Annotated in this window: 48 protein-coding genes, 2 tRNA genes, 1 pseudogene and 1 riboswitch (1 of these 52 cut by a window edge); of the genes and pseudogenes, 37 read left to right on the top strand and 14 right to left on the bottom strand. The window is 72.1% G+C overall.

From position 1 onward, the window contains the following. A partial coding sequence (locus IE257_RS38185) for an aspartate aminotransferase family protein (RefSeq protein ID WP_229920323.1) occupies window positions 1-912 on the top strand: 912 nt, incomplete at its 5' end. A gap of 37 nt (window positions 913-949) precedes the next feature. On the opposite strand, the gene IE257_RS13590 is transcribed toward IE257_RS38185, so the two are convergent. Next, window positions 950-1,741: a tyrosine-protein phosphatase gene (locus tag IE257_RS13590; protein ID WP_189968186.1), complete on the bottom strand. Its 792-nt coding sequence runs from the start codon at window positions 1,739-1,741 to the stop codon at window positions 950-952. 315 nt (window positions 1,742-2,056) lie between these two features. Continuing rightward, window positions 2,057-2,232, top strand: a riboswitch (cyclic di-AMP (ydaO/yuaA leader). A gap of 2 nt (window positions 2,233-2,234) precedes the next feature. On the opposite strand from IE257_RS13590, the gene IE257_RS13595 reads away from it, so the two are divergent. From IE257_RS13595 to IE257_RS13645, 11 genes are all read left to right on the top strand, one after another. Further along, a complete protein-coding gene (locus IE257_RS13595; RefSeq protein WP_189968187.1) occupies window positions 2,235-3,185 on the top strand; it encodes a LysM peptidoglycan-binding domain-containing M23 family metallopeptidase in 951 nt (316 codons plus the stop codon). A 163-nt stretch (window positions 3,186-3,348) separates the two neighbouring features. Continuing rightward, a complete protein-coding gene (locus tag IE257_RS13600) occupies window positions 3,349-4,134 on the top strand; it encodes an SGNH/GDSL hydrolase family protein (protein WP_189968189.1) in 786 nt (261 codons plus the stop codon). Between the two features lie 99 nt (window positions 4,135-4,233). Next, entirely contained in the window at window positions 4,234-5,475 is a 1,242-nt protein-coding gene (locus IE257_RS13605) for an MBL fold metallo-hydrolase (protein ID WP_189968192.1), read from the top strand. Between the two features lie 294 nt (window positions 5,476-5,769). Next, window positions 5,770-7,542 carry an ATP-binding protein gene (locus tag IE257_RS13610; protein WP_189968194.1) on the top strand — a complete coding sequence of 591 codons (1,773 nt, stop codon included), beginning with the start codon at window positions 5,770-5,772 and terminating at the stop codon, window positions 7,540-7,542. 38 nt (window positions 7,543-7,580) lie between these two features. Beyond that, window positions 7,581-8,015, top strand: coding sequence for a roadblock/LC7 domain-containing protein (locus IE257_RS13615; protein WP_189968350.1), 435 nt, complete (start codon window positions 7,581-7,583; stop codon window positions 8,013-8,015). Then, the gene (locus IE257_RS13620) at window positions 8,012-8,425 is read left to right on the top strand and encodes a DUF742 domain-containing protein (protein WP_189968196.1); all 414 of its coding nucleotides are present in this window, start codon (window positions 8,012-8,014) and stop codon (window positions 8,423-8,425) included. The genes IE257_RS13615 and IE257_RS13620 overlap by 4 nt, the downstream gene beginning before the upstream one ends. Beyond that, entirely contained in the window at window positions 8,403-9,035 is a 633-nt protein-coding gene (locus tag IE257_RS13625; protein WP_189968198.1) for a GTP-binding protein, read from the top strand. Before IE257_RS13620 ends, IE257_RS13625 begins: the two co-directional genes overlap by 23 nt. After that, entirely contained in the window at window positions 9,032-9,613 is a 582-nt protein-coding gene (locus IE257_RS13630; protein WP_189968200.1) for a GAF domain-containing protein, read from the top strand. The genes IE257_RS13625 and IE257_RS13630 overlap by 4 nt, the downstream gene beginning before the upstream one ends. 72 nt (window positions 9,614-9,685) lie before the next feature. Next, window positions 9,686-10,048, top strand: coding sequence for an MmcQ/YjbR family DNA-binding protein (locus IE257_RS13635; RefSeq protein ID WP_189968202.1), 363 nt, complete (start codon window positions 9,686-9,688; stop codon window positions 10,046-10,048). Window positions 10,049-10,171: 123 nt separating this feature from the next. Then, the gene (locus tag IE257_RS13640) at window positions 10,172-11,566 is read left to right on the top strand and encodes an acyltransferase family protein (protein ID WP_189968204.1); all 1,395 of its coding nucleotides are present in this window, start codon (window positions 10,172-10,174) and stop codon (window positions 11,564-11,566) included. Between the two features lie 57 nt (window positions 11,567-11,623). Beyond that, window positions 11,624-11,697 (top strand) — tRNA-Pro (locus IE257_RS13645). A gap of 226 nt (window positions 11,698-11,923) precedes the next feature. Here the strand turns inward: IE257_RS13645 and IE257_RS13650 are convergent. Continuing rightward, entirely contained in the window at window positions 11,924-12,718 is a 795-nt protein-coding gene (locus IE257_RS13650; RefSeq protein WP_189968206.1) for an IclR family transcriptional regulator, read from the bottom strand. A gap of 396 nt (window positions 12,719-13,114) precedes the next feature. Between IE257_RS13650 and IE257_RS13655 the strand changes: the two genes are divergently transcribed. The 4 genes from IE257_RS13655 (at window position 13,115) to IE257_RS13670 (ending at window position 18,741) form a co-directional block, all read left to right on the top strand. After that, window positions 13,115-14,530 carry a phenylacetate--CoA ligase family protein gene (locus tag IE257_RS13655; RefSeq protein WP_189968208.1) on the top strand — a complete coding sequence of 472 codons (1,416 nt, stop codon included), beginning with the start codon at window positions 13,115-13,117 and terminating at the stop codon, window positions 14,528-14,530. Beyond that, window positions 14,527-15,453, top strand: a complete 927-nt coding sequence (locus tag IE257_RS13660) for a hypothetical protein (RefSeq protein WP_189968210.1) — start codon at window positions 14,527-14,529, stop codon at window positions 15,451-15,453. The genes IE257_RS13655 and IE257_RS13660 overlap by 4 nt, the downstream gene beginning before the upstream one ends. A 112-nt stretch (window positions 15,454-15,565) precedes the next feature. Continuing rightward, entirely contained in the window at window positions 15,566-17,164 is a 1,599-nt protein-coding gene (locus IE257_RS13665) for a phospholipase D family protein (RefSeq protein ID WP_189968212.1), read from the top strand. A gap of 131 nt (window positions 17,165-17,295) precedes the next feature. Further along, complete coding sequence (locus tag IE257_RS13670) at window positions 17,296-18,741, top strand: glyceraldehyde-3-phosphate dehydrogenase (RefSeq protein WP_189968214.1); 1,446 nt, start codon at window positions 17,296-17,298, stop codon at window positions 18,739-18,741. A gap of 14 nt (window positions 18,742-18,755) precedes the next feature. Here the strand turns inward: IE257_RS13670 and IE257_RS13675 are convergent, their stop codons facing one another. Continuing rightward, window positions 18,756-20,036, bottom strand: coding sequence for an MFS transporter (locus IE257_RS13675; RefSeq protein ID WP_189968352.1), 1,281 nt, complete (start codon window positions 20,034-20,036; stop codon window positions 18,756-18,758). Window positions 20,037-20,137: 101 nt separating this feature from the next. Here IE257_RS13675 and IE257_RS13680 point away from each other — a divergent pair, with 101 nt between their 5' ends. Next, on the top strand, window positions 20,138-21,127 hold the full coding sequence (locus IE257_RS13680) for an ArsR/SmtB family transcription factor (protein WP_189968216.1): 990 nt from the start codon (window positions 20,138-20,140) through the stop codon (window positions 21,125-21,127). Window positions 21,128-21,164: 37 nt separating this feature from the next. Here IE257_RS13680 and IE257_RS13685 read toward each other — a convergent pair whose 3' ends face one another. From IE257_RS13685 to IE257_RS13695, 3 genes are all read right to left on the bottom strand, one after another. After that, on the bottom strand, window positions 21,165-22,355 hold the full coding sequence (locus IE257_RS13685) for an MFS transporter (RefSeq protein ID WP_189968218.1): 1,191 nt from the start codon (window positions 22,353-22,355) through the stop codon (window positions 21,165-21,167). Window positions 22,356-22,413: 58 nt separating this feature from the next. Next, window positions 22,414-23,418, bottom strand: a complete 1,005-nt coding sequence (locus IE257_RS13690; RefSeq protein ID WP_189968220.1) for an NUDIX hydrolase — start codon at window positions 23,416-23,418, stop codon at window positions 22,414-22,416. A gap of 80 nt (window positions 23,419-23,498) precedes the next feature. Continuing rightward, window positions 23,499-24,122, bottom strand: a complete 624-nt coding sequence (locus IE257_RS13695; protein WP_189968222.1) for a LysE/ArgO family amino acid transporter — start codon at window positions 24,120-24,122, stop codon at window positions 23,499-23,501. A 68-nt stretch (window positions 24,123-24,190) separates the two neighbouring features. Between IE257_RS13695 and IE257_RS13700 the strand changes: the two genes are divergently transcribed. The 7 genes from IE257_RS13700 to IE257_RS13730 all read left to right on the top strand — a co-directional run bounded on the left by IE257_RS13700 (window position 24,191) and on the right by IE257_RS13730 (window position 31,867). Beyond that, window positions 24,191-25,099 (top strand): LysR family transcriptional regulator ArgP, encoded by a 909-nt coding sequence (locus tag IE257_RS13700; protein ID WP_189968355.1) that lies wholly within the window; start codon window positions 24,191-24,193, stop codon window positions 25,097-25,099. 29 nt (window positions 25,100-25,128) lie between these two features. Next, window positions 25,129-25,521 carry a TOBE domain-containing protein gene (locus tag IE257_RS13705; RefSeq protein WP_189968224.1) on the top strand — a complete coding sequence of 131 codons (393 nt, stop codon included), beginning with the start codon at window positions 25,129-25,131 and terminating at the stop codon, window positions 25,519-25,521. A 113-nt stretch (window positions 25,522-25,634) separates the two neighbouring features. After that, window positions 25,635-26,717: a magnesium/cobalt transporter CorA gene (gene corA / locus IE257_RS13710; RefSeq protein ID WP_189968226.1), complete on the top strand. Its 1,083-nt coding sequence runs from the start codon at window positions 25,635-25,637 to the stop codon at window positions 26,715-26,717. Between the two features lie 130 nt (window positions 26,718-26,847). Continuing rightward, the gene (locus tag IE257_RS13715) at window positions 26,848-27,663 is read left to right on the top strand and encodes a chitosanase (protein ID WP_189968357.1); all 816 of its coding nucleotides are present in this window, start codon (window positions 26,848-26,850) and stop codon (window positions 27,661-27,663) included. 425 nt (window positions 27,664-28,088) lie between these two features. Further along, complete coding sequence (locus IE257_RS13720; RefSeq protein ID WP_189968227.1) at window positions 28,089-28,442, top strand: DUF805 domain-containing protein; 354 nt, start codon at window positions 28,089-28,091, stop codon at window positions 28,440-28,442. Between the two features lie 222 nt (window positions 28,443-28,664). Further along, window positions 28,665-30,884, top strand: coding sequence for an NADP-dependent isocitrate dehydrogenase (locus tag IE257_RS13725; RefSeq protein ID WP_189968229.1), 2,220 nt, complete (start codon window positions 28,665-28,667; stop codon window positions 30,882-30,884). Window positions 30,885-31,090: 206 nt separating this feature from the next. After that, window positions 31,091-31,867 carry a hypothetical protein gene (locus IE257_RS13730; protein WP_189968231.1) on the top strand — a complete coding sequence of 259 codons (777 nt, stop codon included), beginning with the start codon at window positions 31,091-31,093 and terminating at the stop codon, window positions 31,865-31,867. Here the strand turns inward: IE257_RS13730 and IE257_RS13735 are convergent. Beyond that, window positions 31,848-32,180 (bottom strand): annotated as a pseudogene (locus tag IE257_RS13735) (formylglycine-generating enzyme family protein); the annotation flags it as partial. The gene IE257_RS13730 and the pseudogene IE257_RS13735 sit on opposite strands and share 20 nt — an antisense overlap. Before the next feature lie 311 nt (window positions 32,181-32,491). Beyond that, a complete protein-coding gene (locus tag IE257_RS13740; RefSeq protein WP_189968234.1) occupies window positions 32,492-32,953 on the bottom strand; it encodes a hypothetical protein in 462 nt (153 codons plus the stop codon). A 460-nt stretch (window positions 32,954-33,413) separates the two neighbouring features. Between IE257_RS13740 and IE257_RS13745 the strand changes: the two genes are divergently transcribed. Beyond that, window positions 33,414-35,027 (top strand): glycoside hydrolase family 71 protein, encoded by a 1,614-nt coding sequence (locus IE257_RS13745; RefSeq protein ID WP_229920325.1) that lies wholly within the window; start codon window positions 33,414-33,416, stop codon window positions 35,025-35,027. Window positions 35,028-35,115: 88 nt separating this feature from the next. Here IE257_RS13745 and IE257_RS13750 read toward each other — a convergent pair whose 3' ends face one another. After that, complete coding sequence (locus IE257_RS13750; protein ID WP_372453015.1) at window positions 35,116-35,460, bottom strand: YybH family protein; 345 nt, start codon at window positions 35,458-35,460, stop codon at window positions 35,116-35,118. Window positions 35,461-35,578: 118 nt separating this feature from the next. On the opposite strand from IE257_RS13750, the gene IE257_RS13755 reads away from it, so the two are divergent. After that, window positions 35,579-36,526 (top strand): LysR family transcriptional regulator, encoded by a 948-nt coding sequence (locus IE257_RS13755; RefSeq protein WP_189968240.1) that lies wholly within the window; start codon window positions 35,579-35,581, stop codon window positions 36,524-36,526. Beyond that, window positions 36,523-37,683: an aminotransferase class V-fold PLP-dependent enzyme gene (locus IE257_RS13760; protein WP_229920326.1), complete on the top strand. Its 1,161-nt coding sequence runs from the start codon at window positions 36,523-36,525 to the stop codon at window positions 37,681-37,683. The genes IE257_RS13755 and IE257_RS13760 overlap by 4 nt, the downstream gene beginning before the upstream one ends. Window positions 37,684-37,707: 24 nt before the next feature. Here the strand turns inward: IE257_RS13760 and cobF are convergent, their stop codons facing one another. Beyond that, window positions 37,708-38,460, bottom strand: coding sequence for a precorrin-6A synthase (deacetylating) (cobF, locus tag IE257_RS13765; protein ID WP_189968242.1), 753 nt, complete (start codon window positions 38,458-38,460; stop codon window positions 37,708-37,710). Window positions 38,461-38,478: 18 nt separating this feature from the next. Here cobF and IE257_RS13770 point away from each other — a divergent pair, with 18 nt between their 5' ends. From IE257_RS13770 to IE257_RS13785, 4 genes are read left to right on the top strand one after another with little or no spacing between them, the layout of a single operon-like run. Beyond that, window positions 38,479-39,234: a (Fe-S)-binding protein gene (locus IE257_RS13770; RefSeq protein WP_189968244.1), complete on the top strand. Its 756-nt coding sequence runs from the start codon at window positions 38,479-38,481 to the stop codon at window positions 39,232-39,234. Further along, complete coding sequence (locus tag IE257_RS13775) at window positions 39,231-40,721, top strand: lactate utilization protein B (RefSeq protein WP_372452993.1); 1,491 nt, start codon at window positions 39,231-39,233, stop codon at window positions 40,719-40,721. The genes IE257_RS13770 and IE257_RS13775 overlap by 4 nt, the downstream gene beginning before the upstream one ends. Next, the gene (locus tag IE257_RS13780) at window positions 40,718-41,350 is read left to right on the top strand and encodes a LutC/YkgG family protein (RefSeq protein ID WP_189968246.1); all 633 of its coding nucleotides are present in this window, start codon (window positions 40,718-40,720) and stop codon (window positions 41,348-41,350) included. Before IE257_RS13775 ends, IE257_RS13780 begins: the two co-directional genes overlap by 4 nt. Before the next feature lie 4 nt (window positions 41,351-41,354). After that, window positions 41,355-41,750, top strand: coding sequence for a VOC family protein (locus IE257_RS13785; RefSeq protein ID WP_189968248.1), 396 nt, complete (start codon window positions 41,355-41,357; stop codon window positions 41,748-41,750). Here the strand turns inward: IE257_RS13785 and IE257_RS13790 are convergent. Continuing rightward, window positions 41,730-42,212 (bottom strand): DUF309 domain-containing protein, encoded by a 483-nt coding sequence (locus IE257_RS13790; protein ID WP_189968250.1) that lies wholly within the window; start codon window positions 42,210-42,212, stop codon window positions 41,730-41,732. The genes IE257_RS13785 and IE257_RS13790 overlap by 21 nt on opposite strands. Window positions 42,213-42,320: 108 nt before the next feature. Here IE257_RS13790 and IE257_RS13795 point away from each other — a divergent pair. Both IE257_RS13795 and IE257_RS13800 read left to right on the top strand, forming a co-directional pair. Next, a tRNA-Pro gene (locus IE257_RS13795) sits at window positions 42,321-42,394 on the top strand. A 264-nt stretch (window positions 42,395-42,658) separates the two neighbouring features. Continuing rightward, on the top strand, window positions 42,659-44,671 hold the full coding sequence (locus tag IE257_RS13800; protein ID WP_189968252.1) for an N-6 DNA methylase: 2,013 nt from the start codon (window positions 42,659-42,661) through the stop codon (window positions 44,669-44,671). A gap of 39 nt (window positions 44,672-44,710) precedes the next feature. Here the strand turns inward: IE257_RS13800 and IE257_RS13805 are convergent, their stop codons facing one another. Further along, a complete protein-coding gene (locus IE257_RS13805; RefSeq protein ID WP_189968254.1) occupies window positions 44,711-46,231 on the bottom strand; it encodes a serine/threonine-protein kinase in 1,521 nt (506 codons plus the stop codon). A 268-nt stretch (window positions 46,232-46,499) separates the two neighbouring features. Here IE257_RS13805 and IE257_RS13810 point away from each other — a divergent pair, with 268 nt between their 5' ends. From IE257_RS13810 to IE257_RS13825, 4 genes are read left to right on the top strand one after another with little or no spacing between them, the layout of a single operon-like run. Further along, on the top strand, window positions 46,500-48,053 hold the full coding sequence (locus tag IE257_RS13810; RefSeq protein ID WP_189968256.1) for a PD-(D/E)XK nuclease family protein: 1,554 nt from the start codon (window positions 46,500-46,502) through the stop codon (window positions 48,051-48,053). Continuing rightward, window positions 48,050-49,255, top strand: a complete 1,206-nt coding sequence (locus tag IE257_RS13815) for a pPIWI_RE_Y domain-containing protein (RefSeq protein ID WP_229920327.1) — start codon at window positions 48,050-48,052, stop codon at window positions 49,253-49,255. Before IE257_RS13810 ends, IE257_RS13815 begins: the two co-directional genes overlap by 4 nt. Further along, window positions 49,248-52,940: a pPIWI_RE_Z domain-containing protein gene (locus IE257_RS13820; protein WP_189968258.1), complete on the top strand. Its 3,693-nt coding sequence runs from the start codon at window positions 49,248-49,250 to the stop codon at window positions 52,938-52,940. The genes IE257_RS13815 and IE257_RS13820 overlap by 8 nt, the downstream gene beginning before the upstream one ends. Window positions 52,941-52,980: 40 nt before the next feature. Beyond that, window positions 52,981-56,055 (top strand): pPIWI_RE module domain-containing protein, encoded by a 3,075-nt coding sequence (locus IE257_RS13825; RefSeq protein WP_189968260.1) that lies wholly within the window; start codon window positions 52,981-52,983, stop codon window positions 56,053-56,055. 13 nt (window positions 56,056-56,068) lie between these two features. Here the strand turns inward: IE257_RS13825 and IE257_RS13830 are convergent, their stop codons facing one another. Together IE257_RS13830 and IE257_RS13835 are read right to left on the bottom strand one after the other, a co-directional pair. Beyond that, window positions 56,069-56,965 (bottom strand): DUF4436 family protein, encoded by an 897-nt coding sequence (locus tag IE257_RS13830; protein ID WP_189968262.1) that lies wholly within the window; start codon window positions 56,963-56,965, stop codon window positions 56,069-56,071. A gap of 37 nt (window positions 56,966-57,002) precedes the next feature. Beyond that, a protein-coding gene (locus IE257_RS13835) for an agmatine deiminase family protein (RefSeq protein ID WP_189968264.1) crosses the window boundary here: on the bottom strand, window positions 57,003-57,671 show its 3' portion. It continues 489 nt past the right edge of the window; 669 of the gene's 1,158 nt are visible here — the last part of the coding sequence; the start codon falls outside the window, past its right edge; its stop codon occupies window positions 57,003-57,005.

Genomic DNA, 57,671 nt, shown 5'->3' on the forward strand with positions numbered 1-57,671 from the left:
TCCCTCTCGGTGAACGGGGAGGGCGGCTTCCGCGACGGCTTCGCGCCGCTGCTCCCCGACACCAGGATCGCGCTGGGTGACCTCGCCGCGCTGGAGCGGGAGCTGAAGCGCGGGGACGTGGCCGCCTTCGTCGTCGAGCCCGTCCAGGGCAAGGGGGTGCTGACCGCACCGCCCGGGTTCCTGCTCGCCGCGCAAGAGATGCTGCACCGGCGGGGGGCGCTGCTGATCGCGGACGAGGTGCAGACCGGCCTCGGGCGCACCGGCGACTTCTACGCCTACCAGCACGAGCCGGGCGTGGAGCCGGACCTGGTGTGCGTGGCGAAGGCGCTGTCGGGAGGCTACGTGCCGGTCGGCGCCACCCTGGGCAAGGACTGGATCTTCAAGAAGGTCTACTCGTCCATGGACCGGGTCCTCGTGCACTCCGCCAGCTTCGGCTCGAACGCCCAGGCGATGGCGGCGGGCCTGGCGGTGCTGTCCGTCATGGAGGACGAGGAGGTCGTCGCCAACGCCCGGGCCATGGGCGACCTGCTGCGAGGGCGGCTCGCCGCGCTGGTGGACGAGTACGAGCTGCTGCACGAGGTGCGGGGGCGCGGGCTGATGATCGGCATCGAGTTCGGCCGGCCGTCCTCGCTGGGCCTGCGCAGCCGGTGGACCATGCTGCAGGCGGCCCGCAAGGGACTCTTCGCACAGATGGTCGTGGTGCCGCTGCTCCAGAAGCACCGGATCCTCACCCAGGTCTCCGGGGACCACCTGGAGGTGATCAAGCTGATCCCGCCGCTGATCGTGGACGAGCGGGACGTGGACCGGTTCGTCGGCGCCTTCCGCGAGGTGATGGACGAGGCGCACGGCGGGTCCGGACTGATCTGGGACTTCGGCAGGACGCTGGTGAAGCAGGCCGTCGCCGCGCGCTGACGGCCTGCCGTCCCGGCGGGGAACCGGTCCCGCCGCGTCAGACCAGGAGCCGGTCGCGCAGCCGGTCGAGGGTCTCGGGCCGCAGCCCGAGGCCCTCCGCCAGGTAGCGGTCCACCCCGCCCCAGATCTCGTCGATGGTGTCGAAAGCGGCCACCAGGTACTCGGCGCGGGCGTCGAAGAGCGGTGCGAGGAGCTCCATCACCTCGGGGGAGCGGGCGCCCGCCGACTCGTCGGTGCGGCGCACGCGGTAGCGGCGGTGCGGGGCGTTCGACTCCAGGTAGTCCGTCACGATCGCCTCGCGCTCGACGCCCAGCGCGAGCAGGGTGACGGCGATCGACAGGCCGGCCCGGTCCTTGCCGGCCGCGCAGTGCATGAGCGCGGGGACGCTGTCCTCGGCGAGGGCGTGCACGACCCGGCCGTGCTCGGCGGTGCGCTGCCGGATGATCCCGCGGTAGGAGTTCGACATCCGGGCCGCCGCCTTGCCGTCGCCCAGGATCCCGCGCAGCTGGTCGAGGTCGCCGTCGCGGACCAGCCGCCAGAACTCGCGCCCGTCGGCCGGGTCCGAGAGCGGGATGTTGACGTTCCGGACGCCGGGCAGTTCGACGTCCGGACCCTCCAGGGCGTGGTCGGCGCCGTTGCGGAAGTCGAAGATGGTGTGGAGGCCGAGCGAGGCCAGGAATTCTGCATCGCTTTCGGTGGCATGTGCGAGATGTCCGCTTCGGAACAGTCGTCCCGTCATGACCGTTCGTCCGCCAGAAGTCGGCAATCCCCCCACATCGCGGAAATTGCGCACTCCGGTCAGCTCCGGCTCCTGTATCTGCTGGGTCAAAGCAACTCCTCCGCCGCGTCCTGGGCCCTGTGTCCGAATTACACTACTTGGCGCCAACTTGCCATATCCGGAGGCGAGATCGGGCACGTCCCCGTGAGCCAGATCATACGGTGACCGTGAGTGCCTGATCGCTGAAGGCGAATGGCCAAGTCGGGGCGGCTGTTGGCGGCCGGGAATGGACAGAGGGTGACCGGAATTCCGCCGGTCCCTCATGCCTGTTATTCCGTCAGGGAATTCGCGGCTTGTAGCGCGCGGCCGCAAGGGATTACCTTCGCGATCGATCCGGGCGGAACGCCAAATCCTGCCGCCTCCCGGAAACCGCATCCGACCTATTCGTGCGGCAGGAGCGGGGGAACCAGGTAAGCCGCCGGCCCGGCGATCTTTTCACCGGGACGGCTCGGGGTGAAGCCGTTCATGTCCCGTACATGTACGGCCGGACATCTCCAGTCCGAACCCGACAGCTCACCTCGCAGGCGCCGGAGAGGAATTCGTCATGCCTGCAAAGGGTAAGCACCGCCGTCCCAAGTCCCTTTCCCTTTCGCGCGGTTTCGCCGTCGCCGGAACCGGTGGCGCCGCCCTCGCGCTCCCGCTGATCGGCGCCGCCGGCGCCCACGCGGCCGGCGCTCCGGCCGCCGCTCCCGCGGTGGCCCCCGCGGTCGCCCCGCAGGTTCCGGTCGCGCCGCAGACGGCGCCCGTCGCCGCCGTGCAGGCCGCTCCTGCCGTCTACACCGTGGTGCCGGGCGACTACCTCTCCAAGATCGCCGCGGAGCGCCACCTGTCCGGCGGCTGGGAGCAGCTGTACGCCGACAACCGCGAGGCCGTCGGCAGCAACCCGTCGCTGATCCACCCGGGCCTGAAGCTGCACCTCGGCGGTCCGGGCGAGGCGGCTGCGGCCCCGGCTGCTCCCGAGGCCGACGCGAAGCCGGCCCGGCAGGCCGCGCCGAAGTCCGAGCGCAAGCAGGCCGGTAAGGCCGCCCCGGTGCAGCGGGAAGCCGCCGCCGAGGCTCCTGCCGAGGCCCCCGCCGCACCGCAGTCGGCCGCCGGCTTCGTGGCCCCCGTCAGTGGCGGGATCTCCACCCAGTACAAGGTCGCGGGCAGCATGTGGTCCTCCGGCTACCACACCGGCGTCGACTTCATCGCCAGCTCCGGCACCAGCGTCAAGGCCGTCGGCGCGGGCACCGTGGTCTCCGCCGGCTGGAGCGGCTCGTACGGCAACGAGGTCGTCATCCGCCACGCGGACGGCAAGTACTCCCAGTACGCCCACCTCTCCCAGCTCTCCGTCTCCTCCGGCCAGAGCGTCACCGCCGGGCAGAGCATCGGCCTCTCCGGCTCCACCGGCAATTCGACCGGTCCGCACCTGCACTTCGAGATCCGCACGAGCCCGTCCTACGGCTCGGACCTGGACCCGATCGCGTACCTCCGCTCGAAGGGCGCGAGCCTCTGACGGCACCCGCCGTCGGATCATCGACGCGCGTGAGGCCGGGACCCGAGGGGGGTCCCGGCCTCACGTGTACTTATTCCTTATCCCGTGCGTGGTATAGATCACGGTCCGTCAACCCCTCATTACGTTGGCGTAGGTTGGTTACGGGAGTGAAGTATGGGTTCCCGTGGCAGCGACGACGACGAAACTCAAGACCATCGGCTCGTACGCGGCGATCGGGGACAGCTTCACCGAAGGCGTGGGGGACCCGGGACCCGGGGATTCTTATCTCGGCTGGGCGGACCGGCTCGCCGTGCTCCTGGCCGATCAGCGCGAAGAGCACGACTTCCGGTATGCGAATCTGGCGGTGCGGGGGAAGCTCCTCGACCAGATCGTAGGCGACCAACTCCCGCGGGCCAAGGCCCTCGCGCCGGACCTCGTGACCTTCTGCGCGGGCGGCAACGACATCATCCGGCCCGGGACCGACCCGGACGACGTGGCCGAGCGCTTCGAGGCGGCCGTGGCCGACCTCACCGGGGCCGTCGGCCAGGTCATGATCACCACGGGCTTCGACACCCGCGGCGTCCCGGTGCTCAAGCACTTGCGCGGGAAGGTCGCGACGTACAGCGCGCACGTCCGTGCCATCGCCGACCGCTACGACTGCCCGGTGCTCGACCTCTGGTCGCTGAAGTCCGTACAGGACCGGCGGGCCTGGGACACGGACCGGCTGCACCTCTCGCCCGAGGGCCACACGCGGGTCGCGCTGCGCGCCGCGCAGGTGCTCGGCCTGGAGGTGCCGGCCGACCCGGACCAGCCGTGGCCCCCGCAGCGGCCGCGCGGCTCGGTGGACGTGACCCGGGACAACATCCAGTGGGCCCGCGACCACCTCGTGCCGTGGATCGGCCGACGGCTGCGCGGGGAGTCCTCCGGGGACCACGTGGAGGCCAAGCGGCCGGACCTGCTGCCGCTGTAGCAGGGTCGGGGGGCCGCAAGCGGAATCCTTCGGGGTCGGCGTGCGTTGGGATGGTCGTAGCTCGACGACCGTCCTGACCCCATCCTCCCTGGAGGCGCTTTGACCGGCTCCCGTCCCTTGCGTCCGCGGCTGCGTGCCCTGCGGCCCAAAGCCTTCGGTGCGGACCCGTCCGGTGCCCGGCTGGAGCGGATCCGCCGCTCGCCGAACTTCGCCGACGGCGTCTTCCAGAACCCGGTCGGGGCCCGGAACAGGCCCTCGGGCTCGATGACGGAGTTCGCCAAGATCTACTTCCAGCGGGAGCAGCGGGTCAGGCGCAGCCCCGCCGCGCCGATCCCGGTTCATCCGACGACCCTCGCGGACCTGGCGAAGCCGCCCGCGACCGGCCTGCGGCTGACCTGGATGGGGCACTCCAGCGTGCTCGCGGAGATCGACGGGCGGCGGGTGCTGTTCGACCCGGTCTGGGGCGAGCGGTGCTCCCCCTTCCCCTTCGCCGGCCCCAAGCGACTGCACCCGGTGCCGGTCCCGCTGGCCGCGCTGGGCCCGGTCGACGTCGTGGTCATCTCGCACGACCACTACGACCACCTCGACCTGCCGACGATCAAGGAGCTGGCCGGTACGGACACCATCTTCGCCGTTCCGCTCGGTGTCGGCGCGCACCTGGAGCGCTGGGGCGTACCGGCCGACCGGCTGCACGAGCTGGACTGGAACGAGAGCACCGAGATCGCCGGGCTCTCCCTCACGGCGACCCCCGCCCGACACTTCTGCGGCCGCGGCCTGCGCAACCAGCAGCACACCCTGTGGGCGTCCTGGGTCGTCGCGGGCGACGAGCACCGGATCTACCACAGCGGTGACACCGGCTACTTCCCCGGATTCAAGGAGATCGGCGCCGAGCACGGGCCCTTCGACGCCACGATGATCCAGATCGGCGCCTACTCGGAGTACTGGCCCGACATCCACATGACGCCCGAGGAGGGCATGCGCGCCCACCTCGACCTGCAGGGGGGTACCCCGCAGGGCACGATGCTGCCGATCCACTGGGGCACCTTCAACCTGGCCCTGCACCCGTGGGACGAGCCGGGCGAGGGCACGCTGACCGCGGCCGAGGGTGCGGGGGCGGCCGTCGCGCTGCCGATCCCGGGCCAGCCGTTCGAGCCCGGCGCCTCCGGCGCCCCGCACACGCCGTGGTGGCGGCCCTTCGTCGCCGGGGCGGCGACGGGCGGGCGGATCGACGGTCCGTCGTCCGTGCCCCCGCTGGGCGCCGGGGCAGTGGCGGGGACGGCAGCGCGCGTGGGGTCCGCGGCAGCCGGCGGTCAGGAGAAGCCGGAGTCCGTCGGGTCGTAGCGCACCACGCGGACAGAGACTGCGGCCGCCCCGGCACATCGGGGCGGCCCGGGGCCGGCGTCGTCCGGACCGGCTTCCGTCCGGCTGCCGAGGGGCGGCGCCGGGGCGGTCCACAGGGCCCGACCGGCGCATTCGGGCGGCTGTACGAGCGCTCCACCGGGAGCGGGAAGCACCCCCACGAAGTTCGCAAACTGGTACTCCCGGGCGTGGCGGAGGGGTCTAGCGTGGGTATTCGGTGATCAACACCGGGCCCCGGGAACGCTGGGGGCCGGGCCCCACGTACCGAGGACCCACATGTCCGGACTCCGCGCCGCCCGCCATGCCACGTCGAGACTCGCCGTCACCGGTCCCGGCCGGCAGATACGCCCCCAGCTGGTGCGCGCCGCCGTACTGCCCACGCTCGCCGCCGGGCTCAGCGGCGCCGCCGCGGTGATCTTCACCCTCCAGCTCGGCGGGGGAGCGGGCGAGCGCGACGCCCGGCTGTGGCCCGTGCTCACCGGCTGCGCCCTCCTTGTGATCGGCGCCCTCGCGGCCGCCCTCCTCGGGGCGCAGCGCGCCGCCAAGGCCGTACGGGACCGGTGCGAGGCGCTGCGCCGCTCCAGCGTGCGCGGCCGTCACGAGCTGCGCACGGCCGCCGATCGGCTGGACCGGGGCGAGACCCCGGCCCGCCCCGTGCGCGGTGGCCCGAGCTCCCCGGCGCCCGGCGGGGACCCGGCCGGCCTGGACGAGTTCTGGCTGCTCTCCCAGGAGCTGCGCAGTGCCCGCGAACAGGCGCACACCACCCTGCTGCGGCTGGCCGGACCGGCCACCCCGTCCGACAGCGAGCGCAAGGTCGAGGTCTTCGTCAACCTCGCGCGGCGCCTCCAGTCCCTCGTGCACCGCGAGATCTCGCTGCTGGACGAGCTGGAGGACACGGTCGAGGACCCGGACCTGCTCAAGGAGCTCTTCCACGTCGACCACCTCGCCACCCGCATCCGCCGCCACGCAGAGAACCTCGCCGTACTGGGCGGCGCCGCCTCCCGGCGCCAGTGGACCCGGCCCATCGATCTGAGCGAGGTGCTCCGCTCCTCGGTCGCGGAGGTCGAGCAGTACACCCGGGTCAAGGTCGTGCCCCCGGCCGGCGGCAGCGTCCGCGGGCATGCCGTCGCGGACGTGGTGCACCTGCTGGCCGAGCTCGTCGAGAACGCCACCGTGTTCTCCGCCCCCGACACGGACGTGGTGCTGCGCGCCGAGCGGGTCACCGCCGGGATCGCCGTCGAGGTGGAGGACCGGGGGCTCGGCATGCCGGCCGAGGAACAGCACCGGATGAACTCCCTGCTGGGCGACCCCGACCAGGTCAGCGTCCGGAGCCTGCTGGCGGACGGACGGATCGGCCTTTTCGTCGTGTCGGCACTGGCCCGCCGGCACGGGATCGCCGTCGAGCTCAAGTCCAACATCTACGGCGGTGTGCTCGCCGTGCTGGTGCTGCCGCAGGAGCTGCTGGGAGCCGAAGTGCCTTCCGCGGCCGACGCGGCGGGGGGCTCACGGGCCACCTCGTGGGGGACCGGGCAGGGGGCGGCGGCCGCGCCGCTGGAGCCGGTCCGGATGGACCTGCCGGGGCCCGGGCCGCGGCCCGCGCGCGCACCCGTACCCGTACCGGTGATCGTCGCGGAACCGGCGTCCCCGCCCGCGCCGCGGCCCGGTACGACGGTCGGGCCCGTGCCCTCCCCCCGGACCGGTGCCGATCCCGCGTTCGGCCCTCCGTCCGATCCGCCGCCCGGTGCCGGGGCGATGGCCTGGTCGGCGCCCGCCACGGCCCCCCGGGGCGGCCCCGTGCCGGGTCCGGCCACCGGGGCGGTGGCCTGGTCGGCCCCGGAGCCCTCGGCCCCTTCCGCACCCGGCGGGCCCGACACGGGCGACCGGCCGCTGCTGCCCCGGCGCCGCGCCCAGGAGCACCTCGCGCCCCAGCTGCGCGAGGCCCCCGCTCCCCGGCGGGCCGCGGACTCCGAGCAACCCGTCCACGACCCGGGCCTGATGGCCGCGTTCCAACGCGGCTTCGGCCTCGCCCAGTCGGAGAACCAGGCATGACCCCGACCCCTCATCCCCTCAGCAAGGAGCGCACCCCCATGGGCGGCGAAGTGGCGACGAAGACCGGCAGCCGGCTCTCGGATCTCGACTGGCTGCTCAGCGGCCTGGTGCAACGCGTGCCGTACACGCGCAGCGCCGTACTCCTCACCGCCGACGGGCTCGTGACCTGCGTGCACGGTCTGGACGCCGACAGCGCCGACCATATGGCGGCCCTCGCGTCGGGGCTCTACTCGCTCGGCCGCAGCGCGGGCTCCCGCTTTGCGGCCGGGGCCGACGTGCGGCAGGTCGTGGTCGAACTGGACACCGCGCTCGTCTTCGTCTGCGCCGCCGGATCCGGGACCTGCCTGGCGGTCCTCGCCGACCGGGAGGCCGACGCCGGGGTGCTCGGCTACGAGATGGCGATGCTGGTCAAGAGCGTCCGTCCGTACCTCGCGGCCCCGCCGCGCCGGCCCGTCGCCGACGTGGAGCGATGAGGGTCCGCGGGACGGGGGCGTACGCGAAGGGGCGGGACACGCCGTGGCTCGACGACTCTGCGGGCCGGGTGATGCGCCCGTACACCGCCAGCGGGGGGCGGACCAGACCGGGCGTCGCGCTCGACCTGCTCTCGCTGGTGACGGCGACCGGGGTGCGGCCGCGCGTCCCGCTCGGCGCGGAGCACACCCTTGCGCTGCGGATCTGCGCAGGCTCCGCGACCGTCACCGTCGCCGAGGTGGCCGGGCAGCTGAGGCTGCCGGCCGTGGTGGTGAAGGTGCTGCTGTCCGACCTGATGGAACACGGGGCCCTGATGGCTCAGGCGCCGCGGTTCCCGGGCGGCGGCTCGTTCGCCGCCGATGACCGGTCCCTGCTCCTGGCGGTGCTCGATGGCCTGCGCAAACGACTGTGACGCCCCCGCTCCCGTGCCCCCGTCCGCCCCCGCGCCCGCCCCCGGATCCTCGCCCGTGACGCTGAAGATCCTGGTCGCGGGCGGTTTCGGGGCGGGCAAGACCACCTTCGTGGGCGCGGTGAGCGAGATCGAACCGCTCTGTACGGAGGAACTGATCGGCGGCCTCGGAGCGAGCGCCGACCCGCTGCACGGAGTCGAGGAGAAAACCACGACGACCGTCGCGCTCGACTTCGGCCGGATCACCCTCGACGAGCGCCACGTGCTCTACCTCTTCGGCACGCCCGGACAGCACCGCTTCTGGTTCCTCTGGGAGGAGCTGTGCAGGGGGGCGCTCGGGGCGGTGGTGCTCGCCGACACCCGCCGCCTGGCCGACTGCTTCCCCGCCGTGGACTTCTTCGAGCGGCGCGGCATCGGCTTCATCGTCGCCGTCAACGAGTTCGACGGCGGTCACCGTTACGCGCCCGACGAGGTCCGCGAGGCGGTCGGGATCGGGCCCGAGGTGCCGGTCGTACGGTGCGACGCGCGCCTGACCAGTTCCGGGACGGGGGCGCTGGCCGCCCTCGTCCGTCATCTGTTGTGCATGTCTTCGGAGTCGGGGGAACCGTTATGACCTACTACGAATCGACCGGACACCTGCTGCTCACGCCGGTGGACCGGGAGGCGCCGGTGCGCGCCCTCCGGTTGCGCGAGCTGGGCCTGGGGGAGCGTACGGACGCCGAACTGGACGCTTTCGCGCGGCGCGTCGCCGACACGCTCGGCGCACCGTACGCGGGGGTCAACTTCATCGGCGAGGAGCGGCAGTTCTTCGCCGGGCTGCACCACGCCGCCGGGGCGCCGGCCAGCGGCTACCCGGCGCGCGTGCTGGCCCGCGACCAGGGCTACTGCCCGCACGTGGTGGTGCGCCGGCGGGCGCTGGTGCTGGAGGACGTACGGGACTTCGCGCGCTTCGCGGGCAACGCGGTCGTGGACGAGAGCGGGGTGCGGTCGTACGTGGGCGCCCCGCTCCTGGACCGGCGCGGGGTCGTGCTGGGCACGGTGTGCGCGGTGGACGTGGTACCGCGGCGGTGGGGGACCGAGGGGCTCACCACCGTGAAGGAGCTGGCGGCGGATCTGGTGGCGCTGGTGCACGAACGGGAGGACCGGGGGCAGGTCCCCGGGGCGGTGGCGGGGGAGAACCGGCGGGGGTGAGCGGGATGGTCGGCGGCGGGCGCTACGGTCGCGGGACAAGCGTTCGCCGGTGGCTGGAGAGGGGTCTCGGGGATGGCCGCAACCGCACAGGACGTCCGCCTGATCGCGCTGTCGCTCCCGGACAGCACGGAGAAGATCGCCTGGGGCATGCCGACCTTCCGGGTCGGCGGGAAGATCTTCGTCTCGCTGGCCGACGACGACACCTCGATCGGGGTGAAGTGCCCGAAGGAGGACCGGGCCGAGCTGATCGCGGCGGAGCCGGAGAAGTTCTTCCTGCGTGCCGGCCACGACGACAACTACGCCTGGATCCGGGTCCGGCTGGCGGCGCTGCAGGGCGCGGGAGAGCTGCGCTCCATCCTGATCGACTCCTGGCTCCAGGCGGCGCCCAAGCGCCTGATCGCCGCCCATCCGGAGCTGACCGACGCCACCGGCTGAGCCGGCGGAATCGACGGATCCGCTGCCGAAACGGTCACGGTTTGAGGAAGGACCGAGGCGATTAGTCTGTTCTGTGGCATTCCTCGAACCGGGGTGGCACTGGGTGTCGGCTAGCCTCCGGAAGTGAACCTGACCAAACGCTTGTCTGCCCAGCGTGCCGCGCGAGGCGCGGCCGAGGGCGGCACTCCTTCCGCCGCTGCGCGGCTGGGCTGGCTGGACAGCCTCCGCGGCATAGCAGCGCTCTCCGTCGCCGTGTACCACCTGGCGCTGCCGTTCTACTGGGTGCCGCACGGCACCCGGGTCCCGTACTACCTGGACCCGGGGATCTTCGGGGTCCTGCTGTTCTTCCTGGTGAGCGGATACATCATTCCGGCTTCCCTGGAGCGGCGCGGCGACATACGGGCCTTCTGGGTCGGCCGCGTCTTCCGGATCTACCCGGTCGTCATCCTCACGGTGGTCGCCTCGCTGCTGATCCTGCCCCGTGCGCACACGGTGATCGCGGACTGGGGGTTCCAGCACGCGCTGCTGTCGCTGGTCGGCAACGGGCTGATGATCCAGGACCTGATGGGCATCCCCAACGTGATCGGCGTGATGTGGACCCTCACGTACGAGATGGTCTTCTACTACTTCGTCACGGCACTGTTCGCGATGGGCTGGCACCGCAGGAGCGCGCCCATAGCCGTCGGCTTCGCCGCGGTGGCCCTGGTCCTCGGCGGCTGGATCTCCCTCGGCACGATCTCGGTGAACCTGACCTCCACCCGGCACCTGGTCGTGGCCTGCGCGACCATCGTGCTGATGGCGATGGCGTGCATCATGACCGGCAAGCCGGCGCTGACCCGGACCGGAGCGGTGCTCCTGGGCGGCCTCGGCCTGCTGCTGATTACGCTCAACAGCCGGGCCACGGCCTTCGAGACCATGATGATCTTCGCGACCATGTTCTCCGGCACCGTGCTGTACCGCCTGGAGCACGGCCAGATCGAACGCGCCCAGGCCTTGCTGTCCTGCGCCTTCGTCGTCGCCTGCGGCTTCCTCGTCGGCTACCTGTACAACCGCGGGCCGGCCCTCTGGCGTACGTGGAGCGAGTCGTGGATGGCCTGGTCCTTCGCGTACGTGGCCGCGTGGGCGGTCTTCGTCGCGGGCATGCTGCTGCGCAAGCGTCGCTTCCCGCGCTGGCTGAGCTGGCTCGGCGCGATCAGCTACTCGCTGTATCTCCTGCACAACCCGGTGATCCACGGCATGAACTGGCTGCTGGAGGGGCGCGGTCCGATCGAGAGCTGGACCGGCCGCCTCGTGCAGTTCGGCGTCGTCGCAGCCGCGCTGCTGCTCCTCAGCCACCTGAGCTACCGCCTGGTGGAGCTGCCCTTCCAGAACCTGGGCCGCCGCGTCCTGAAGGCTGCGACACGGCCGCGTTCGCGAGCGTCGCTGATCGTGGCGCAGACGCAGACGCAGACGCAGGAGCCGGCGGATGTGGCCGACGCGGAACCGTCGGCGGAAAAGGTGGGCGCGACCACCCCGTGAAGTGCGGTATCGTTCTCCTGCGCGTTCAACCAGGGGAAAGCCCAGGTCAGCGCGCATCGGGACGTGGCGCAGCTTGGTAGCGCACTTGACTGGGGGTCAAGGGGTCGCAGGTTCAAATCCTGTCGTCCCGACTCGTGAGAGTCGTAGATCGAAGGGCCGATCCGGAGCAATCCGGATCGGCCCTTCGATCGTTCTCCACCCTCCTGGGCGTGCTGCGGCCGAGGTCAGGCGCTCGCGCCGGCGTCGCCCCCCGGTGCTTGCCGGTGCACAGCGTCCGTCGGCGCTCCGGCCGGACGGTGGGGCCGTTTCCGGACGAATCCGCGAACGGCCCCCACCGTCCGGTCGGGATCCGGGCTCCTAGCGCGGGCCCGCCAGGACGGGGTGCGGGGCCCGGGTGCCCGGAGGCCGGTCGGGCCACTCGCGGTGGGGCCGGGCCCCGGCGGCCGGCCTTCGCGACAGATTGGCGCTGATCATCGCGGCCGCGCGGGCCACGGACTCGCCCAGCGGGGCGATCTGCCCGGCCTCCAGGCTGGTCGCCGCCACGGCGGCCACCACCTGACCGGACGAGGAGAGTATCGGCGCCGATACACACGAGAGGGAGCTCACGCACTGCCCGTACTCGAAGGCGAGCCCCCGCTCCCTGGCCTGTGCGACCTCCCTGGCCCACGAGGCGGCCGTGCGCCCCTCGGGCGGCTCGCCCGACGGGGCCGAGGCCGCGAGGATCAGCTCGGCCGCGCTCCCGGGCGGCAGTACGACGCCCGAGCTCAGCGGAAAGACGTCGTCCACCTCGCCGCGCAGCCCCCCGACGACGATCGTCCGGCCCGCCTCGGCCACCGACAGGCTGAGACTGAGCCGGCCGCTCGCCGAGGCGAGCTCGCGCAGCGGCCGGGCCGACGCCGCGCGCAGCGCACGCGCGGGGTGCCATGCCTGTCCCAGCCGGAAGGTCCGGGCCCCGAGACGGTAGCGGCCGGCGCGGCTCTGCACCGCGCCCAGGGCCACCAGCTGCCCCAACAGCCGGTGGGCGGTGGCCTTCGGCAGTTCGGCGTCGGTCGCCAGGCGGGTCAGGCCGACTTCCTCGCCCTGCGCGAGCACTTCCATCAACGCGAACGCACCCTCGAGTACGCCCCGCCCCTCTGCACCGGATCTGGCCATGGGCGGTCCCCCTTTCACATCTGGCCCCATCGGTCGGATGGGTCCAGAACTCCCCGTTCGTCCCGGATCGTTGGAGGTAACGGTGGTGCCGTCCCCCGTTCACCGGTCCGTTGAATGGACCAGATCATTGCCCGTGTGTTGCGATCGCGCCAGTGTGTTCACGTCCAAGTGACGGAACGTTACGGCGACCTCAGGGGAGCCCGAATGACCGTCCGCCCGGAACGAAACAAGGAGGATCCGATGAGCGCGATCAAGACGAGCGCCAAGCAGTTCAAGTACGTCATGGGCGCCATGACGGCGGTCTTCTTCGCCACCTGTTCCGCCAGCTGACGAAGAAGTGAGGGGTGGGAGCGGCGTGCCGCTCCCACCCCTTCGCCACGCCCCAGGGAGGTATGAGTGCTGGAGACCGGTGTCCGCCAGGTACGGGTGGCCATGGCGATGGTGTTCGGCCGGCGGCTGAACGTCCGGGCCGTCGAGCGACTGGTCGCCGACGCCCTCCTCACGCTGGAGGAGTTCGGCTCGCTCGGCGACGACGTGGACGAACTGGCCGACGGGCCGTTCGCCGATCCCGACGAGCGCCGGGACCTGCAGAACCGCGCGCTCCAGCGGACCGTGCGCCGCCTGGCCAAGCACTCCCCCTTCTACCGGGAGCGCCTCGCCGGCATCGACCTCGACGGCCTGACCGCCGAGACGCTCACCAGGATCCCGGTGACCCGCAAGGTCGATCTCATCGAACGGCCCGCCGACTTCCTGTGCAGCACCCCCTACCTGGCGACCCAGACGACCGGTACCACCGGCCGCCCGGTGCAGATCTGGCTCTCCCGCTACGAGATGGAACTCTGGCCCGCACTCATCGCGCTGTCCCTGGTGCTGCGCGGCGATCTCGGCCCGGGCGACCGCATGCAGATCAACCTCAGCTCGCGGGCGACGGCCGCCGTGCAGGAGGACGTCGAGGTGTGCCGGCTCGCGAACGCCTCGTGCCACGTCGTGGGACAGATCCCGCCGGAGGAGTCCGTCGAGCACCTGCTCACCGAAGTCGGCGGCACCCGGCCCACCATCCTCACGGGCAACCCCAGTTACCTCGGCCAGATGGTCACCGCCGCGCGGCGTCGCGGCTACGGGCCCGACGACTTCGGACTGCGGGCGATCTACGCCGGCGGGGAGATGCTGTCGCGGAGCCTCGCGGACGCCCTGCGCGAGACGTTCGGGGCCAAGGCCGTCGGCGACGCCTTCGGCATGACCGAGCTGCTGCCGGTCGGCGGCCGCACCTGCAGCAAGCGGCACCTCCACATCGACCCCAACATGGGCTACACCGAGGTCCTCGACCTGACGAGCGGCGAGCCCGCCGGACCCGGCCGGCTCGGCGAACTGACGGTCACGCCCTACTTTCCCTACCGGGAGTGCATGCCGGTCCTGCGCTACAACACCGGTGACGTGGTCCGCACGCTGGACGGCGAACCGGACTGCGAGCTGGCGGCCGTGCCCGCCGTCTCCCACATCCTCGGCAAGTCGGGCACGCTGCACCGCACCGTCGAGGGCCTGGTGACCCCGCGCGACATCCTGGAGGCGCTGGACGGCACCCCCGGACTGCCGTGGCCGCTGCGCCACCGGGCCGAGGTCGGGGACGACGGCCGGCTCCACGTGGAGGTCGCCTCCAAGGAGGTCACCGAGGCGGAGGCGGCCGAACGGCTGCGGGACCGGGGCATCGACGCCCGCGTCACGGTCCTGCCCGTGGACGACGAAGTAGCCGCGCGCCTCTTCCCCCTCCGCTGCGACCTGTTGGAGCACACCTTCACCCGGAGCCACGCATGACGGTCTTCTTCCAGCTCGCGGTCACCATCGCCCTGGCGCTCGGCGTGTGCGTCGGCGCGATCGCCTACTTCCGTGCCGTGCGCACCCCGAGGCCGCCCGTCGGCGTCTTCAACGGCAGCGACATCTTCATGATGATGGGCTTCGTCCTGGCGCTGCCGTACATCTATCTGACGCTGCCGGGAGCGGTCCTGCCGGTGGTGCTCGCCCTGGTCTTCGCCGGTGGGCTGTCGGTCGGCTATCAGCCCCTGATCGGCAACGGCCGACTGCGGTGGGCGCTGATCGCCCTACTCATCGCGAGCGTGCTCGCCTGCCACCTGGCCTTCGGCGAGACCGCGCCGCCGTACTGGATCGCGAACAGCGCCGTCGTCCTGCTGATCGTCGTCTCCGCCACGAACCTCAACGTGCAGGGCGGCATGCGCCTGAAGAACGTCGCGTGGTTCCTGCTCGCGCTCACCGCCTACGACGCCTTCTTCGCCTGGGTCGTCCCGCTGACCCAGGAGCTGTCCGACGCCGTCCAGGGATACCCGTACGCCCCCGCCGCGGGCCTGCGCATCGGCGAGGACCTGGGGGCCGTGGTCGGCATGGGCGACCTGCTGGCCTACGCCCTGTTCACCACCACCGCCTACAAGGCGTACGGGACCCGGGGGCTGCGGACCGGGATCGCGCTGGTCACCCTCTTCGGCGCCGTCGCGCCCGTGGCCACGCTGCACATCGTCGCGGCGGTCACCGACCACGCGCCGACCCTGATCCCGGCCCAGGTGTTCTTCGGCCCGGCGGCCTTCCTCGGCTACCGCTTCCTGCGCCGCGGCGGCCCCGAGCGGCGGATGGCCGACGTGGTGTTCCGCGGGACCCGCGGGGCGCCCGGGCCCGCCCGGCCGCAGGCCCCGGCGGGCCGCGGTGCCGCCGCCGAACCCGTGGGCTGAGCGGGCCGCGCCGTCCGGGTGCGGCTAGCCTGAAACTGCGGTGCACCGGCGCGATCGGAGGACCACATGACCGCCGTCGATCCTGCCAGCGAGCGGCCCCGGAGCCGGTACCGTGACACGCGCCGACTGGCTCCTGCTCCCCGCTGAACGCGGCAACCCCGCGACGCGCCTGGACCGCCGCCGCCCGGACGGCACGGCCTGGTCCACGGGCAACCACGTACGGCCCCTGGTCCACGGCGCCGTGTACTTCGCGGAACTGCTCGCGGCCGTCCGCGCTACGGGCCCGGGCGATCTGCTGATGTTCACCGACTGGCGCGGCGATCCGGACGAGCGGCTCGCCGGGCCCGGCACCGAGATCGGCGCCGTGCTGTGCCGGGCGGCCGAGCGAGGCGTCCTCGTCAAGGGGCTGCTGTGGCGGTCCCACCTGGACAGTCTTCACTTCAGCCAAGAAGAGAACCTCCGCTTCGGCAAGGAGCTCGCACGGGCCGGCGGTGAGTGCCTGCTCGACATGCGGGCCCGGCCCGGCGGCTCCCACCACCAGAAACTGGTGGTGCTGCGGCACCGCGGCCGTCCGGAGCTCGACGTCGCTTACGTCGGCGGGATCGACCTCTGTCACAACCGCAACGACGACGCCTCGCACACGGGCGACCGCCAATCGCTCACGCTGGCCCGTGCCTACGGGCCGCACCCGCCCTGGCACGACGTCCAGCTCGCCCTGCGCGGGCCCGTCGTGGGTGACGTCGAGGCCGTCTTCCGCGAGCGCTGGCAGGACCCGGCTCCGCTCAGTCGCAGCCCGCTCGTCCGCTTGCGGGAGCGGATGCACCGCGAGGACATCAGCGCGGACCCGCTGCCCCCGCAGTCACCCGATCCGGCGCCCTGCGGCACGCACACCGTCCAACTGCTGCGGACGTATCCGAACCGCCTGCTGTCCGGCTACCCCTTCGCCCCGGACGGCGAGCGCAGCATCGCCCGCGGGTACACCAAGGCGCTGCGCCGGGCCCGGGCGATGATCTACCTGGAGGACCAGTACCTGTGGTCGCCCCGGGTGGTGGAGCGCTTCGCCCGGGCGCTGCGCGATCACCCGGGGCTGCGGGTGATCGCGGTCGTCCCCAGCGTTCCGGAGCAGGACGGTCCGCTCACCGGGCCGATGAACCTGATCGGGCGGATCACGGCCCTGGACGAGCTGCGCCGGGCCGGCGGCGACCGGGTCGCGGTGTACGGCCTGGAGAACCGGGCGGGAACACCGGTCTACGTCCACGCCAAGGTGTGCGTGATCGACGACGTCTGGGCCTCGGTCGGCTCCGACAACATCAACCTCCGTTCGTGGACGCACGATTCCGAGCTGGGCTGCGCCGTGTACGACGAGCGTCCGGACCCGCGCCGGCCGGCCGATCCGGGAGGGCTGGGGGACGGCGCGCGGGCCTTCGCCCGGGAGCTGCGCCTGGAGCTCATGCGCGAACACACCGGGGCCGGGGCGGCGGACGAGCTGTGCGACCCCGCGTCCGCCTTCGATGCCTTCGCCGCGTGCGCGGCGGCCCTGGACGCCTGGTACGCGGGCGGCCGCCCCGGTCCACGGCCGCCGGGCCGGCTGCGCCGGTACGGGTCCCCGGACCTGGCCGTGACCCGGCGGCTGCTCGCCACCCCGCTGCACCACCTGCTCGTCGACCCGGACGGCCGTCCGCGCGGGCTGCGGCACCGGGGCGCCTTCTAGCGAGAAACCATTGAAAACACGTACAAATTCATGTCACATAGTGCCCGTTCCCGACACGGTGGGTACCGCTTAAGTGACCAAAATGGCGGCGGGTTAGCATATGAGCACCGCCTAGCTCGAAAGATAATCCTGTGACTGTCAATGAGGACTCGTTCACCAGCTGGAAGAACCGCGAGGAGATCGCGGAGTCGATGATCCCGATCATCGGGAAGCTGCACCGGGAGCGGGACGTCACGATCCTGCTCCACAGCCGATCCCTGGTGAACAAGTCGGTGGTCAGCATCCTCAAGACCCACCGATTCGCCCGGCAGATCGACGGTGAGGAGCTCTCGGTCACCGAGACGCTGCCGTTCCTGCAGGTGCTCACCACGCTCGATCTCGGCCCGTCCCAGATCGACATCGGCATGCTCGCCGCGGACTACAAGAGCGACGACCGCGGCCTCTCGGTGGCCGAGTTCACCGCCGAGGCCGTCGCCGGCGCCACCGGCACGAACAAGATCGAGCGCGGCGAGGGCCGCGATGTCGTCCTGTACGGCTTCGGCCGCATCGGCCGCCTCGTCGCCCGCCTGCTGATCGAGAAGGCCGGCTCCGGCAACGGCCTGCGCCTGCGCGCCATCGTCGTCCGTCAGGGCGGCGACCAGGACATCGTCAAGCGCGCCTCGCTGCTGCGCCGCGACTCGATCCACGGCCAGTTCCAGGGCACGATCACCGTGGACGAGGCGAGCAGCACGATCATCGCCAACGGCAACGCCATCAAGGTGATCTACGCGAACGACCCGTCCGAGGTGGACTACACCGAGCACGGCATCAAGGACGCCATCCTCATCGACAACACGGGCAAGTGGCGTGACCGTGAGGGCCTGTCCAAGCACCTGCGCCCCGGCATCGACAAGGTCGTGCTGACCGCTCCGGGCAAGGGCGACGTCCCGAACATCGTCCACGGCGTCAACCACGACACCATCAAGCCGGACGAGCAGATCCTGTCCTGCGCCTCCTGCACCACCAACGCGATCGTTCCGCCGCTGAAGGCCATGGACGACGAGTACGGTGTCCTGCGCGGTCACGTGGAGACCGTCCACTCGTTCACGAACGACCAGAACCTGCTGGACAACTACCACAAGGCCGACCGTCGTGGCCGCTCCGCGCCGCTCAACATGGTCATCACCGAGACCGGTGCCGCCTCCGCCGTCGCCAAGGCGCTGCCGGACCTGAAGGCGCCGATCACCGGCAGCTCGATCCGCGTCCCCGTCCCGGACGTCTCGATCGCCATCCTGAGCCTGCGCCTGGGCCGTGAGACCACCCGCGAAGAGGTCCTCGACTACCTCCGCGACGTCTCGCTGCACTCGCCGCTCAAGCGCCAGATCGACTTCACCACGGCGCCCGACGCGGTCTCCATGGACTTCGTCGGCTCGCGCCACGCCTCGATCGTCGACGCGGGCGCCACCAAGGTGGACGGCGACAACGCCATCCTCTACCTCTGGTACGACAACGAGTTCGGCTACTCCTGCCAGGTCATCCGTGTGGTCCAGCACGTGTCCGGTGTGGAGTACCCGACCTACCCGATTCCGGCGGTCTGATCCTCGGGGATCCGTCAGATCACTCGCCGTTCGACCGGCTGCCTCGACAGGCGGGGGACAGAGGGAGGGCAACCGATGCCGACGGGCATCGGTTCGCCCGGCCCACGGTCCCCCGCCTGTCGTGCGTCCGTCCCCCGCCCGTGGAGCGCCACGAGATGGCGGGCCAGGGCGATCCCGGCCAGCACGGCAACGAGCGCGCACACACCCTGCCAGCCGGCCCGGCCGTAGATCCGCACGCCGACCCAGGACCCGGCGCTGCCGCCCAGGTAGGCGCAGGTCATGTAGGCGGTGTTGAGCCGGCTCCGGGCGTCGGGGCGCAGGGCGTACACCCGGGCCTGGTTGGCGACCATGCCGGACTGCATCGCGATGTCGAGCAGCAGGGTGCCGCCCGCCAGCGCGACCGTGCCGGCCGCCCCGCCCCGGGCGCCCGCCGTGAGGACCGCCGCCGAGACGAGGACCCCGATCAGGCAGACGAGGTTCACCCGGTCCGCTCCCGTACGGTCCACCAGGCGCCCGGCGTACGGGGTGCACAGCATGGTGGCCGCGCCCACCAGGGCGAGCATCCCCACCGCATGGGCACCCAGGCCGTAGGCCGGGCCGGTGAGCAGCAGCGCCAGGCAGGTCCAGACCGCCGAGAACCCGCCGAACACCGTCGCCTGGTAGAGGCAGGAGCGGCGCAGTTCCGGTTCGGTCCGCAGCAGGCGCAGCGGCTCGGCCAGCAGCGCCGGGTACCGCTGCCGCGAGCTCGGGAGGCTGACCGGCAGGGTGCGGGCCAGCACGGCCGCGAGGATCAGGGCCACGGCCCCGGCCACCAGATAGGGGGCGCGCCACCCCAGCCATTCCCCGAGCGTCCCGCCGAAGGTGCGGGCCAGCAGCATGCCCCCGGTCGAACCGCTCAGCAGGGTGCCCAGTACCGCTCCCCTGCGCTCGGCGGCCACCAGCCCCGCCGCCAGCGGACCGATGACCTGGGCGGCAACCGTGGTCATGCCGACGACGGCCGCCGCGGCGATCAGCGGGGCCAGCCCCGGCGCGCAGCCCGCGGCCAGCAGACCGACGCCGGTCAGGGCCAGCAGGGTGACGAGGAACGGGCGGTGCGGCAGCCGGTCGCCCAGCGGCCCCAGCAGGAAGATTCCGGCCGTGTAGCCGATCTGGATCGCGGTCACCACGAGCGTGGCCGAACCGGGCGACTCGTGCAGGGCCGCGACGACCAGGGGGCTGATCGCCTGCGGGAAGTAGACGGTTCCCACGCCGACGGCGCAGGTCAGGGTCAGGAGCAGGAGCAACCGGCGGCTCATCCCGGGCCGCCGGTGGGCGGTGTCTGCCACGAGGGGACTTGTCATGGGACGGAGTCCACGGCACATTTGCCCCCGCGCCAATCGATGTAGCGTATGCCTCAATGATCAGCTTCGAACTCGGCGTCGAGGACCTTGCCGACACCCGTTTCGCGCTGTCGCCCCTGTACGAGACGGTGCTCAGCCTGCGTGTGCTGCGCGAGCCGGGACTCTCCGCCCTCCACCTCCCGTGGCGCAGGTCGGTCCTCGGCGTACTCGACGGGCTCGACACGGAACTGCTGATGTCCGTGGTCGCGGTACGGCGCACCCTGCCCGACTTCCTGACCCCGAGGCCCGCGGTCTTCGCCCCCTCCTTCGAGGAGGAACTGGCTGCGGTCCGCCGGACGCCCCCGGACCTGGTCCGCCGCGATCTGCTGGCCGCGCACGCCCCCGACCCGCTCCCGGCCCCGCTGCTCGGCGCCCTCGCCCCCGGCGACGGGCCCGTCCTCGCCCTCCGCGACGCCCTGTGCGCGGTCCTGCACCAGTACTGGGAAGCCGCCGTCCGGCCGATGTGGCCGCGGATGCGCCTCCTGCTTGAGGCCGACATGACCTACCGCGCGCGGCAACTGGCCATGGGCGGGGCCCGCCTCCTCTTCGCCGACATGCACCCGAACCTGCGCTGGCAGGGCGGCGTGCTGCACATCGGACAGATGATCAGCCGGCACCGCGTCGTGGCGTCCGGCCGAGGGCTGCTCCTCGTACCGTCCGTGTTCGCGCACAAGCCCGCACCGCCGGTCAGTCCGCAGGAGGCGCCGACGCTGGCGTACCCGAGCCGCGGTGTGGCGACCCTGTGGGTGCGCGAGCCCGTCGCCGACACGGCCGCCCTGGTGTCCCTGCTGGGCGCGCCCAAGGCGAGGCTGCTCGGCCTGCTCGACGAGCCGCTGCCCACGGTCGAGCTCGCCCGGCGCCTCGGGGTCACCGCGAGCGCCGTCTCCCAGCACCTGGGCGTGCTGTACGCCACCGGCCTCGTCTCACGGGCGCGCCACGGACGGCAGGTCCTCTATCGCCGCAGTCCTCTCGGGGATCGGCTGAGCGGCAGCGGGAAGCCGGTGTGAGCCGCGGAGGCCGCCCGGCGGGACCGGGGCGCGCGCATCACGCCCGCGCACGCACCGGACGGCGCAGCAGGTACCCGGCCGCGGCCCCGACCAGTACGGCCATGCACGCGATGAACACCAGCCCGGCGCCCTCCAGACCGATCGGCTCCACCAGCAGCCCCACCCCGATCACCGGCACCGAGATGCCCGTGTACGCCACGACGAACAGCATCGAGATCACCGCCGCGCGCTGATCCGGCGGAGAGGCCGCCGCCACCGCGGACAGCGACCCGCGGAACGCCAGCCCCTGCCCGGCCCCGCCCACCAGCGCGCTCGCGACCACCAGCGCCAGCTGGTCCCACCACAACGCACCCGCCAGCAGCACCAGCCCGGCGAGCAGCCCCGCGCAGCCCAGGGGCAGCGAGCGGCTCACCCCGACCCGGCCGACCGCCAGTTGCCCGGCGGTCGAGGCGAAGAAGGCCAGCGCGACGATCGCCCCGCTCACCGCGTGGTTGTGCACGTCCAGGGACTGCGCGAGGAAGGCGGGGCTGACCGAGGTGAAGACCCCGAACAGCGCGAAGCCCACGAACGAGGTGATCGCCGCGGGAGCGAACACCGACCGCACCTGCGGGGGCAGGCCGGGCCGCTGCGGTCGTACGGTGCTCAGCGGCTTCCGGTCCCGCACGGTCTCCGGCAGTCGCAGCAGGATCAGGGCGGAGGCCGCCACCAGCGCGAGGTGCACGGCGAACGGCAGGTACAGCGGCCACGGGGCGTACTGCGCGAGCACTCCGGCGAGCAGTGGGCCGCAGCCGAGCCCGCCCATATTGGCGGCCGTCGCCACGAACGTGGCCCGGGCGGCGCCGCTGCCGGGTGCCAGTTCCATCACGTAGGCCGTGGCGGCCCCGGTGAAGAGCCCGGCGGACAGCCCCGACAGCAGCCGGCCCGCGTACAGCCAGCCCAGTCCGGTGGCGCACAGGAAGCAGACGGCGCTCAGCGCCGAGAAGGCCAGGCCCGCCAGCAGCACCGGCCGGCGGCCGACGGCGTCCGAGGCGTTGCCCGCCAGCAGCAGTACGCCGATCACCCCGAAGGCGTACACCGCGTACACGACGGTCACCATCAGCTCGGAGAACCCGAACTTCTCCTGGTAGAGGCCGTAGAGGGGGGTCGGCAGCGTGGTGCCGGCCATGCACACGGCGAACACCGCCCCGCTGAGGAAGCACTGGCGCCACCGCCGGCGATCACCGTCCATGCCGCCGACCGTAACCCCGCCGCCGCGGCCCGGCGCGGCGGCGGCCGGGCCGCGGCGGTCAGGGGCGGCCCGCGTGCAGTTCCAGCGGGCCGGTGCCCGTGGCCAGGGCGGTGAGGCAGGCGGTGATCTGGCGCCGCAGGGCGGGTTTGACCAGGCCGCGGAGGTCCGCGGGGGCCACGGCGCGCCACTGGAGCAGCTCGGTCTCGTCCAGCCGGATCCGGGCGAGTGCGGGCGCGTCGAGCACGCCGCCGTCGTAGAGGAATCGGATCCGGGCCGGACGGCCCGCCTTGTGGGACCAGTTCACGGCCAGCAGGCGGCCCGGGGCGAGGTCGAGACCGAGTTCCTCGTGGACCTCCCGCCGGGCCGCGGCGCGCGGGATCTCACCGAGGTCGCTGTCGATGCCGCCGCCGGGCAGGTTCCACCGGTCGGACCTGCCGTACGCCGGCTGGACCAGCAGCACCCGGCCGTCGGGGTCGGTGAACAGCACGCTCGCCGCGGTCACCGCCTTGGGCCGGCTGGCCCGGTGACTGGCCGGGTCGAGGGCGCCCGAGTGCTCCAGGGCGACGCGCCGGGCCGGGTCCAGGCCGGCCGGGGAGCCGGGATGGGGCACACCGTCGACGAGGTGGGCGAAGGACCCGGTGTGCAGGGCGGCCAGCGCGGCGAGCAGCCGGGGCGCGACCGGGGCGGGCAGGGCCGCACAGGCTTCGTCCGGCGGGAGCCAGTGCGCCCCGGTGAGCGACCCGGCGGGGAGGGAGATCGCGTCGGCCTGTTGCGGCGGGACCGGGCCGACGAGGTGGACGTGCACGACGAGGGAACGGCCGGGTACGCCGGCCGCGCCGGGCGACCGCGAATCCACCGCCAGCAGCCGGCCGGCCGGCAGAGCGAGGTCCAGCTCCTCCTTCAGGACCCGGGCCAGTCCCTCCTCAGGGGTCTCGGTCTCCTCGACCGTGCCGCCCGGCAGCTGCGGATCCGCCGCGCGCGAGGGGGTCAGTACGAGGACCCGCCCGCCCGTGTCCAGGACGACCCCGGTGGCGGCCACGAGCGGGGAGGGGCGGTCGGGCACGAGGGGCTCCTGGGGGTCGGTTCGGCGGCACGAGCACTATGCCCCGGCCGCGGCGGGTGCCCGGCGCCGACATGCGGGGCTCAGGCGCGGGCCAGCAGCAGGCCGCCCATGGTGACCATGGTCGCAGCGACCAGCCCGTCCATGATCCGCCAGGCGGCGGGGCGGGCGAGCAGGCCGCTGAGCAGCCGGGCCCCGTAGCCCAGAGCGGCGAACCAGGTCAGGCTGGCCAGCCCGGCCCCGATGCCGAAGGCCCAGCGCAGGTCGCCGCGGTCGGCGGCGAGGGAACCGACGAGCAGCACGGTGTCCAGGTACACGTGCGGGTTGAGCCAGGTCATGGCCAGGCAGGTCAGCACGGCCCGGCGGGCGGAGCCGCTGGTGGCCCCCTCCGTGGTGAGGGCCGCGCCCGGGGCGGGCCGCAGCACCCGGCGGGCGGCGAGGACTCCGTAGCAGATCAGGAAGGCGCCCCCGGCGAGCCCGACCACCGTCAGGGCGGCCGGCCAGGCGGTGACGAAGGCACCGACGCCCGCGACGCCGAGGGCGATGAGGAGTGCGTCGGAGACGGCGCAGATGGCGACCACGGCGAGGACTGCGTGACGGCGCGCACCCTGGCGCAGGACGAAGGCGTTCTGTGCGCCGATGGCGACGATGAGGGAGAGTCCGGTGCCGAAGCCGGCGAGGGCCGCGGTGAGGATGCCGTAGTTCATGGCTCGACCGTAGGCAGCGCTGCCTGTTCAGTACAGCTAAAGATTTTTACGTACCATTAGCGCTCGTGATGGACGAGCTTCCGCTGGACCAGGTACGCACGCTGCTCGCCGTGGTGGACGAGGGCACCTTCGACGCGGCGGCGGCCGCCCTGCACGTGACGCCCTCCGCGGTCAGCCAACGGGTCAAGGCGCTGGAGCAGCGGACCGGGCGGGTGCTGCTGATGCGGACGAAGCCGGTGCGGGCGACCGAATCGGGGGAAGTCGTGGTCCGCTTCGCCCGCCAGCTGGCCCGGCTGGAGCGCGACGCGCGCGCCGGGCTGGGGATGGCCGAGGGAATGGGCCCGGTGCGGCTGCCGATCGCGGTGAACGCGGACTCCCTCGCCACCTGGTTCCTGCCCGCGCTGACGCGGGTGCCGCAGGATCCGCCGGTGTGCATCGAACTCCACCGCGAGGACGAGTCGCACACGACGGCGCTGCTGCGCGAGGGACAGGTGATGGCGGCGGTGACCTCCTCGCCCGACCCGGTGGCGGGGTGCAGCGTGCGGATGCTGGGGCTGTCCCGGTACCTGCCGGTGGCGAGCCCCGCGTTCGCGGCGCGGTACCTGACGGGGGAGCCGGAGCGGGACCTGCGGGAGGCACCGACGATCGTCTTCGACCGCAAGGACGACCTCCAGGACGCCTTCGTGCGCGCGCTGACGGGGGACGAGGCTGCCGGTGCGGGGCCGGTGCGGCACTACATACCGACGTCGGAGGGCTTCCGTGACGCGGTGGTCGCGGGGCTGGGATGGGGGCTGGTGCCGGAGCAGCAGTCGAGCCCGCTGGTACGGACGGGGAAGCTGGTGCTGCTGGAACCACTGCGGCCGATGGACGTGCCCCTGTACTGGCAGCAGTGGAAGCTCGACTCACCGGCCCTGTCGAAGGTCGCGGGCGTGATCGCGGCGGCGGCCCGGGAGGCGCTGCGCAGCCCTTCGCCGTGATCGGCGCGGCACCGCCTAAGCTGCGACGCATGGAGTCCTACACGATCGGTCAGGCGGCTCGGCTGCTCGGTGTCAGCGTCGACACGGCGCGGCGCTGGGCGGACGCCGAACGGTTCCCCACCCACCGCGAGGGCACCCGACGGATGGTGGACGGTCCCGACCTGGCCGCGTTCTGCGTCGAGGCGGCGCAGGAGGGCACCGAGGGCGAGGAGGCCGCGTACACCTCGGCCCGCAACGCCTTCCCGGGCATCGTCACCGGGGTGAAGCTGGGCACGGTCGACGCGCAGGTGGAGATCCAGGCCGGACCGCACCGGATCGTGTCGCTGCTGACGCGTGAGGCGGTGGAGGAGCTCGGGCTGGAGGTCGGCGCGCGGGCCACGGCGCGGGTGAAGTCGACGAGCGTGTTCATCGACCGGGTCTGAAACGCGCGGGCCGCCGGCGACTTCACGGCGGGAGGCGGTGAGCCCGGACGCAGGCGTTCCGGCGGCGATGGCAGACTGGCCGCTGATCCGCCGAAGGGGAGTACGCCTTGTCCATGTTCAGCAACCTGCGTCGCGTCGTGCGGCGCAGCTACCGGCGGGCCGTGGACCTCAGCCACCCGTCCCGCTCCCCGCTCGGCAGCGCGGTGGTCAACTGCGTGATCTACCGCGAGGGCGTCCGGCAGGACGACTGCGCCGAGGTCGAGGAGGCGCTGCGCCGGGTCCGCAAGTCGGGCGACGGCTTCGTCTGGATCGGCCTGCACGAGCCGTCGACCTCCGAGCTGGCCGGGCTGGCCGAGCTGTTCGGCCTGCACCCCCTCGCCGTCGAGGACGCGGTGAACGCGCACCAGCGCCCGAAGGTGGAGCGCTACGACGACACGCTCTTCTCCGTCTTCAAGACCGTGCGCTATGTGGAGCACGAGGAGCTGACCGCGGCCAGCGAGGTGGTGGAGACCGGCGAGCTGATGGCCTTCACCGGCCAGGACTTCATCATCACCATCCGGCACGGCGGCCGCGGCACGCTGGGCCCGGTCCGCGAGGAGCTGGAAGCGGCGCCGGAGCGACTGGCGAACGGGCCCGCGGCGGTTCTGCACGCCATGGCCGACCATGTGGTCGACGACTACGTGGCCGTCACGGACGCGGTGCAGAACGACATCGACGCCGTCGAGACCGCGGTGTTCAGCGAGGACGGCGGCCGCGGCGACGCGGGACGGATCTATCAGCTCAAGCGTGAACTCCTGGAGCTCCGCCGGGCGGTGGCGCCCCTGAGCCGCCCGCTCCAGCAGCTGGCCACGCAGCCGATACCGGTCATCCCGCCGGAGAGCCGCGCCTACTTCCGCAACGTGGCCGACCACCTGACCCGGGCCACGGAGCAGATCGGCGCCTACGACAACCTCCTCGACTCCATCCTGCAGGCCCACCTCGCGCAGGTGACCGTGGCCCAGAACGAGGACATGCGCAAGATCACGGCGTGGGCGGCGATCGTCGCCGTCCCGACCATGGTGTGCGGGGTCTACGGCATGAACTTCGACCACATGCCCGAACTGCACTGGACCTACGGCTACCCGCTGGTCCTCGGTGTCATGGCGCTCGCATGCTTCGTCATCCACCGGGGCTTCCGGCGCAACGGCTGGCTCTGACCGGACGGGACCATTCCTTGGGGTGCGCGCGGGTATTGAGCTGCCGTCAGCTCTGGTAGTAAAGTTTCCTAACGAAGCCGGGACGCCTCAACCACCGTATGGAGGCCTTGTGTTCACCCCCCACCGCAAGATGCTGGCGATCGGAGCGCTGCTCGGCAGCGCGCTGATCGCCGTCCCCGTCACCGCCCATGCCACCGCGGCCCCCGCCCCCACGGCGCGGACCTCGGCCGCCGTGGCCGTCGGGCTCGACGATCCGGCGAAGAAGGAGATCGCCATGAAGATCGTCTCCAGCGCGGAGAACTCCTCGCTGGACTGGAAGGCGCAGTACAAGTACATAGAGGACATAGACGACGGTCGCGGCTACACGGCCGGCATCATCGGATTCTGTTCCGGCACCGGCGACATGCTCGACCTCGTCGAGTACTACACCCAGGTGAAGCCGGGCAACGTCCTCGCCAAGTACCTCCCGGCCCTGCGCAGGGTCGACGGCAGCGACTCGCACGCCGGCCTCGATCCGAACTTCACCAAGGACTGGGCCAAGGCGGCCCAGGACGCGGAGTTCAGGAAGGCCCAGGACCGCGAGCGCGACCGGGTCTACTTCAACCCGTCGGTGCAGCAGGGCAAGGCCGACGGCGTCGGTGTGCTGGGTCAGTTCATGTACTACGACGCCATCGTCATGCACGGTGACGGCACCGACTCCACCAGCTTCCGCAACATCCGCAAGCGCGCCCTGTCCAAGGCCAAGCCCCCGTCCCAGGGCGGCAACGAGACGGCCTGGCTGAACGCCTTCCTCGACGCCCGGGTCTGGGCGATGAAGCAGGAGGAGGCGCACAGCGACACCAGTCGGGTCGACACCGCGCAGCGGGTCTTCCTCAAGAAGGGCAACCTGAACCTCAATACGCCCCTCGACTGGAAGGTCTACGGGGACTCCTTCCACATCGGCTGACGGTCGATCGGCCACTGCGGCCCGGGGCCGAAATCCCCCTTCTGTCCCGGGCCGCGACGGCCCAGGCTGCAGTGAGGTAACGATCCGTGAGCCGGGTGGGCGGGCTCCTGCCCGTCAGGTCCGTGAACGGCCCGGACAATGCGGGGTATTTCGCCGACGGTGCAGGCCCGGTGCGGGACTCGCGCCCCCGTGCGGGCCTGCTGTCCTTCCTGAACGCGGCCCATTTCGTCACGCCTTGTGGTCAAAGGCGATCGGTGGGTTTCAAGTGACGCCAGGTACGCGTGTGTTTGGTCAGAGAACCGAAGGAAAGTGCCCATTCCGGCGGGTTGTGAACTGGCTTGACCGCGCCGTAAAGGGGGCATAAGTTCTGCCCCGGCTTGCTCCAGCAGGACGGGCCGAACCAACCGTCCTCTGGGGGGACCCTCATGAACCACTACACCGATGTCCTGAAGAAGTACGCCGTCTTCTCCGGCCGCGCGCGCCGCCAGGAGTACTGGATGTTCACCCTCTTCCAGGTGGCCGTCGTGATCGTCCTCGCGATCCTGGACGCCGTCATCGGCGCCAACTCGATCATCGTCGGCCTGTACGTCCTCGGCACCCTCGTTCCGACGCTGGCGCTCACCGTCCGTCGTCTGCACGACCTCGGCAAGTCCGGCGCCTGGTACTTCATCGCCTTCGTCCCCTTCATCGGTGGCATCTGGCTGCTCGTCCTGACCGCCACCGCCGGTCAGCCGCAGCCGAACCAGTACGGCCCGGACCCCAAGGTCCTCGCCGCCTGATGTGACGTACGGGCCTGACCAAGGCCCGAATGCCTGAGCGCCGCCCCGGCCGGGAACAGCCGGGGGCGGCGCTCTCGCCATTTCCGGGGCCTGCCGGGGCCCGCGTGACATGCGTCTCCCGGACTGGCGGCAGGGGGCTGTCCTGAGTGGCCCGATCACGAGATATCTTGATGTCGAGCAATGTTGCAGACGAGAGACGCAGACTGTGGAGCGGAGCATCCGGTGACTGACTCGACCATCATCTACACGCACACTGACGAGGCCCCGGCCCTCGCGACGTATTCCTTCCTGCCTGTGGTCCAGGCATACGCGTCGACGGCCGGTGTGAATGTCGAGACCCGTGACATCTCCCTGGCCGGTCGGATCATCGCCGTCTTCCCGGAGTACCTCCAGGAGAGCCAGCGGATCGCCGACGCCCTCGCCGAGCTCGGCGAGCTGGCGAAGACCCCGGAAGCCAACATCATCAAGCTTCCGAACATCTCGGCCTCGATCCCGCAGCTCAAGGCCGCGGTCGCCGAGCTCCAGGGCCAGGGCTACGCCCTCCCGGACTACCCGGACGACCCGAAGACCGACGAGGAGCGCGACATCCGCGCCCGCTACGACAAGGTCAAGGGCAGCGCCGTCAACCCGGTCCTGCGCGAGGGCAACTCCGACCGCCGCGCCCCCGGCTCGGTCAAGAACTACGCCAAGACGCACCCGCACCGCATGGGTGCCTGGGTCCCCGAGTCGAAGACGAACGTCGCCACCATGGGCGAGAACGACTTCCGCTCCACCGAGAAGTCCACCGTCATCGCCGAGGCCGGCACGCTGCGCATCGAGCACGTGGCCGCCGACGGCGCCACGACCGTGCTGCGCGAGTCCGTACCGGTCCTCGCCGGTGAGGTCGTGGACGCGTCCGTCCTGCACGTCGACGCGCTGCGCACCTTCCTCAACGACCAGATCGAGCGTGCCAAGGCCGAGGACGTCCTGTTCTCCGTGCACCTCAAGGCCACGATGATGAAGGTCTCCGACCCGATCATCTTCGGCCACGTGGTCCGCGCCTTCCTCCCGAAGACCTTCGCCCGCTACGGCGAGATCCTCGCCGCCGCCGGCCTGTCGCCCAACGACGGCCTGGGCGGCATCCTGAACGGCCTGGGCGCGCTGCCCGACGGCGACGCGATCAGGGCCTCCATCGACGCCGAGATCGCCGAGGGCCCGGCCCTCGCGATGGTCGACTCCGACAAGGGCATCACCAACCTGCACGTGCCGTCCGACGTCATCGTCGACGCCTCGATGCCGGCCATGATCCGCACCTCCGGCCACATGTGGGGCCCGGACGGCGCCGAGGCCGACACCCTCGCCGTCCTCCCGGACAGCAGCTACGCCGGTGTCTACCAGGTCGTCGTCGACGACTGCCGCGCCCACGGCGCCTTCGACCCGTCCACCATGGGCTCGGTCCCGAACGTCGGTCTCATGGCGCAGAAGGCCGAGGAGTACGGCAGCCACGACAAGACCTTCGAGATCGCCACCGCGGGCACCGTCCGCCTGGTCGACGCCGCGGGCCACACGGTCCTGGAGCAGGAGGTCGCCGCCGGCGACATCTTCCGTGCCTGCCAGACCAAGGACCTGCCGGTCCAGGACTGGGTCAAGCTCGCCGTCACCCGCGCCCGCGCCACCGGTGTCCCGGCCGTCTTCTGGCTGGACGAGACCCGCGCCCACGACGCGCAGCTGATCGCCAAGGTCAAGACCTACCTCGCCGAGCACGACACCGAGGGCCTGACCATCAAGATCCTCTCCCCGGTCGAGGCCACCGCCTTCTCCCTGGAGCGCATCCGCCGCGGCGAGGACACCATCTCGGTGACCGGCAACGTGCTGCGCGACTACCTGACCGACCTCTTCCCGATCCTGGAGCTGGGCACCAGCGCCAAGATGCTGTCGGTCGTCCCGCTGATGAACGGCGGCGGCCTCTTCGAGACGGGCGCCGGCGGCTCCGCCCCGAAGCACGTCCAGCAGCTGGTCAAGGAGAACTACCTGCGCTGGGACAGCCTGGGTGAGTTCTTCGCCCTGGCCGCGAGCTTCGAGCACCTCGCGACCACCACCGGCAACGCCCGCGCTCAGGTGCTGGCCGACACCCTGGACCGCGCGACCGGCACCTTCCTCAACGAGGACAAGTCGCCGAGCCGCAAGCTGGGCGGCATCGACAACCGCGGCAGCCACTTCTACCTCGCCACCTACTGGGCGCAGGAGCTGGCCAAGCAGAGCGACGACGCCGAGCTGGCCACCGCCTTCGAGCCGGTCGCCAAGACGCTGTCGGAGCAGGAGGAGACCATCGTCGCCGAGCTCATCGCGGTGCAGGGCTCCCCGGTCGACATCGGCGGCTACTACCGGCCCGACGCCACGAAGGCCGCGGCGATCATGCGCCCGTCCGCGACCCTCAACCAGGCGCTGGCCCTCCTGGGCTGACGCCCACAGCTCCACCCGCGCGTCGGTGACGACGTGCTCCGCCCCGGTCGGCTCCGTGCCCGGCCGGGGCGGACCCGTGTCCGGCCGGGGCCGCCACGGGGCTGTTGGCCGGGGCGAGGGCACTGCGCTAGCGTTCGGGATCCGTGACCTCCCAGGCGCCCGAGAGGGGCCGGCCGGGACGTCCACCGAGACGCTCTGGGGGTTCCGTGGCACGCCGGTCCGACACGTCCTGCGGCGGCATCGGCTGCGCCGGGCTGCTGCTCGTGCTCTTCGTCCTGCCCACCGTCGGCTATCTGCTGGCCGTGCCGCTGACGCTCCCCGATCTGCTGGCGGAGCAGACGCCGCCGCAGCAGCTGCGCGGCTTCGGCCAGTACCTGATCGTCTATGCCGTACCGGTCCTCGTGGCCCTGCTGCTGGCCCTGTTCGCGGGGCGCCGCCGGGCCGGCGGCCGGTGGCTGGTCCCGGCCCGGGCGGCGGTCCTGCTCGCACTCGTGGCCGCGGCACTGTGGTGGACGGAGAGCAAGGTCGGGGACCACCCGGCGTGGAACCTCCGCGCCACGGCCGAGAGCATGGCCGCCGGACTGGTGGCGCTCGCCTTCGTCGTCGCGGTCCGCCGGTGGGACGCCTCCCGCGGCGGCCCGGTCACCACCGTCGGTGCGCCCCGGCCGGCGCCGGGGGAGATCTGGCTGGCCATGGTGCCGCTGCGCGAGGACCCGGCACGGCAGCTGCGGCACTACTGCGTGGTGCTGGCCGTCCACCCCGGCCACGCCGAGGTCGCCCAGATCACCACCAAGGACAAGGACGGGCGCACCGACCACATCCGGATGCCGAACGACGGCTGGGACAAGGCCTCCGGCCGCGCCCACTGGGTGGAGTTCGGCCGTCCGCCGCGCCGCGTCGACTACGGGATGTTCCTCAGGTCCCGGCCGCAGGGACGTTGCCCCGCCCCGGTGTGGCGACAGCTCAGCCGGCAGCTGGGCTGAGGCCGGGGACCACGTCCGCGGCCACCCGGAAGCCGATGTTCCCGGCGGAGCTGTCGGGGGTGTTGCGGGTACGGGCCGCGACCCGGTAGCGGTTGCAGTACGAGCCGTGGCACATGTGGGAGCCGCCGCGCATGGCCCGCTCCGGGCCGGCGGGCGAGAAGCGGTCGGCTGACCACTCCCACACGTTGCCGACCGTCTGGTGCAGGCCGTACCCGTTGGGCCGGAACGACCGGACCGGCGCGGTGCCCGCGTACCCGTCGGCCCGGGTGTTGCGGACGGGGAAGTCGCCGTTCCAGATGTTGCACATGTCCTGCCACCGCCGGCGAGACGGCGGCGAGTTCGGCGGTGAGGAAGCCCGCGAAGACGAAGCTGAAGCCGAAGGACTCCGCCTCCGTGGCGCGTTCCGGGGGCGTGCTCGTGGGCCCGCTCGCGAAGGGCCTCCTGAGCTGCGGGGAAGGGAACGTACGCACGGGGGTTCTCGGCGGAGCTCGCGCACCGACGAAATCCGCAGGTCAGACCCTAGAGCCGGGGTGTGGCAGCGCCATGGCGGGGTTGTGGCGGCTCCATGGCAGCGGTGTGCCGCGCACGTAACGGGTCCGGGGCCCCACGACGGACGAGGGCCGGTCAGAGCCGGTGGATCCGCTCCTGCTCGAAGGCGAGCGGGGACCGCCCGGCGGCCAGGATCCGCAGCCCCGGGGCCACGGCCAGCACTTTCCGCAGCCAGGCCAGGGCGTCCGGGCCGAGCTGCTCCGCGCCGTCCAGGACGAGCAGTATGTCCCGCTCGGCCAGCCAGGAGGCGGTGTCGGTCCTCCCGCACGCCGGTTCCGCCATGCCGGGCGCGGAGCCCAGTTCGGCCGTCAGTTCGCGGACGCCGTAGCCGCCGTGGAGCGGGTCCATGGCGACGAGGGCCACCCCGTCGTAGAAGTTGGAGGCGATCCGCCGCGCGATCTCCCGTACCAGCAGGCTCCGCGGCTCGCGGAACGCTCCCGCCACGGTCAGGACGCGCCCCCGCCGCACGGCGGTGAGCAGCCGGGACATCTCGGCGGACGTCGCCGGCAGCATCGCGGTCGACCCCTTTTCCCTCATCGGCCCGGCTTCCCCCATGGCCCCGGATTTCCTCATCGGCACGATGCCCCCATTGCATGCGTGACCAGGTGCGGCAAGAGGGTGTTTTTTTCTGGCCGCGTGACGACGATTATGCGCCACTAACGACACAAGGCTAGGGGAATGTCGCATTCCGAAGAACGGCTTCGCTGCGGCCCAGGTGGGGGCTCCGCACGCGTCGCCGGACGGCCTGCGTAGTTCCCGTGGTCCCTGTGACGTACGTACCGGGACCCTGGTTCCTGCGAACGGTTGTCCGGAAGCCGGTATTGGGCTCTACTGCTGTCCAGCCCCTCCTCGGGGCATATTCGCGGGAGGGACCAGAATGACAGCGGACCGGCGAACGGACCGGCGAGCACAGCGCCGTGCGGCACGACGGGTGGGGAGCGGGCCGGTCTCGCACCGGCGTCGGCCGGCCTTCCGCGGTCGCCGGCCGCTGCTCGCCGTGCTGCTCTCCGCCTTCTTCCTGGTCGGGGTCTGGGCTGCCACCGGAACGGCCTGGGACCCCCTCGGCGGAGCGTCCGTGGAAGGGGCTTCGGCTCCGGGCGGCCTTCCTGCGGGCAGCGGGCCCGATGCCGCCCCCGGCGCCTCCGGTGCGGCCACCGCGTCACCCACCCCGCCCCCGGCCCCCACCAAGGGCGCCGCCGCCAAGGGCAATCCCAAGGGCGCGGTGGACTCCGGCGCCGAACGCCCCACCGGCGCCCTGCCCTTCGACATGCCCCAGCCGGCCGCCCTGCGCTCCGGCGCGGCGGGCAAGAAGCTGGTGTTCGCCCACTACTTCACCCCGTACCCGCTCTCCCTCGACAACGCGGCCGCGGACCGGGACTACTACACCCGCAACTACCTCGACCCCGACGGCGAGAGCGGAAAGCACGGGAGGTACGGCGGCCTGCTGCGCGACCGTCCGCTGCCCGTCACCCCGAAGGGCGGGGACTGGGAGTACGCCAACCTCCAGCAGGAGGTGCGCACGGCCCGTGCGGCGGGCATCGACGGCTTCACCCTCGACCTGCTCTCCCTCTCCGGCAAGAACTGGGACCGCTCCAACCTGCTGATGGCAGCGGCCCGTTCCGTGGACCCGGCGTTCAAGATCATGCTGATGCCGGACATGACCTCGCTGAAGACCGACGACCCCGCGGTGCTCGCCGAAGCGCTCGCCACGCTCGCCGACGCCTCGGCCGCGCACCGGCTCCCCGACGGCCGCCTCGTGGTCTCCCCCTTCAAGGCGGAGGAGAAGAGCGTGGCCTGGTGGACCGAGGTCATCGGCCTCCTGAAGTCCAGGCACGGCATCCGCACCGCCTTCGTCCCGCTCTTCCTCGACTTCGGCGCCCACAGCGGCGAGTTCGCCCCGATCAGCCACGGGTTCTCCGAATGGGGCAGCCGCAGCTACGTCGGCCAGGAGAGCTCCACGCGCGACGTCCAGCGGGCCCACGGGATGGGCAAGATCTGGATGCAGCCCGTGTCGGTCCAGGACGCGCGCCCCAACCAGGGCATCTACGACGAGGCGGGCAACACCGCGACCCTGCGCTCCACCTGGACGCACGCCATCGAGGACGGCGCGGACTGGGTGCAGCTCACCACCTGGAACGACTACTCGGAGGGCAGCCAGTTCGCACCCTCCCTGCACAACGGCTACGCGTACCTGGACCTGACCTCGTACTACCTGTCCAGGTTCAAGACGGGCAGCTGGCCGAAGATCGTCCGGGACACGCTCTACCTCTCGGCGCGCACGCAGTTCGCCGACGCCGACCCGACGGGCGACCAGTCGCTGGTGATGTCGCTCCGCAGGGGGAGCGCCGCCCCCCGGGACAAGGTGGAGGTGCTGAGCTTCCTCACCGGCCCCGGATCGGTCCGCACCACCGTCGGGACGGCCGAGGGCAGCCACGAGGCCCCCGCCGGGATCCACTCGCAGCTGCTCCCGCTGAAGCCGGGCACCAGCTCGGCGCAGGTCGTCCGCGGCGGGAAGGGCGGGGTGCGGGTGGACCTGCCGTACCGGGTGGACCACCAGGTGGAGGTGCAGGACCTCCAGTACTACGCGGCCACCAGCGGACGGGACTCGTAGGTCGGGGTCGGGGCCGCGCCGGGCGCAGGGGTCCGGCCTGGGGCCGGGGTCCGGCCCGGGGCCGGGGTCCGGCCGGGCGCCGGGGCGGTCAGCCGGCCGGAGGGGTGAATTCCGGCTGGTCGAGCAGGCGCAGCCAGCTGCCGTCGGGCTGGCGCCGGACGACCTGCGTGCGGGCCCCGGAACCGTCCTTCGGCGGGGTGGAGGTGAGCGCGATGTCGCCGACGACCAGCGTCGGCAGCGGCTCCTCCGGCTCGAACACCGGGCGGTGGGCCAGCACCTGCTCCCACAGGGCCCGGATCGCCCTGCGGCCCACCGTCCGCTCCCCGGGCGGGTACGCCAGCACCGCGTCCTCCTCGTAGAGCGCGGCGACCCCCGCCGCGTCCCCGGCGTTGGAACGCTCGACGAACAGGCGGGTGATGTCCTCGGGCCGCATCGCCTTCTCGAACACGACTTCCTCCATGGGTGTGCGTCGCGCTTCGTGCCTCCCAGCCTGATCCCCCGGCATTCAGAAGTCCAACAGATGGATCTTCTGGTAACTAGAATCTCCAGTCATGGAACTGAGGCAGCTCGAATACTTCGTCGCCGTCGCCGAGGAGCAGAACTTCACCCGGGCGGCCGAGCGGGTGCACATCAGCCAGTCCGGGGTCAGCGCGCAGATCCGCCGGCTGGAGCGGGAGCTGGGCGCCGAGCTGTTCGACCGCTCGGCCCGCACCGCGACCCTCACCGCCGCCGGAGCCGCCGCACTCGCCCCCGCACGGGCCGCGCTCGCCGCCGCCGAGGCGGTCGGCCAGGCGGTCGGGGACGTGGCGGGCGTCATCCGGGGCCGGATCACGGTCGGCATGGTCCTCGGCTGCACCGTCACCCCGCTGTTCGACGCCCTCGCCGCCTTCCACCGGGCCCATCCCGGCGTGGAGATCGCCCTGTTGGAGGAGAACTCCGACCGGCTCGTCCAGGGGGTCCGCACCGGCACGATCGATGTGGCCCTCATCGGAACGGCGACCGCCGCCCCCGCCGGGCTGGAGGCCCTCACGATCGTCAGCGAGCGGCTCGTCGTCGCCGTCCCGCCCGGCCACCCGCTGACGCACCGGCCCCGGGTCACCCTGCGCGACCTGGGCGACCACCCGGTCATCTGCATGCCCGCCGGCACCGGTCTGCGCGCTGTCTTCGACCAGGCCTGCGCCGCACAGCACCTGCGGCCCGCGATCGCGCTGCAGGCCGGGGCCGCGGACGCGATGGCCGACCTCGCCGCGCGCGGGCTGGGCGTCGCCGTCCTCAGCGAGTCCATGGCCGACGCCTACCGCGACCGGCTCACGGCCCGCGTCATCGACGACGTCGACGCCCCCGCCCTGCTCTGCCTGGTCTGGCGCACCGAGCACGGCCCCGCCGTGCGCGAGCTGCTCGCGTACGGGAGCCGCGCCTTCGGCGGCGCCCTACCGGAGCCGGCGGTGGCGGGGGATGATCCGGAGGACAGTCGCGCCGCATCCCCGGAGGAGCAGTGACCGAGCCGATACGTCCCGCCGGATCCGCCCACGAGTTCCCCGGCGGGCCCGCCCTGTTCCGCCTGGACCCCCGCGTCGCCCACCTGAACCACGGCTCCTTCGGCGCGGTGCCCGTCCCCGTCCAGGAGGCCCAGGCCGAGCTCCGCGCCGAGGTCCACGCCGACCCCGACGCCTTCTTCATCGCCGTCCCGGACCGCCTCGCCGGGGCCCGTAACCGGATCGCCGGGCACCTCGGCGCCGACCCCGACGGCATCGCCTTCATCGCCAACGCCACCGAGGGCGCCAACCTCGCCCTCGACGCCGTCCCGCTCGCCGACGGCGACGAGATCCTGGTCACCGACCACGGCTACGGCACCGTCGTCGCGGCCGCCGCCCGCCGCGCCCCGGTCACCACCGTCGCCCTCGATCCCCACCTGCCGGACGAGGACGCCGTACGGGAGACCGTGCTGGCCGCGCTGACCCCCCGTACGCGGGTGGCCGTACTCGACCACGTCAGCTCGCCCACCGCCCGGATCATCGCCTCCCCCCGGCTCCTCGCCGATCTGCGCGCACGCGGGGTCACCACCGTCGTCGACGGGGCCCACGCCCTCGGCATGCTCGCCGACCCCCTCGCGGGCGGCGCCGACTTCTGGTTCGGCAACCTCCACAAGTGGGGCTACGCGCCCTCCGGCAGCGCGGTCCTGGCCGTGGCCCCGCAGTACCGCCGCCGGATCCGGGCGCTCGTACCGTCCTGGGAGGACCAGCACGGATTCCCGCGTTCCGTCGAGAACCGCGCCACCGCCGACTACACCGGCTGGCTCGCCGCCCCCGACGGGCTGGACCTGCTCGAACGGCTCGACGCGGCCAAGGTCCGGGCCCACAACAGCGCGCTGGCCGCCCACGGGGCGGCCCTGCTCGCCGAGCTTCCCGGGCTCACCGCGCTCCCGCACGGCGAGGGCCTCGCGATGCGCACCCTGCGCCTGCCGGCCGGCGTCGCCGAGACCCCGGAGCGGGCCCGTGAGCTGCGCGAGCGGATCGCGGCCGAGCAGGGCATCCGGGTGCTGACCTGGCCCTGGCCGGGCGGCGGCGGCATCCGCGTCTGCGGCCAGATCTACAACCGCCCCGAGGAGTACGAACGCCTCGCCGCCGTCCTCCCGTCGTACCTCGGCCGGTCCTAGACGTGCCCGTCGGCGCGCCGCACCTCAGCTGCGCCTGAGCAGGTACGTGTCCATGATCCAGCCCTTGCGGGCCCGGGCCTCGGTGCGCAGCTCCTCGATGCGGCCGGAGACCTCCGCGAGCCTGCCCTGGACCAGGATCTCGTCCGGGGTGCCGACGTAGGCTCCCCAGTAGATGTAGAGGTCCTTGTCCAGGTGGGCGGTGAAGGCGTGCCGCGCGTCCAGCATGACCACCACGTCGTCCACGTCGTCCGGCCAGCCCTCGGCCAGCCGGCGGCCGGTGGTGATCTGGACGGGGCGTCCGACCCGGTTCAGGTTCGTCCGGTGCCGCGCCAGCAGCGCCGAGATGGAGCTGATGCCGGGTACGACCTCGTGCTCGAAGGGCACCCGGCCGCGCTCCAGCACCTCGTCGAGGATCGCGAGCGTGGAGTCGTAGAGGGAGGGATCGCCCCAGACCAGGAACGCCCCGGTCTCGCCGTCCGCCAGGTCCTCCGCGATGAACCGCTCGAAGAGCTCGGCCCGCGCGCTGCGCCAGCCGTCCACCGTCGGGGTGTACTCGGCGGGCGCCCGGTCCCGGTCCGGGTCGCGGCCCTCCACCAGCCGGTGGCCGGGGCGGGCGTGCGCGTCGAGCATCGCGCGCCGCAGCCCGGTCAGATCCGCCTTCTCCTCGCCCTTCTCCAGGATGAGGAATGCGTCCGCCGCGCCGATCGCCCTGACCGCCTGGAGGGTCAGATGGTCCGGGTCGCCTGCGCCTATGCCGATCACTGAGAACTTCTTCACCGGGCTATTGTGCCCATCATGCGAGCCGCCCTGTTCGTCACCTGCGTCAATGACGCGCTGTACCCGCGAACCGGCATCGCCGTCGTACGCCTCCTGGAGCGGCTCGGCGTCGACGTGGACTTCCCGGCGGCCCAGAGCTGCTGCGGGCAGCCGCAGTACAACACCGGCTACCGGTACGAGACCGAACCGCTGCTGCGGCGTACCGCGCGGGCCTTCGACGGCTACCCGTACGTGGTCACCCCGTCCGGATCCTGCGCCGCGATGATCCGCGAGCACTACCCGCGCATCGGCCGGAAGGCGGCGGAGGAGGGGCGGGGCGGCGAGCTCGCCGCGGCGGCCGCCTCGCTCGCGCCGCGCGTGTACGAGCTGACCGAGTTCCTGGTGGACGTGCTGGGGGTGACCGACGTCGGCGCGTACTTTCCGCACACCGTCACCTACCACCCCTCCTGTCACGGTCTGCGCGCGCTGGGGCTCGGGGACCGGCCGCGGCGGCTGCTGGCCGCGGTCAAGGGCCTCGACCTGGTCGAACTGCCGGGCGCCGAGGAGTGCTGCGGCTTCGGCGGCACCTTCGCCGTCAAGAACCTGGACGTGTCCACCGCGATGGGCGCCGACAAGATCGCGGCCGCGGCCGGCACCGGCGCCCGGGTCCTGTGCGGCGCCGACAACTCGTGCCTCGCCCACCTCGACGGCCTGCTGCGCCGCGCGGACAGCCCGATGCGCACCCTGCACCTCGCCGAGATCCTGGCCGCGACCGAGGAGGAACCGCTGCCGTGACCGGTACCCACCTGGGCATGCCCGCCTTCCCCGCCGTCGCGCCCGCCTTCCCCGCCGCCGCGCGGGAGGCCGTACGGGACGAGGTGCTGCGCGCCAACCTGCGGCACGCCACGCACACCATCCGCGACAAACGCCGGCGGGCCGTCGCCGAGCTGGCGGACTGGGACCGCCTGCGTGCCGCGGGCAAGGCGGTCAAGGACCACACCCTCCGCCATCTCGACCGCTACCTGCTGCAGTTGGATGCGGCGGTCACCGCCGCCGGCGGCACCGTCCACTGGGCCGCCGACGCCGACGAGGCCAACCGGATCGTCACGGACCTGGTCCGCGCGACCGGCGAGCGCGAGGTCGTCAAGGTCAAGTCCATGGCCACGCAGGAGATCGGACTCAACGAGGCCCTGGAGGAAGCCGGGATCGCCGCCTACGAGACCGACCTCGCCGAGCTCATCGTGCAGCTCGGCCACGACCGGCCGTCCCACATCCTGGTCCCGGCCATCCACCGCAACCGGGCCGAGATCCGCGACATCTTCCGTGCGGAGATGGGCGGTTGGGGCCGGCCGGCGCCCGAACCGCTCGGCGACGATCCACGGGAACTGGCCGAGGCGGCGCGCCTGCACCTGCGCGAGAAGTTCCTGCGCGCCAAGGTCGCGGTGTCCGGAGCCAACTTCATGGTCGCCGAGACCGGCACCATGGTCGTCTTCGAGTCCGAGGGGAACGGCCGGATGTGCCTGACCCTGCCCGAGACCCTGATCTCGGTCGTGGGCATCGAGAAGGTCGTCCCGACCTTCCGCGACCTGGAGATCTTCCTCCAGACCCTGCCGCGCTCCTCCACGGCCGAGCGGATGAACCCGTACACGACGATGTGGACCGGCACGACGGACGGCGACGGCCCCTCCGCCTTCCACCTCGTCCTCCTCGACAACGGCCGTACCGACACCCTCGCCGACCCGACCGGCCGGCAGGCCCTGCGCTGCATCCGCTGCTCCGCCTGCCTCAACGTCTGCCCCGTCTACGAACGCGCCGGCGGCCACGCCTACGGCTCCGTCTACCCCGGGCCGATCGGCGCGATCCTCAGCCCCCAACTCCGCGGCACCGGTAGCGCGATCGACGCCTCGCTGCCCTACGCGTCCACCCTGTGCGGGGCCTGCTACGAGGTCTGCCCGGTCGCCATCGACATCCCCGAGGTCCTCGTCCACCTCCGCGAACGGGTGGCCCAGGGCGGCCCCGTGACCCGCGGCGGCGTCCGCGTCACGCTCCGCCCCGCGGACGGCCGCACCGCCGAACGGGCCGCCATGCGCGCCGCCCGGCTGCTCCTGGACCGCCCCGGGGCCCTGCGCGCCGCGGAGCGGCTGCTGGCACGGGCCCGGCGCCTGGCGCCCCGTACGCTCCCCGGAGCCGGGCGGGGCTGGACCGACAGCCGCGAACTTCCCACCGTGGCCGCGGAGTCCTTCCGCGACTGGTGGGCCCGGGAACGGAGCGACCCGCGATGAGCAGCAAGGACCGCATCCTGGGCCGGATCCGCCGGGCACTGCGCGACGACGCCCCCGCGGTGGAGGTCCCCCGCGACTACCTCCACGCCCACGGCTCCCGCACCCCGGCGGAGCGGGTGGACCTGCTGGCCGCCCACCTCGCCGAGTACCGCGCCGTGGTCCATCGCACGGACGAGGCGGGCCTGCCCCCGCTGATCGCGCGGCTCCTCGCCGAACGGGGCGCCCGGTCGGTGCTCGTCCCGCCGGGCCTGCCCCCGCACTGGCTCCCGGCCGGCGGCCCCACCAGCGTCCCGGACCGGGCGGGATCCACCCCCGCCGAACTGGACCGGGTCGACAGCGTGCTCACCGGCTGCGCCCTGGCCGTCGCCGAGACCGGCACGATCGTCCTGGACGGCGGCCCGGACCAGGGCCGGCGGCGCATCACCCTGATCCCGGACCACCACATCTGCGTGGTCCGCGTCCCGGACCAGGTGGTGGACTCCGTACCGCAGGCCCTGCCGCTCCTCGACCCGACCCGCCCGCTGACCTGGATCTCGGGCCCCTCCGCCACCAGCGACATCGAACTGGACCGGGTGGAGGGGGTGCACGGCCCCCGCACCCTGGAGGTGGTCCTCCTGGGCACACAATGAGGGCATGCCATCCCACATCGCCCTCACGGCACTCCTCGTCCGTGACTACGACGAGGCCATCGACTTCTACACGCGCGCCCTCGGTTTCGACCTCGCCGAGGACAACGCCCGCCCGGACGGCTCCCGCTGGGTCGTGGTCCGCCCGCCCGGCGCCACCGAATCCGCCCTCCTGCTGGCCCGCGCCAAGGACGAGGCCCAGCGCTCCCGGGTCGGCGACCAGACGGGCGGCCGCGTCGGCCACTTCCTGTACACCGACGACTTCGCCCGCGACCACGCCCGGATGACCGCCGAGGGCGTCCACTTCCTGGAGGAGCCGCGCCACGAGCCGTACGGCTCCGTCGCCGTGTTCGAAGACCTGTACGGCAACCGCTGGGACCTGCTACAGCCCGCCGCGGGCTAGCCGGGGAGCCTCCCGTACGGGGTCGACCGGCGGGCCGCCGGCCTCGACCCGGCCGGCCAGCTCCCCGGCCCACCGCACCAGGCCGGGCACGTCGACCCCGTACGGACCCCCGTCCAGCCCCTCGATGGCGGCAGCCCCTCGCCGCAGCAGCCGGGCCCCGCCGACCGCGTTGCCGCGCGCGGCGTGCGTCAAGCCGACGGCGAGCTGCGCGAGCCCCCTCCAGAGCGGCGCCGCCGCCGCGGGCCCGGACTTCCAGGCGTCCTCGAACACCTCGTGCGCGTGGAACGGCATCCCGGCATCCAGCAACCGCTGCGCCTCGCGCACGGTCTCCCCGGCCGACCGCACCACCCCCTCGGGCTGCCGCTCCACGCCGGCCGCCCCGTACGCCAGCGGCCGCCCCAAACCGTCCCGCGGCCGCGCACTCCGCGCCCGCCCGTCAAGGTCCCGATCCCGTGCGTTCACCACCCCATCCTCCCTCCCGTCGATTACCGGTGCATGCACACCCCTCTGCGTGGGGTAATGTTCTGCATGTGCCGCCGAGCACGGGGAAACCCCAGGTCGCAGGCACAACGGGACGTGGCGCAGCTTGGTAGCGCACTTGACTGGGGGTCAAGGGGTCGCAGGTTCAAATCCTGTCGTCCCGACTCGAAAGAGTCGTACACGAAGGGGCTGTTTCGGAGGAATCCGAAACAGCCCCTTCATCGTTTCCAGGTCCGCTGGTGAGGGCTGCGTGGCCCGGCGGCAACCGCGTGTGGAGCACGGCATCGTGGCTTGATCCGATCGGCGCCCCCTCTGTGAGCACAGTCAAAGCAGGAGATCGCGCTGTGTTGTCGCCGGTCATCAGGGAGGCAATACTGTGAGCGCGGCAGCCCCCGCCGTTGCGGAATCCAATCTTCAAGGAAGGTTCCATGGCCGAGCACGACGAACCGGTGACGTTGACACTGGCCGGAATTGCGCGGCTCGCGGGTGTGGGGCGGGCTGCCGTGAGCAACTGGCGGCGCCGGCACGATGATTTCCCGACTCCGGTGGGAGGCAGTGATGCGAGCCCGCAGTTCTCTCTCGATGACGTCGAGGCATGGCTGATCCGCAACGGCAAGGTGGACGAGTCGTCCGCCGGCTGGGAGCGGCTGTGGCCGAGGATCGAAGACCTGGGTGACAAGGACCGGATGGGCCTGGTCGTGGCCGCGGTCGGGGAGCGGCTCGCCGGGGTGGACGTTCCGGATGCGGTGGCCCCTTCCCGTCTCACTGCAGGTGAACGCGCACTGGTGGAGGAGGCGCTGCGTCTGGCGTCCCGAGACGGGTCGTCAGCAGGATTCGGCGAACTCCTGGAACGCTGGCTCTCCACCCATGTGAGACAGGTCGTGGTCACCCCGTCCCGGCTCGGCGACACGATGGCGGCCGTCGCCGCGGAGCTGCGCGGAGACGCGGGCGTGGGACACGTCGTGGACCCGGCCTGCGGTGTGGGTGGTTTGCTCTCGGCAGCCGTGCGCCGTTGGGGTACGCGGCCGGGGATGCTGCTCACCGGGGTCGAGGCCGACCCCGTCCTCGCCGGTCTCGCGCGGGCCCGCCTGGCTCTGGAGCTGCCCCGACCGGGTAGTGAAGTCGTCCCTGCCGACACTTTGCGGTGCCCGCCCCGTCTGAGGGCGCCAGCCGATGTGGTGCTCTGCACCCCCCCGTCGAACGAGCGTGAATGGGGGCACAGCGAGCTGGCCACAGATCGACGGTGGCAGTTCGGGCAACCGCCGCGTACCGAGTCCGAATTGGCCTGGGTGCAGCACATCCTCTCCGACCTTGGTGAGGGCGGGGTGGCCGTGGTGCTGCTTCCTCCGGCCGTGGCGTCACGCCGTGCGGGTCGGCGCATCAGGGCTGCCCTGCTCAGGGCCGGCGCAGTGCGGGGAGTCGTGGCCCTGCCCGTCGGTGCGGCTTCCCCCTACGGAGTGGGCCTGCATCTGTGGCTCCTGGCGGCTCCGCCGGCACGGGGCACGGATGCCCCGGTGGTCTTCGTCGACGCGGCGGACTGCCGGACCACTTCGACCGGTGGCCGCTCGGCACTCATCGACTGGGATGTGGTTCTGGAGCGCTGCCTGGCCGCGCTGCGGGGTGACGACGCCGAGCGGACGGCCCGCGTGCCGCTGGTCGAGCTGCTTGGAGACGAAACCGATCTGACGCCCGCGCGACAGGTCCCGGCCGAGCGCGAGGTCTCGGCCGTCGACCTGCGCCGGATGTGGACCGAGTTCGACTCGGCGGTCGCGAAGCTGAAGGACGTGGACGTGTCACTGCGCCCGCTCACAGGAGCCGACGCGGCACAGGAGCCGCTGTCCGTGACCGTGGCGGAGCTGGAGCGAAGCGGCGCGGTGGCCGTCACCCCCGGAATCGCTCCAACGCCGGACGAGGTGCAAAGAGGGCGTCTGAAGCCACGGGAGGGGGTGGTGGAGCTCCTCTCCGCTCCGACTCAGGCCGCGGAAGGTGCCAGGGACCACGAGTGGTTGGACGCGGATGCCGCGTACCGGCTGGAATGTGAAGGAAAGGCTGTTCTCACGCGGTTCGGTGACGTGGTCGTGGTCGTTACCCCGTTCGGATTCGATGCCTGGGTCGAGACGGGCGCTCCTCGTCTCCTTGGTCCTCATCTGTACCGCCTGAGGGGTGCGCCGGACCTGTTGAACCCCTTCTTCCTCGCGGCGTGCCTCCGGGTTCCGGCCAACGCACGCCGGGCAGGAACCCACGCGTCGGTCTCCTCGCGCATCGACGTGCGGCGACTGCGGGTGCTGCGGCTGCCGTTGGAGGAGCAGCAGACGCTCGGCGACGTGCACCGTCGACTGGAATCCTTCGAGAAGAGCCTCGCAGAGCTCGGCGTGGTGGGCGGCCGGCTGAGCGGGGCCCTCGCCGGGCTGCTGGCGGGCGGGCGTCTACGCCTTCCGTGAAGCCGGCGGGCGCGGACGCCCACCGGCCCCCGGTAGGGTTCAGAGGGTGCGCAGCCAGCCGGACCAGTGGGTCACCGTGTCCGGATCTGCGTCCCCTCGTTCGTCGAGGTCCGCGCCGAGTTCGACGCAGCGTTCCACCAGTTCGGCAGGGGCGGTCCGGCCCATGGTGACGAGGTCGCGGCACACTTCGACCCAGGCATCGAGCACCGCGGCGCCCTGTCCTTCCTCGGAGAGCCGGCACTCCGCCGCTCCGAGACGCGCCGCCAGGGCGGTCGGGAACAGCTGGGACCCGTGGGAGACCGTTGCCGTGAGCCGCTCGACGGTGCGGTAGCGGGAACCGGCCGTCATTATGTCCCCGATGATGCGGGCGCCGTTCGCGCACGTCAGAACCGCCTCCAGTGCCTCGAGGTCGTCCTCGCCCCACTTGCGGCGGGCTCGGTCGAGGAGGGTTGCGAGGTGGCGCGTGTGGTCCCCGGGCTCGCCCCGGCGCACTTCCTCCGCTGCCGCGTCCAGGGTGGAGCGCAACTCGGAACGCGTCAGCTGTCCGGGCGCCTGCCTTCGCACGGAGGGCCGGGCCGATGTGCGGGTCTGTGCGGCGGGCACGGTGAGGGCGGCGGCCGCGCCTCCCTCCCGGAAGGGCAGAGTGGGATCGGGCGACAGGAGCGGGGTCGGCGGCAGCGTTCCGAACCGGGGCAGGCTGGGCGCGAGCACCTCCGCCACCTCGTGCGCGGTCGGCCGCAGGGACGGGTTCTTGTCGAGCATCCGGGCCACCAGGTCGTCCACTTCCGGGGGCACACCCTCGGGCACGAGGTCGGACAGCCGGGGAGCGGTGTCCTCGCAGTGCTGCCGCTCCAGAGTGTAGCCGACGCCGTCGCTCTCGAACACCAGTCGGCCGGTGACGAGTTGGAAGAAGGTGCACGCCGCCCCGTACAGGTCGGCAGCAGGTCCGGGGTTCCGTTCACCCTGGATGATCTCGGGAGCCTTGTATCCGGAGCTGCCGGGCGTGCGGCCGCCTTCGGTGTGCCGGGTCGCCCCCGGCGTGAGCGGGAGGGCGATGCCGAAGTCGACGAGGAAGACCTCACCCTTCTCGCTGAGCAGGATGTTCAGCGGCTTGACGTCCCGGTGTACGACATCGCACGCGTGGACCCGGGTGAGGATCTGTACGAGCTGGAAGAGGACGCAGACCGAGGCGGTGAACGACGGGCGGTTGGCCCGCAGGAACCGGTAGAGGTCCATGCCGTCCACGAATTCCGTGACGAGGTAGGGGCGGGGGCCGGTCAATTCCTGGGCGATGTGGGCGGGTACGCCCCGGCCGCCCAGACGGAGGTGCATGTCGCACTCCCGGGAGAAGCGCCGGAGGTCTCCCGCGTTGGGCCTGCGGCGGATCGTGGCGCCGCTTTCGTCCTGCCCGCTCGGTGAGAGGAACTTCACCGCCACCACAGTCGAGTCGAACAGGTCGACGCCGCGGTAGACCTCGCCCATCCCGCCGCTCCGAGGCCCTCCGGAGATCTCGAACCTGTCGCCCAGCAGCCATGACGACTGATCCGCCGGTACGTCCATCGGCCGCACGTCTCCTCCTCGGTGCCAGTGCGGTGACGCATGCGAGCGATGCGCCTGTCCGGAAGCAAGAGTATAGACGTGTGGCGGGAGAGTTCACGAGATTGGGACTTGACTGTGTTCACAACATGCAAGACTCTTCTCGTGTCCATCCTTACGGGAGGAGTCCGCTGTGCCGACGTGGCAGAAACCGCCGGGAGTGACCGGAGACAGTGAGTTGGTCCGGGTCGGGCTTCCCGTGCTCAGACAGGAGGAAGGGGCCTGCTCCCTCATGCGGGCGCTGAAGGCCCGTCCGCGGCTCCGGTCGGCTGCGGACGGGTGGCGCACCTCGCCCGTCGTGGAATTCGGGTTCAGCGCATGGGAAACCCACGTGGATGCCGTGGAGTTCCCCGGCACGCCGGGCGGCCGTCGGGGGAGCGCGATCGTCACCCCCGCGCACCGGGCATGGGGTCGGGAAGCGGCCGCCACCTACCTGGCCGCCCGAAAGCGCTTCCTTCGGGAGCAGGAGGAGGCAGGGCTCCCGCCGACGATTCCCGTCCAGGAGCGCTGGGTTGCCTCCAGGGTCGCAGATGTGCCGGGAGTTCGAAGGTACGAGCTCGAAGTGTGGGGGCGGCAGTACGCCACGCCCGACGGTTCGGTCCGCGAGCTGTGGCTGCCCCAGCTCGGCGCGCTGCGGCCGAACCGCCCGCTGGCCGAACTCGCTGCGGCAGCAGGTGCGCTGGTCTACGGGGTGCCCTCTCACACGGATCGGTACACGGCGGAGCGGACTGCGATGCACACCGGCAACGCCGCCCCCGCCCGGGTGCGGATCATCGGCGTCGGACTCGGTGACGGAGAGACCTCCGTCCTCCGCGCCGAGGAGAGCGGGGTCCCTGCGGACTGGACGGACGACGAGGCCCGGGAACTCTTTCAGCGGCAGGCCGCCCACCGAGTCACCCCGGCGACCTCGGGTACCGGTCGCCGCCCGGGCGCGGACTGCGCCGACTGCAAGGCGCTGGCGTCCTGTTCCACGCTGAAGCGGGTGCCCGGCCTGCTGGGCGTTCCGCACAGCTCGCCGGGCCGAAAACGCCGTACTGTTTCCGTCTCGGACCTGCGCGCCTATCGCGACTGTCCTTCCCGCTACCACCTCACGAGGGTCCTGAGGCTCCGCGAGCTCAGGGTGGAGAGCGAAGCGATCCGCCGAGGCAGGGCGGTGGACGCCTGGCTCAACGCCCGCCATGCCGACCCTCTACGGGTGCCGTGCCGATACACCCCGCTGCCTGAATCGCTGCCCGGCCTGCAGGGTGACGAGCTCGCCCCGGCACTCGCCATGCTCGAACGGCATCGGGGTCGGTGCCCCTTCGACAGGATCGGTACGCACGACACCTGCAGTCCGCAGCACCGCATCACCGTGTACGACCCGGCGGCCGACGTGGTGGTCCTGGCCGACTGCGACCTCGTTTACACCGAACGCGGTGGCGTGGTGATCCGTGAGACCAAGACCGGCGCGCACCGCTATTGCGCGAGCGGCGAACTGATGGAGCGCTACCCCCAGCTGGCCCTCGCCGTCCTCTTCGTGGCCGCCGGGACATTGACCGGTGATCCGCGGCGTTCGCGCATCGAGCTCGAGACCCTGCGCCCGGACGGCTCCGCCGAGGAGGAACTGGATCCGTTCGATCCGGTGACGGTCGAGCAGGCCCGACGTGTCCTTCGCGATCTGGCAGCCCCTTGGGTCGCCGCCGTCGACTACCCCGAAGCCCCTCGTACCGGATACGACTGCGGAAACTGCGAGGCGAGCAAGTGGTGCGCCACCGGTCGGGCGCGCCTGAGCGAGGAGGCCCGGTGAACGGCACGAGAGCGCAGCGGGCCCAGGACGGCGCCGGCACCGTCGGAAGGACGGACCGGATCGACTCGTGGTCGGCCCACCAGGGGGAGCCGCTGCTCCGGACCCTGGCCCAGGCCCTGTGCGTACTGGAGCGCGAGTCCGGACTGGACCGCTTCACCCTGCCCTACCCGGCGGTCGCCCAGCATGCCCTGGACCGGACCGCCGTCGCCTGCCTACTCGCAGACGAGCGCCCGCCTGCCTCGCTCGGGGAGCTGGTGGCGCGTTGCCAGCAGATCCCCCTGGAGGACTGGCCCCTGAGGCTTCCGGAGGGGACCGTCGGGCCCGGCGATCTCCTCGTCGACCCCCGCTCGGGGCGGCCCACCGAGCTGTGCCACGAGTGGGCCGAGCGGGGCGCCGACCCGGCCCTCGTCCACCGGGACCGGCAGATCGTGCACGCCGCGCTCACGCTGTGCCGCCAGCACGGTGAGGAAGGCGCCTACAGCTCCTTCCGTGGGCTCCTCGTACGGAGGCCCGTCCTGACCGCAGCCGAGATGTTCGAGGTGCTCGGCGACATGCTCCTCGAACCGGTGCACGAACTGATCCGGCTCGTCTACCAACCAGTACCCCAGGCCTACCGGAGAGACGGTGGCTTCGCCCAGTGCGGTCGCTGCCTCACGTTGCTGAACCCGCTCGGCGACTCCGAATGGTGGTGTGAACGCGACCGTTGCCGCAAGGCCGGTCCGCCGCACGTCGGCCGGGTCCTGAACGCCACGGACGCCGGCACGGTGCTGCAACTCGAGCGACCCCTGCGGCAGTTCGTGACCGGTCCCGGGCGGGCGGAAGCAGTACTGGAGGAGGCGCTGCGGGCCGAAGGCCTGGAAGTGACGATGTGGCCCGGCTTCGACGCCTACGACCTGCTGGTGACTTTTCCCGACGGTCTGCGCTGGGCCGTCGACGTCAAGGACTGGGCCAGCCCGTACTTCCTCGGCAGGGCCGCCGCACCCGTACCGCCGACACCACCCTACGACGAGGCCTTCTGGGTCGTGCCCCAGCACCGCGTCGAAGCACGTACCGACTACCGCGAGGTGTACGCGAGCGCCTGCCCCGACCTCCGGCACGCACCCGACCTGCTCACCGACATGGAACTCACCCGGCGCGCCGTCCGCCGGCTGCAGACACTGCGCCTCCCCACGACTTCGAAGGAGCACAACAGCCATGCGTGATGAACGCAGTTGGCACCGCCCGGTGAGCGATCTGGTCAAGGGAGCCCTCCTGGCCCATCCCGGAGTCCCCAAGGGATTCACCGCCACACACCTGTGCCAGGTCGAGCTCGGCCTTCGGCTGCTGGAACGGCTCGATGCGGGGCAGCCCGCCGACGGTGCCTACACCCTGTTCGGGGGATACCCCTTCGCCCATGCCGCGGGGCTCGCCGACGGTCCTGCCGACGCGGCCATGATCACCGCCGCCCGCCACCTGCTGTGGCCCCTTCGCCGCGGCCACGCCTGGAAGCAGGCGGTGGAGACGTACCGGATGCTCCCCGCCCACCTCCGGGCCTACGAGGTTCCGCCGAACGGAGCGGGAACGCCGCCGGTCCCGCTGGTTCCGGTCGTCGCGTCGGGCCGCGTCGACGTCTACGACCGTGCGCTCTCCGGCCTACCGGACTTCGTGCGACGCCTGCTGCCGATCGCTCCCGCAGGCCGCAGCTCGTTCCGGGAGCACCGCCGGGCCTCCTCGGTCACGATCCCGGAGGAACTGGCCTTCGCCCGTCCCCGCGGACACGACCTGGTCACCGAACGGGCGGGTCGCGCCGCCCCACTCACGGTCACGCGCGCCGAACTGGCCGCCACCGCACGCTGGATGGACGAGACCGAGCGCGCGGAGAAGATCGAGCGTCCGGGCGACTGGGAGCGGCGCCTCGCCGAACTGCGGCTCGCCCCCCGTGACGCCGACGGCCGCGGCTTCACGGACAGCGACGAGATGCACGTGGAAGGCCTGTTCCACCTCGTCGGTATGGTCGGGGCCGGCAAGAGCACCCTGATGACGCTGCTCGCCGCATGGGCGGCCCGGCTGCCCGTCCCGCTGCGCACCACTCTCGTGGTCGGCGACGTCGCCGAACAGCTGCGCCTGTGCGCCCTCTTCGCCGCCCTGGGCCTGGAGGCCGTACCCCTTCTGGGAACGAGCACCCGGGAGACGCACGTGCAGAGGCTGCACCGGCGCCTGGCCTCGCGCGGACTGAACAACCTTCTGGACCACGACGATCGCGGATTCGACGAGCTGAGCACCGTGTGCCTGGTCAGCGGTCTACGCGGCACCGACCACGCGGAGCCGCTTCGGTACTCGGACGCGCCCTGTACCGGACTCGTACCCGAGCGACAGCCGGAGCAGGACGCGCAGACGTCCTCCGACCCCCTCGCGGCACTGCGCGCCGATGCCCCCGACCCCACTACGGCGAGCCGACCCCCGAGGAAGCAGCTGGACGACGACCCGGACGGTCCCCTGCACGGGTGCCCCGTCTGGGCCGAATGCCCCCGGCACGCCACGGCCCGCGCGCAGGTGGACGCGCCCATCTGGGTCGCGAACCCCGCGAGCCTCGTGCAGAGCCCCGTCCCCTCGCACCTCAACGACGAGCGACTGCGACAGCTCGAACTCGCCTGCCTGCGCAGCGACATCATCGTCGTGGACGAGGCAGACAGCGTGCAGATGCGCCTCGACCAGCTGTTCGCCCCGACCGCGACCCTCGTCCAGCCGGGCCTCGAGTCCTCCTGGCTCGACCGGCTCAACACCCACAAGATCGAAGAGCTCTGCCGCAATGCCCGTCTGCCGCTCACCGACCGGCAGGTCCACTTGTGGAACAAGGCCCTCGGAAGCGTCTCCGCCGCGGTTGACCCGCTCTGTCGCCAACTGATCGAGGAGGGGGACCTGCAGGAGTGGATCGACCTCGAGTACTTCAGCCCGTGGACCCTCCAGCAACAGCTGCTCGACGAGTGGTTCCGCACCGACCACGGTACGGGGCACTCCGGCGACCGGGGCCCCGGGCGGGCGGAGGAGGACGAGACCCACCTGTACGAGGGCTACGACGACGAAGGCGTCGAGTCCGACGAGGACGCCGCGGAGAGCCCTACCCCCGACCCCCGTAGGGCTGCCGTCGCTGCCGTTCTCGACGCCTTCAGGGATGATCCGTTCGGGGACCGGGAACCCGCCGCTGATGCCCCGCCCGTCGTCGGGAAACTCGTCAAGGTCGTTCAGGACCTGCTGCACAGCCAGTCGCTCTCCCGCGTGAACGTCCGCCTGCGCGAAGCCGCTCAGGACCTGGTGTCCGGTACTCCGGCCCAGGACCGGGTCCGTGACGGGAGCGTCGGTGAACAGTGGTGGGACTTCACCTGCCGCCGCCTGGGGTTCATGCTCCTGTTGAGCGCCCTCCACCAGCGGCTCGACCGGCTGACCTTTCTGTGGCCCCAGGTAGAGGCCGCGCTCCGGCTCGATGCGGAGGGCAAGGAACTGGCCCGCCGCACTCCGCTCGACTACGCGCCGGTCGTCCCCGAGTCCCCCATGGGTAACGTGCTCGGCTTCCAGTACCTGCCCGACGACCAGGACCGCGACGAGATCGGCCGCACCGGCGGTACCCTGCGCTTCTTCCGCTGCACCGGCGTGGGGCGCGAACTCCTGCTGCGCCTGCACGAACTGGGGGCCGACCCGGCTTCCGGCCGGGGAGGCCCGCACGTGATCCTGATGTCCGGCACCAGCTGGGCCGGCGAATCCACCCGCGCCCATGTCCTGGCCCCGGTCGCAGCCGTCCTGAAGCCGACGGAGGAGTCTCTGGAATCGGTGGCCCGTACCCGGTTCGGTACGCACTTCCTGTACGACGGCAACGGCAGGCCCATGAGCTTGTCGGGCACGCGCCTCAAAGACCGGCTCGCCCAGGCCAGGGCGATGGCGTCCAGGCTGGGCCGCCCCGGCCTGTCGGGATCGGCCAGTCCACTGGACCAGGAGCTCGCCAAGGTCGCCGACGACCACCGGCGCAGGGCTCTGTTGCTGGTCGGAAGCTACCGAGAGGCCTACGCCGTCGCTGACGCCCTGGACGGCGAGGAGCGCTGGCACGGGCGGGTCAAGGTCCTGGTCCCCGACGACGCCGACCTTGGCGAAGCACTGCACGGTACCGGCCTCATCGGTGAGCGGCGGGGAGAGGACTCCGCCGAGGCCACCCTGCGGCGCGGGGACCTCGCCCGGTTCGCCGACGACCCGGCCGCGGAGGTACTGGTCGCCCCGCTCCTCGCGGTCGAACGGGGCCACAACATCCTCAACAGCCATGCGAAGGCCGCCTTCGGCACCGTCCTGTTCATGGTCCGCCCCCATCCGCGGCCGGACGACCTGTCCCTGTCGATCTTCGCGGTCAACGATTGGATCACTCGCTTCATCCGCAACGTCCCGCGCGACGACCGGCGCACCGGACCCTCCACGTTCCGCGAGCTGGTTGCGAAGGCCGCTTCCCTGGACGAGGCCGGTCAGTCACTGCGACACGAGGGCCGGCACGAATGGCGCCGGCTGCTGTCCCGGCGGTATGTCTACTCGCACCTCGCGGACTGGGAGAAGCGGGCCTTCGCCTGGGACCAACTCGTCACCATGTGGCAGGTCATCGGCCGTCTGGTGCGTGGCGGCGTGCCTGCGCGCGTGGTGTTCGTCGACGCGGCCTTCGCACCGGCGCTGGCCAAGGCGCTGTCGCCTCGTTCCGACACTCACACCGTGCCCCCGGCGGACGGGCTGCTTCAGGCCCTCGGCACGATCCTCACCCCGTACTTCACCGGCTCCGCAGCCGTGGACCCGGCCGATGCACAGCTCGCCCGGCTCCTCTACCAGCCGTTCCACAACGCCCTGAGCAGCCTCGAGAGCCATGGCAGGCCCACCTCCTGACCTGGAATCCTCACACGCCACATCCTGAAGGAGCGGACCTATGCCCGTCAGCTACCGCCACATCGGCACGGCCACCTGGCTTCCCGCAGACACCGATGCCTTCCGCACCGCCCGCTATCGGACCCTGCCGTTCCCCGAGCAATGGCGCGACGCCGTGCTGAGCCTGTGCAATGCCGGCCGCGCCCCGGGGGACACGGCCTGGCGGAGCGCCCCCACGTACCGCCTCGAACAGGTACTCCAGACCTACGCCCCCGATGTCCTGGTCATGCCCCGCCCCTTCCACCAGCGCGAGGACGGCGAGCCCGCCCGCTGGCTGTACGCCGCCGAGGACGCCCCCGATCCGCTGCCCCCGCCGGTGCTCGGCACGCTGGTGGACCGCTGGCTCGGCGAAATCCGCCCCGAGCTCGCCGTGGATCCCGAGTACCGTGCACTGCTGAAGGACGTCCGCGCCGAACTGCGTGCCCACCCGCCACAGTGGGAGTACGTCACCCGCGAGCTGCTGCCCCGCAAGCAGACGCCGGGCGGCACCGCGTCCGTGGATTCGGACCAGTTCACCCTCACCCCGGACTGGCTCGCCCGCCGGGTCCTCGACCTCGGTCCGTACCCGTACGAGGGCGGCAGCCTGCATTTCCGGGCGATGCCGCGGGGCCGCCGCGACAAGGGCGCCGAACTGGTCTCCCAGCCCCTCCCGTACGAACCCGAGCCCGGAAAGGGCGCCGGCTGGTTCTCCGTGGTCCTCAACATCGCTCTGCAGACCGTGCCGTTCGACCCGTTGCCCCGCTTCCACCTGCACTGGACGGTCCGCCGCTGGGCCACCCGCCGCTCGGCCACCGACGACGGAGGTCTTCGGCTCCGCCTCCCCTGGGGCTCGGCCACCACGGTCCTGCTCCGGCCGAAGGTGCCGGTGCTGCCGGGCGTACCGCTCAGCGAGAGGTACGCGGTGGCCCGACTCAAGCGCGTCCGCGACCGGGAGACCGGTGCATTCGGCGACACCTGGGTGAACGGCGGCCCCGCCCGGCTGCTCGCCGGCCTCGCCATCGGCGAGGTGTTCCCCGAGGCGGATGCACTGCTGACAGACCCCCAGCAGTGGCTCACCCAGGGCATGCGGGCAGCGATCGTCCATCGCCCGGCCATGGGCCGCCATGAGGTCGCGACGGGTTTCATGGCACACCAGTGCTCGCAGCTGACCGAGTGGGCCGAGGGCGCTCTGCCCGAGGAACTCCGCGCCGCCGGCCCGATGGAGAACTCCCGGCTCGCCGGCCCCCGGCCCGCCAACGCACCTCCGGCCACGGTGAAGAAGGAGGCCAAGGAGGACGAGGAAGTGCGCCGGTGCCGGGAGCGCCGGTCAGCGGCTGCCCATGCACTCTCCGCCTACGCCCCCACCGACTCATTCGGACGGCCGGTCCTGGAGGCCCGCCTGCTGTGGCAGACCGCAGACATGCGCGACGCGGCGCTGGAAGCCCTCCGCCACCGCCTGGGGCTGGAGGGCGCTGGTACCGGTGGAAACGTCGTCGACGAGCTGGCGTACGAGGCGGCAGTGCCCGGAAGGCCCGTGGTCCATGTATGGCACTGCCCCGAACTCACCGTCCGGGTCCGCTGCCTGCGTCCTGTCGTGCGCACGAACGAGCGTGCCGGGGTCGCGCTGACCGCCGATCTCGGCCTCCGGGCAGCCGGAGGCCGTGCTACCCGCGACGAGATCACGGTGGCCGTGCATGCCCGTCGTACGGCGACCGCCGACTGGCTCAGGGCGGACCGCACCGGTGACGCTCCCGGTCTCGCCCTGGTCGAACTCGCCCGAGCCGAGGACTTCGGCCGTGGAGCGGACCCCAAGTTCGCTCTGCGTCTGGGCTGCGCGGACGCCGGTTTCGTGACCCAGTTCGTTGCCACGCCCCAGAAGGTCAAGGGTTACAACTCGGTGGGCAACATGTCTCATCGTGCCCTGATGGCGTGGGACGACGGACTGCGTCAGCTCGGTGCCCGCGTGCACCCCGAACATTCCCTGGCCGAGGGGCTCCCTGCGGACCTCCGCTATGCGGCCGTCTGGATGGTCCGGAAGAACCGCACCTCGCGCAACCGCTGGCCGGCCCATGTCCCGGTGGCCGTCCTCGTCACACCCAAGGGGCTGGGCAGCGGACTCGCCCGCGTAGAGGGCTGGGACCCGCAGGTCGACGGCGGGGCCGGCGCCTGGGTGCCGTACCCGCAGATGCTGATCAGGCTCACCCGCCTCGCCGAGATCACCCCGCTCGTGCCCGCACCGCGAGCGGAGGACGACACCACCAAGGCCCCCCGAGGAAGCTGGCACAAGGACCGGGAACAGCAGCGCCGCGAAGCCGAGGAGTGGCTGCAGACCATCCGCAGCACGCTGCACAGCGCACCTACCATGCTGCTCGCCGACGCCGTCAACGCACGCTCGCACTGGACCTGGCTGCAGGACGGCCGGACCGAACCCGACCGCATCCGAGACGGGCAGGCCCCTGCCCGGCGGCTCCACCCCGACCTGCGCCTGGTGCGCGTCCGTACAGCCACAGGCCGTGAGACCGCCCAGTGGTGGGGCATCAATCCCGGAGCGGGGCCCAACGGCATCGGAACCCATCTGTGGGTTCCCGACGACTCACCCTCGGGCCGCGTCTTCTACAGCACCACGCCCAAGCCGGTGCAGTTCCGGGACTCTGCCGTCCAGGCCGACAAACTGGCTCCACGCCTCATCACCCAGGGCAAGCGCAAGGGCGAGCCCACCGTGGACACCGGGGTCCCGGCCTGGATGCCAGGCCTCGTCGAGCTCGCCGTACTCGGCTGCCACACCGGAGACGGGGACGATCCCGAGGCGCTCGCGATGGCGGCCCACCTGCTGCGCCAGCCTCCCGACTATCCGCAGGCGCTCGCCCACCCCCTCCCGCTGCACCTGGCCGGCCTCGCCCAGGAGTACGTTCTGCCCACTCGTGCAGGGGATGCCGCGCACGAGTCGGACGAGTCACGTGCCTCCGGCGATCCGCTGGACGACCCTGCTGCCGACGCGGATCCGGCGGGGCACGCGGCTGCGGGACTCGAAACGGCCGTGCAGTTCGACGAACCGGAGGAGGCCGAGGAGGAAGGACAGCTCTCGCTCTTCGAGTGACGCCGTGCGCGGATCACGGGGACGGTGGTGCGGTGGAGTCTGTTGGTGGCGTGGGGCGGGGTTCGGCGCGGATGCCGGTGATGACCACCGTGATGAGGCAGAAGGCGATGACCGTCTCGGCCCAGAGGAAGGCGATGTAGTCCAGCAGGCAGCCGATCGGTGGGGCGCCGGGGGCCGTGTTGCGGAAGGCGGCCAGGGCGAAGAGGGTCGCCGCCATCCAGCCGAGGGCGGGCCAGGTGAGGCCCTTGCGGCGGGTGACCAGGTACCAGCCGCCGATCAGGACCGAGACGGCGAGCGCCCACATGGCGAGCATCATGAAGATCGCGAAGATGAACACGCTGTTGGACCGGGCCAGCCCGACGTCGAGGACCGCAATGTCCTGCACCGTCGAGGTGTCGACCGTCGCCGAGAAGAGGACGTCGTTGTTGGAGAGCGTGACGCGGACGGGGACCCTCTCGCCGCCGACCACCGCGCCGAACTCGACGTCCGCCCCGTAGGCGTCGAACGGGTAGTCCGTGATCGAGCCGCCCGTCAGGGCGACGGGTACGTCCATCGTGGAGATGCGCTGGTGGGCCTTGAACGTGAGGTCGCCCCGGGTCGCCGTCGAGGTCTGGACGGTGAGGTCCTCGGCGGGGGAGACCCCGCCGGCCTCGGCCAGGGCGCCGCGGGGGGTGACCAGGACGCGCAGGGTCATCTCGCGGCCGGAGGCGTCGACGCGCTGGATCGTGGCGTTGACGTCGATGCGGTCCCGGTCGGCGCGGCCCGCCGTGTACACCGTGTCCAGGGCCTGGCGTTCCCCGAACTGGAGCCACGCCCCCACGGTGACCGCCGCCACGATGGCGATCAGGACCAGGCCAGGCAGCAGCGGGACGCGGCGCGCGGGGCGTGCCGGGCGGTGGGAGTTCGACACGGTGGCTCCGGTGGTGCGGGGCGGCGGCGGGGGCGGATCAGGCGGCGGGCTTGCCGGGCTGGTCGTGGGTGGAGCAGTGGATGCCGCCGCCGCCCGAGGCGATGGTGTCGATCTTCACCATGACGACGTCCCGCTTCGGGAAGTGCTCCCGCAGGATCCCGCGGGCGCGGTCGTCCGCCTTGCGGTCCCCGAACTGGGGCATGAACACCGAGTCGTTGGCCACGTAGAAGTTGGCGTACGTGGAGACGAAGTCGTCGCCCTCGCCCGTGATCCGGTCCAGGTCGGGCTGCGGCAGGTCGATGACCTCGAAGCGGCGGCCCCGGGCGTCCGTCGCCTTCGACAGGACGGACTTCGCCTGGTCGGCGGAGCGGGACCAGGAGTCGGGCGGCGTGCCGGGGTGGGCGCGGTCCAGCAGGACCACACCGGGGGCGGTGAAGCGTACGAGACTGTCGACGTGGGCGTCGGTGATGTCCTCCCCGCGTACGCCGGCCAGCCAGATGACCTTCTGGACGCCGAGGGTCTGCTTGAGCTCGGCCTCGATGGTGTCCCGGGACTTCCCCCGGTTGCGGTTGTCGTTGACGATCGAGCTCTCCGTGACCATCAAGGTGCCCTCGCCATCGGTCTCGAAGGAACCGCCCTCGGCGACGAGCGGGGCCTGGGTCCGGGGGATCCCGTACTTCTGCAGCAGCAGGCGTCCCACCTGGGC

Origin of the sequence: Streptomyces avidinii (assembly GCF_014650695.1) — a bacterium.
Taxonomy (GTDB): domain Bacteria; phylum Actinomycetota; class Actinomycetes; order Streptomycetales; family Streptomycetaceae; genus Streptomyces; species Streptomyces avidinii.

Excerpts from the sequence above, each read along its gene's own strand:
- IE257_RS13595 (WP_189968187.1), top strand. The coding sequence starts at position 2,235 with ATGCCTGCAAAGGGTAAGCACCGCCGTCCCAAGTCCCTTTCCCTTTCG.
- IE257_RS13610 (WP_189968194.1), top strand. The coding sequence starts at position 5,770 with ATGTCCGGACTCCGCGCCGCCCGCCATGCCACGTCGAGACTCGCCGTC.
- IE257_RS13615 (WP_189968350.1), top strand. The coding sequence starts at position 7,581 with ATGGGCGGCGAAGTGGCGACGAAGACCGGCAGCCGGCTCTCGGATCTC.
- IE257_RS13620 (WP_189968196.1), top strand. The coding sequence starts at position 8,012 with ATGAGGGTCCGCGGGACGGGGGCGTACGCGAAGGGGCGGGACACGCCG.
- IE257_RS13625 (WP_189968198.1), top strand. The coding sequence starts at position 8,403 with ATGGCCTGCGCAAACGACTGTGACGCCCCCGCTCCCGTGCCCCCGTCC.
- IE257_RS13630 (WP_189968200.1), top strand. The coding sequence starts at position 9,032 with ATGACCTACTACGAATCGACCGGACACCTGCTGCTCACGCCGGTGGAC.
- IE257_RS13635 (WP_189968202.1), top strand. The coding sequence starts at position 9,686 with ATGGCCGCAACCGCACAGGACGTCCGCCTGATCGCGCTGTCGCTCCCG.
- IE257_RS13650 (WP_189968206.1), bottom strand. The coding sequence starts at position 12,718 with ATGGCCAGATCCGGTGCAGAGGGGCGGGGCGTACTCGAGGGTGCGTTC.
- IE257_RS13660 (WP_189968210.1), top strand. The coding sequence starts at position 14,527 with ATGACGGTCTTCTTCCAGCTCGCGGTCACCATCGCCCTGGCGCTCGGC.
- IE257_RS13675 (WP_189968352.1), bottom strand. The coding sequence starts at position 20,036 with ATGAGCCGCCGGTTGCTCCTGCTCCTGACCCTGACCTGCGCCGTCGGC.
- IE257_RS13680 (WP_189968216.1), top strand. The coding sequence starts at position 20,138 with ATGATCAGCTTCGAACTCGGCGTCGAGGACCTTGCCGACACCCGTTTC.
- IE257_RS13685 (WP_189968218.1), bottom strand. The coding sequence starts at position 22,355 with ATGGACGGTGATCGCCGGCGGTGGCGCCAGTGCTTCCTCAGCGGGGCG.
- IE257_RS13695 (WP_189968222.1), bottom strand. The coding sequence starts at position 24,122 with ATGAACTACGGCATCCTCACCGCGGCCCTCGCCGGCTTCGGCACCGGA.
- IE257_RS13700 (WP_189968355.1), top strand. The coding sequence starts at position 24,191 with ATGGACGAGCTTCCGCTGGACCAGGTACGCACGCTGCTCGCCGTGGTG.
- IE257_RS13705 (WP_189968224.1), top strand. The coding sequence starts at position 25,129 with ATGGAGTCCTACACGATCGGTCAGGCGGCTCGGCTGCTCGGTGTCAGC.
- corA (WP_189968226.1), top strand. The coding sequence starts at position 25,635 with ATGTTCAGCAACCTGCGTCGCGTCGTGCGGCGCAGCTACCGGCGGGCC.
- IE257_RS13715 (WP_189968357.1), top strand. The coding sequence starts at position 26,848 with ATGCTGGCGATCGGAGCGCTGCTCGGCAGCGCGCTGATCGCCGTCCCC.
- IE257_RS13720 (WP_189968227.1), top strand. The coding sequence starts at position 28,089 with ATGAACCACTACACCGATGTCCTGAAGAAGTACGCCGTCTTCTCCGGC.
- IE257_RS13740 (WP_189968234.1), bottom strand. The coding sequence starts at position 32,953 with ATGAGGGAAAAGGGGTCGACCGCGATGCTGCCGGCGACGTCCGCCGAG.
- IE257_RS13750 (WP_372453015.1), bottom strand. The coding sequence starts at position 35,460 with ATGCGGCCCGAGGACATCACCCGCCTGTTCGTCGAGCGTTCCAACGCC.
- IE257_RS13755 (WP_189968240.1), top strand. The coding sequence starts at position 35,579 with ATGGAACTGAGGCAGCTCGAATACTTCGTCGCCGTCGCCGAGGAGCAG.
- IE257_RS13770 (WP_189968244.1), top strand. The coding sequence starts at position 38,479 with ATGCGAGCCGCCCTGTTCGTCACCTGCGTCAATGACGCGCTGTACCCG.
- IE257_RS13780 (WP_189968246.1), top strand. The coding sequence starts at position 40,718 with ATGAGCAGCAAGGACCGCATCCTGGGCCGGATCCGCCGGGCACTGCGC.
- IE257_RS13785 (WP_189968248.1), top strand. The coding sequence starts at position 41,355 with ATGCCATCCCACATCGCCCTCACGGCACTCCTCGTCCGTGACTACGAC.
- IE257_RS13800 (WP_189968252.1), top strand. The coding sequence starts at position 42,659 with ATGGCCGAGCACGACGAACCGGTGACGTTGACACTGGCCGGAATTGCG.
- IE257_RS13805 (WP_189968254.1), bottom strand. The coding sequence starts at position 46,231 with ATGGACGTACCGGCGGATCAGTCGTCATGGCTGCTGGGCGACAGGTTC.
- IE257_RS13810 (WP_189968256.1), top strand. The coding sequence starts at position 46,500 with ATGCGGGCGCTGAAGGCCCGTCCGCGGCTCCGGTCGGCTGCGGACGGG.
- IE257_RS13820 (WP_189968258.1), top strand. The coding sequence starts at position 49,248 with ATGCGTGATGAACGCAGTTGGCACCGCCCGGTGAGCGATCTGGTCAAG.
- IE257_RS13825 (WP_189968260.1), top strand. The coding sequence starts at position 52,981 with ATGCCCGTCAGCTACCGCCACATCGGCACGGCCACCTGGCTTCCCGCA.